Source organism: Janthinobacterium sp. BJB446, assembly GCF_002735655.1.
Taxonomy (GTDB): domain Bacteria; phylum Pseudomonadota; class Gammaproteobacteria; order Burkholderiales; family Burkholderiaceae_D; genus Janthinobacterium; species Janthinobacterium lividum.
Genome location: NZ_PDZK01000001.1, coordinates 682,598 through 740,268, shown reverse-complemented (window position 1 = coordinate 740,268; position 57,671 = coordinate 682,598). Strand labels below are relative to the sequence as shown.

The following is a 57,671-nucleotide window of genomic DNA, read 5'->3' as shown; positions in this document are numbered from 1 at the left end:
CGTCGCTTCGTCGAGCAGCCACAAGGTCGACTCGTGCAGGAACAGCCGCGCCAGCGCCAAACGCCGCGCCTGGCCGCCCGACAAGCCCAAGCCGCCCTCGCCCAGCATGGTGCCCAAGCCGTCCGCGAAGGCCCGTACTTCGTCGTCCAGGCCGGCTGCCTGCAGCGCTTCCCACAGGCGTTCATCGCTGGCGGAAGGATCCGCCAGGCGCAGGTTGTCGCGCAAGCTGTCCTGGAACAATTCCGTCTTCTGCGTAAACAGGCAGGCGCGCGGCGCAGCCACCGTGCCCGACAGCGGCGCCAGCTCGCGCGCGGCGATGGCCAGCAAGGTCGACTTGCCCGCACCGCTGGGACCGATCAAGGCCACGCGCTCGCCGTCCGCGATGTGCAGCGATACGTCATGCAAGATGGCCACACGGCTGCCCGCATGGGCGGCGCTCACGCGTTCCAGGCGCAAGCCCGGCACGGCATCCACGGGCGGCACCGCTATGTCCCGTCCGGCCAGGCGCGGCGCCAGACGGCGCATGGCCAGCAGCATGCGGCCCGCTTCCAGCGCGCCGCGGCGCAAGCCCGCAAACGGTTCCACGGCCGTCAGGGCGATCAGCAGGGCCAGGGCGGCCAGCGGCACGTTCAGCGCCTGCTGCTCCAGCAGCGCGGCCACGGCCAGCAGCACGCCAGCCAGGGTCGCACTGCCCGCCACGCCATACGCGGCGCCGGCAGCCGTCTCCAGGCGCAGCAGGGCAAAATCGGCTTGCGCCAGCGAGCGGTCGATCTGCGCCAGCGCCGCGCATTGGGCGTCGATGCGGCCCGCCATCACCAGATCCGTCTGACCCGCCACCAGGTCGATGGCGCCCGAACGCAATTTTTCAATGGCGCGCGAACGCACGATGGCGGGACGGCGGGCGCGCTGCGCGACGATCCAGCTGATGCCTCCGCCGGCGGCCAGCAGCCATGCGGCCAGGCCCAGGCCCAGCTGCCACTGCATCGCGCCCAGCGCCACGCCAGCCAGCAAGGCCGCGCACAAGGCCGTGAAGGCAGGTACCAGCAGGCGCAAGTACAGCGACTCGAGCGCATCGATATCGGCCGTCAGGCGGAACAGCAGCTTGGCGGGCTGGCGCAGCAGGCGGCTGGCCGCTTCCGGGCGCGACCAGCCACGGAACAGCCGCACGCGGATGCTGGCCAGCGCGGCGAACGTGGCGTCGTGCGTGACGAGGCGTTCCGCATAGCGCGAACCCGTACGGCCGATGGCCAGCAGGCGGATGCCGGCGGACGGGCCGAACACGTCGAACAGGATCGCGGTGGAAGCATGCAGGCCGGCGATCGAGGTGGCCGTGATGAACCAGCCGGACAAGCCCAATAACGCCATGCCGGACACCGCCGTCAGGGCCGCCAGCAAGGCGCCGCCGATCAGCTTGCCCGGTTGGGCCAGCAGCAACTGGCGCAGGACGGGGTTGCGTATCAGTGAATTTTTCATGCCTGCTGCTCCTGTACCAGGACTCGGGCATCGACCTGCACCGTGCGCTGCAGCCGGCCAGCCAGTACGGGGTCGTGTGTGGCGACGATCATCGTCTTGCCTTTCGCCAGTGCCAGCAAGGCATCCGTCACGCGCGCCGCCGTTTCGCTGTCCAGGTGCGCCGTCGGTTCATCGACCAGCAGCAGGTCGGCATGCGGATGCAGGGCCACGCGGGCCAGGGCCAGGCGCACGGCTTCGCCGCCGGACAAGCCCTGGCCACCATCGCTGAGCATGACGGCCGGCTGCGCCTGCGCCACGGCAGCCAGGTCGGCCAGGTGCAGGGCCTGCGTCACTTGCGCGGCGTTCGCGCCAACGCGGCCCAGGGTCACGTTCTGGCTGACGGACGCGGCAAACACGTGCGGGCGCTGCCCCATCCAGGCCATGCGCTGGCGCAAGGTATTGACGGTGCTGTCGGTCAGGCGCACGCCGCCGATGCGGATGTCTCCGCCGCTGGCGGGCAGCAAGCCGGCCAGCAAGGACAGCAAGGTGGTCTTGCCGGCGCCGCTGGCGCCCAGCAGGGCCACGTGCTCGCCGGCAAGCACGGTCAAATCGAAGCCGTCAAACACGGGCGCCTCGCCGGGATGGGCAAAGCGCAATTGCCGGAGCTCCACGGCGGGCGGTGCCGCCACCGCCATGGCGGCGGCGGAGACGACGGCAGGCAGTACCTGCGCGCCAGGCAGGGGCTCGCCCTCGCCCGCCAGGTCGTGCAAGCCGGCCAGGCCCGCTTCGCCGGCCGCCTTGTCGTGCCAGACGGCGGCCAGTTCGCGCAAGGGCTCGAAAAACGCGGGCGCCAGCAGCAGGATGAACAAGCCCTGCCCCAGGTTCAGTTCCCGACCCCAGGTGCCGAAATTGATGCTGCCCAACAAGGAGAAACCGATAAACGCCGCCACCATGGCCACGCCCAGCGCGGAAAACAGTTCCAGCACGGCGGACGACAAGAAGGCGATGCGCAGCACCACCATCGTGCGCCGGCGCACGGATTGCGACGAGGCGTCCAGCCGTTCAGCCGTGGCGTCGACGGCGTCGAGCGCGCGCAAGGTGGCCAGGCCGCGCAGGCGGTCCAGCAGAAAGGCGTTCATGCTGCCCATTTCCACCATCTGCGCGCGGCTGGCCGCTTGCGCGCCCATGCCGACAAGGGCCATGAAGACGGGAATCAGGGGCGCGGCGATGAGCAGGATCAAGGCGGCGATCCACGACAGCGGCGTCACCACGGCGAGGATCACGAGCGGCACGAGCATGACTTTCCAGCGTGCCGGCTTGTAGCGCACCAGATACGGCACGATGGCTTCGGCCTGTTCGGCGATGATGCTGGCCGCCTGGCCCGACTGGGCGCGCTGGCGGTCCAGCGGCGAACGCTGCGCCAGCGCTTGCGCCACTTGCGCCCGCAAGGTCGACAGGTGTTCGCGCGCCGCCGCATACATGCGCCGCGCGCCCCACGCTTCGCAGCCGGCGCGCAGCACACCCAGCAGCAGCACGCCAGCGGCCGGCAGCAGGGCCGCGCGCCAGGGCGCACCGCCCTGCATGGCTTGCACGGCCCAGGCCAGCAAGGCCGCTTGTGGCAGCCACAGCAAGGCGGCACCGCCCTGCGCCAGGCTGGCGACACGGGGAAGAATAAAGCGGGGCAAGGACAAGGGCGTGGTCGGCATCTTCTATACTTCTTGAGTTTTCAGAATTTTCTGTAAATTCGATATTTTGTATAATACTGCGAAACATGACATATATCAATTGACCCTGCGGGTGTGGCGTGAAAAAATTCAGACAATTATGAAAACTCAACATATCCAAATGACGCCGCTGATCCTGACCTTCGTCAGCCATTTTGGCGAGATGGGCAGCCGCTGGGGCTTTAACCGTACGGTGGGGCAAGTGTACGCCTTGTTGTTTGTCGCGGAGCATCCTTTACACGCGGATGAAATCGCGGAACACCTGAGTTTTTCACGCTCGAACGTGAGCATCGGCCTCAAGGAATTGCAGGGCTGGGGCTTGATACGCCAGTCGCGCATCCCCGGCGACCGGCGCGAGTATTTTTCCTCGCTGGGCGATGTGTGGCAAATCTTCCGCGTGGTGGCCGCCGAGCGCCGCCGCCGCGAAGTGGCGCCCACCCTGACGGTGCTGCGCGAATCGCTGCTGGCGCCGGCCACGGAACCCGTCGACCAGTATGCGCAAGAGCGCATGCGCGAAATGTATGAATTGGTCGACCTGGCCAACACCTGGTTCGACGACTTGCAGCGCCTGTCGCCCGAATCGATGGCGCAGCTGATGAAAATGGGCGCCAAGGTGCAAAAGCTGCTCAACGCCAAGGATCGCCTGTTTGGCGTCAGCAACAACAGCGACTGACGCCCCCTCCCTTCCCCAAGGCAAGACGCCGCCAGCACAAACTGGCGCCTTTGTCACGCCATTTCCCAACCTCATGATGGCTATCGCTGGCACAGCCAAACATAGCCATATACGATGTTGTCAAGCCAGCCAATAGAATTATTAAAATTGTATTAATTTATATCAAGAGTAAGCTTTCATATGCGTATTCACTACGCGCAGGAAATAGGTAAAAGCAGCTAAAACGGGCAATGGGATGACTTCCCCGGCATGCAGGGACGCGTCCCGACACTATGAAGCGACTGTCTCAAGCACAAGGGGATTTTCATGAAAAGCATAAAGAGCATTGCCATCAAGGCATCCATGCTGGCCGCAATGACTGTACTGGCAAGTGCGGCGCAAGCGGCCACCTGGGTGGATGTGGGTCCGGCCAGCGGTTTCGTCATCGCCGGCAGCACCGTCACCTATTCACCATCGCCGGCACTGCAGGTGAAATATTATGACGATAACCTGGTACCACAAAGTCCCTCGGACATCCAGGGTTATATCAATGGCGTGTTCGGCACCAGCCTGGGCGCCGCCGTCTCGTATTGCGACAACGCCACCTCGGGCTGCACTGCCGGCACCACGGCAGGCTTGAGTGGCGGTGTCAATTCCTATACGAGCGCGGCCGCCTATGACTACCTGGCCATCCACTTCGGCCAGGGCGAACTGGTGTTCCACTGGGCCGCTCCCGTGGCTGCCGGCACCACCTTCACGGTGGCGGGCCTGCCCAAGGATCTGAGCAACTACAGGGCCTTCATTTCCGCCGTGCCGGAACCTGAAACCTATGCCATGCTGCTCGCCGGCCTGGGCCTGCTGGGCTTCCTGGCACGCCGCCGCCAAGGAAAGTAAGCCGCATGAACGGCAGCGGCGCACCAGCGCCCGCTGCCGCCCTCCACACGCACGGCCTGTTTACGCCGCACTTGCGGCGCCAGGCCCACTGTTTACACTATTTTTAGACTCCCCTCGCTATGCTTGGCGGCATCCACTGCCGACCGACGAGGGAGTCCTCATGCATGAACAACCGTTTCAGCCACGCGCACGCAAGGTGCTCCGCCAGCACCTGCCCGTGCGGGAACGGCTGCGCCTGGCCCGACTGGCCAACAGAAAAATCATTTCGGCATGCTCGGCGCTGCTGTGCGCGGCGCCACTGCTGTATTTGCTGAGCGTGGTACTGTTTGCGCAGCCGTGAGCAGCTGCGCGAAAACCGAATGGAGGGAAAGAGGAGCTGCGTTGCGGCAGTTTGCCGCCGCATGATCGTGGCCAGTATGAAACTGGTCCGCCCAGAGGGAATCGAACCCCCATTCACGGTTTAGAAGACCGTTGTCCTATCCGTTGAACGATGGGCGGAGAGGTGCAGTATTTTAATCCATGCGCGCCAGCAATGAAATGCCAGCGCGGAATAGAAAACGGGCTGTCATTTCTGACAGCCCGCTTATGACTTTGGTCGGAGTACAAGGATTCGAACCTTGGACCCCCTGGTCCCAAACCAGGTGCGCTACCGGGCTGCGCCACACTCCGAAGACAAGATAATAACGCCCCCACCCAATTTCGTCAATTGCCATAGACGAATTAGATGGAAATAACTATCGGCTCCTGCCTGTCACGCGGTCACTTTATCGGCGATGCGGCGCGCCATCGACTCGGCCTTCTCCTTGTCTTTCGCTTCCACCATTACGCGGATCAGCGGTTCCGTGCCCGAAGCGCGGATCAGCACGCGGCCCGTCTCGCCCAGCTCGGCCTCGACCAGTTCCTTCTCGGCCACCATGGCGGCATTTTTCTGCCAGTCGAAACCGGGCGCCACGCGCAGGTTGATCAGGGTTTGCGGGAACAGCACCAGCTCGGCCAGGCATTGCTGCAGGCTCTGGCCGCTGCGCTTGAGCGCGGACAATACTTGCAGCGCGGAGACGATGCCGTCGCCCGTCGTGTGCTTGTCCAGGCACAGCAAATGGCCGGAACCTTCGCCGCCCAGGATCCAGCCTTTTTCCTTCATGACTTCCAGCACGTAGCGGTCGCCCACCTTGGCGCGCGCAAAGCCGATGCCCTGCTGCTTGAACAGCACTTCCAGCGCCATATTCGTCATCAAGGTGCCGACGGCACCGGCCACGGCGCCTGTCGCCAGGCGGTCCTTGACCATGACGTACAACAACTCATCGCCGTTATACAGACGCCCGGTGGCGTCGCACATGATCAGGCGGTCGGCGTCGCCGTCAAGGGCGATACCGAGGTCCGCGCCATGCTCGACGACGGCTTCGGCCATGGCCTTGGTTGCAGTGGCGCCGAAGCCCGCATTGATGTTGAAGCCGTCGGGCTTGTTGCCGATGGCGATGACTTCCGCGCCCAGTTCATGGAAGACGTGCGGCGCGATATGGTAAGCGGCGCCGTGCGCGCAATCGACGACGATCTTCAGGCCGCGCAAGTCCAGCTCGTTCGGGAAAGTGCCCTTGCAAAATTCGATATAGCGGCCCTGGGCATCATCGAGGCGCTTGGCGCGGCCCAGCTTGTCCGACGGCACGCAAGCCATGGGTTCGTCGAGCGCCGCTTCGATTTCCAGTTCCACGCTGTCGGGCAGCTTGGTGCCCTGGCCGGAAAAGAACTTGATGCCATTGTCATGATACGGATTGTGCGAAGCGGAAATGACGACACCGGCCGACAGGCGCAGGGCCCGCGTCAAATAGGCGATTGCCGGCGTCGGCATGGGGCCGGCCAGCATCACATCCACGCCGGCGGCCGACAGGCCCGCCTCCAGCGCCGCTTCCAGCATGTAGCCGGAAATGCGCGTGTCCTTGCCGATCAGCACCGTCGGACGGGTCTTGCCGCCTTGCGACTTGGCCAGCACCTTGCCGGCAGCATAGCCGAGGCGCATGACGAAATCGGGGGTAATCGGCGCCGTGCCCACCAGGCCACGAATGCCATCGGTACCAAAATATTTACGCGTCATAGTATTTCTCTTTTTGTTGTTTATAATGAATCTTACAGGCTCAGTGCGCCATGCGCCAGACCTTCAGTGCATCGACGGTTTCAGCTACATCATGCACACGGATAATTTCCGCACCTTGTGCTACCGCAGCAAGCGCACCGGCAACACTGCCGGCCAGACGCTGCTCGACGGGGCGTCCCGTGACGGCGCCGATCATCGACTTGCGCGACAGGCCGGCCAGCACGGGCAGGCCCAGTTCGCTGCGCAGCTGGCGCGTGGCGCGCAGCAAGGCATAGTTCTGTTCCACCGTCTTGCCAAAGCCAAAGCCGGGATCGACGCACAGGCGTTCGCGGTCGATGCCGGCCGCCGTCATCGTGTCGATGCGTTCGCGCAGGAAGTCGATGACTTCGCGCACCACGTCTTCGTATTGAGGCTGGTCCTGCATGGTTTGCGGCACGCTTTGCATGTGCATGATGCACAGCGCGCAATCGCTGTCCCGCACGGCCTCGATGGCGCCGGCCGCGCGGAAACCGTTGATGTCGTTGATCATGTCGGCGCCCGCCAGGATGGCTTCGCGCATCACTTCCGGCTTGTACGTATCGACGGACAGGGGCTTGCCGCAGTCGCGCAAGGCGTACAGCACCGGCATGACGCGCTGCAACTCATCCTGCAGCGGCAGCGGCGGCGCGCCGGGACGGCTCGATTCGCCGCCGATGTCGATGATGTCGACACCGTCGAGTATCATCTGCTCGGCGCGCGAAATGGCAAACTCCAGGTGTTGATACTGGCCCGCATCGGAAAACGAGTCGGGCGTGATGTTCAGGATGCCCATCACCAGCGCTTGCGTGCCCTGCAGGTTGAAGCCGAAACGGCCGAATTGCAAATAGTGTCGCATGTGAATCTTTGTAGTCGTCAGGAAAATCTGGCGCGCCAACGAAAAAGGGCAAGGATTGCTCCTTACCCTTTTGATTGCGCGCCGCCGGTCGGGGCGGCCGTTATCAGGCTGGTGCCGTCACGTTTGGCGAGATGCCGCCCGTGCCGCTATCACCGCCCGCATTGCGGCGTGGCGGGATGACTTTCGGTGGACGCGGCTCAAGGCCGGCCATGATGTCGTTGATTTGCTCTGCATCAATGGTTTCCCATTCCAGCAAGGCTTTGGTCATCATTTCGACCTTGTCGCGGTTGCTTTCCAGCAAGGTGCGCGCCAAAGCATATTGCTTGTCGAGAATGTTGCGGATTTCAGCATCGACCTTTTGCTGGGTCGCTTCCGAGATCGTCTTGGTGGCGCCACCGAAGAAACCTTCGTTTTCGCTGTCTTCGTAGACCATCACGCCCATGCTGTCGGACATGCCGAAGCGGGTCACCATGGAACGGGCCAGCTTGGTGGCACGCGAGAAGTCGTTCGAAGCACCGGTGGACATTTGTCCCACGAAAATCTCTTCGGCGATACGGCCGCCGAACAGGATGGAAATTTCTTCCAGCATCTTGTCCTTGTAGGCGGACAAGTTGTCGTGTTCCGGCAGCTGCCAGGTCAGGCCCAGGGCCCAGCCGCGCGGCATGATCGTGACTTTATGCACGGGATCAGCCTTCGGCAGCAACTTGGCAACGACGGCATGACCGGACTCATGGTAAGCCGTATTGCGACGCTCTTCCTCGCGGATGATCATCGATTTACGCTCAGGGCCCATGTAGATCTTGTCTTTCGCGTCTTCGAAGTCAGCCATTTCCACCAGGCGCTTGCTGCGGCGTGCGGCGAACAGGGCTGCCTCGTTGACCAGGTTGGCCAGGTCCGCGCCCGAGAAACCAGGGGTGCCGCGGGCCAGGATATCGGCTTTCACGTCGGTACCGATAGGTACTTTGCGCATGTGCACGTTCAAGATCTGCTCGCGGCCGCGGATATCGGGCAAGCCGACGGAGACCTGGCGGTCGAAACGGCCTGGACGCAGCAAGGCTTTGTCGAGTACGTCGGCGCGGTTGGTGGCGGCCACGACGATCACGCCGGAGTTCGCTTCAAAACCGTCCATCTCGACCAGCAACTGGTTCAAGGTCTGTTCGCGCTCGTCATTGCCGCCGCCCATGCCGGCACCGCGGTGACGGCCGACAGCGTCGATCTCGTCGATGAAGATGATGCACGGCGAGTGTTTCTTGGCGTTTTCAAACATGTCGCGCACGCGGCTGGCGCCCACGCCGACGAACATTTCCACGAAGTCGGAACCGGAAATCGAGAAGAACGGCACCTTGGCTTCGCCGGCGATGGCGCGCGCCAGCAGGGTTTTACCCGTGCCTGGAGGACCGACCATCAGCACGCCGCGGGGAATGCGGCCGCCCAGTTTCTGGAATTTGCTCGGATCCTTGAGGAAGTCGACCACTTCGTTGACTTCTTCTTTCGCTTCGTCGCAACCGGCGACATCGGCGAAGGTGACGGTGTTGCTGGCTTCATCCATCATGCGCGCCTTCGACTTGCCGAACGAGAATGCCCCGCCCTTGCCGCCGCCTTGCATCTGACGCATGAAGAAGACCCAGACGCCGATCAACAGCAGCATGGGGAACCAGGAAACAAAAATAGTTTGCAGGAAAGACGCTTCCTCGGGCGGACGCACATCGAAATGCACGCCATTGTCGCGCAGGTCGCCGATCAGGCCCTTGTCGAGGCTGGTGGCGGTGGTACGCACCTTGGTGTCGTCCATCAGCTTGGCGGTGATCGACGAACCTTCGATCACGACATCCTTGACGCGCTTGGCTTTGACTTCATCCAGCAAATCGGAATAAGCGATGGCCTTGCTGCCGCCTGTGGCGCCATGACTGTCGAATTGCTTGAACAGCATGAACAACAGCAGCAATACGACTACCCAGATGGCAGATTTGGAAAACATGTTATTCACGAAGACTCCTTGGATGCAGTGCGCATCTCTTTACCTATAGCTAGAAACACGATTTTACTCGCAATAAGCGGGCCGTGCCAAAGCCCGCCGATCCGTGCGCGCGAAAAAATCGCGTTCACGCAAAAAAATGCAGTATAAACAATTTAGGCTTTTATGCCATCAGACGCTACTGCACTTCTCGTTCCCATGTGCGGATTCCCGCTTAAATATCAAGGGCGGAATCATCTTCTTCCACGGCATTTTTCAGCGGATTCTTGATTCCACGGCCCATCAGGAAGATTTCCGACGATTTATCGCGGCTGGCCTTGGGCTTTTTCTGCACCACGACCTTGAATTCGGCACGGAATTTCTCCACGATCTGGCTGAAACCCATGTCTTTAAAGCATTTCACCAGCAGCACGCCAGACGGCTTCAGGTGCAATTGCGAAAATTCGATGGCCAGGTCGATCAAGTGTTCCATGCGCGCGGCATCCGCCGTGGCGATGCCCGACAGGTTGGGCGCCATGTCCGACAGGACCAGGTCGACCTTGCGGCCCTGCAACACCACTTCCAGCTGGCGCAGCACGCGCGCTTCGCGGAAGTCGCCCTGGATGAAGTGGAAATCGGCGATCGGCTCCATTTCCAGCATGTCCAGGCCAATCAGGGTACCATTGACCCCGCCGCCGTCCTTGCCGGCCAGCTTGCGCCGCGTGTACTGGGCCCAGCTGCCGGGAGTGCAACCAAGGTCGACAATCACCTGGCCAGGTTTGATCAGTTTCTCGTCTTCATCGATTTCTTTGAGCTTGTATGCTGCCCGGGCGCGGTAGCCCTCTTTTTGCGCCAACTTCACATAAGGATCATTTATGTGGTCGTGCAACCAGTTTTTGTTTAATTTCTTCTTTGCCATTCGCGTAGAATACTGCTTTTAAGGGAATTACTAAATATTATTATGCTAAAACTTACACCCGTAGAGCGCAGCGCACTGCGCGCCGAAGCACACGCGCTGAAGCCTATCGTCATTATTGGCGAAGCGGGCTTGACACCTGCTGTCCTCAAAGAGATCGACCTTGGCCTGGATTCGCACGGCCTGATTAAAGTCCGCGTGTTCGGCGACGACCGCGAAGCGCGCGTCGGAATGTACGATACGATTTGCGGCAATCTCGGCGCCGCCCCGGTACAACATATTGGCAAACTGCTGGTAATCTACCGTCCGAAAAAAGAAGTGGTTAAGGAGAAGGTCAGCGCCGGCAAAGGCATGCGCGAAGTGACCATCGTCAAGGCCAGCGCCAGCGGCACCAAGCGCCCGAGCGTGACGAAAGTCATGATCAAGGGCAATGAGCGCGTTACCGAAGGCGGTTCCATCAAGCGTGCCAAGCCACGTCAGAAAAGCGCCAAGAAAAGCGCACTGGGCAGCAAGTAAGCCTGTTCACCCGGCAACCGCAAGGCGGCCGGGCTTGAAACAAGAAGCGGAGCACGGGATATTCCCTGCTCCGCTTTTTTATTGCTATTACGATATTCACACGCCGGCGATTGTCGGATTACGCGTGGCCTGCGGCCTCGCTAATCCGACCTACGTATGTCATGTAGGTCGGATTAGCGCGCAGCGCGTAATCCGACAACACCCGAGGCGATTACTGCTGCTTCCAGATCAGCACGCCCGCCAGCAAGCTCTGCACGGCAAAGATCACGGTCGACACGCCATGCAGCATGCCGAAGCGGCTGCGCATGGCCTCGTCCATGATACCCGACGGCGCCTGCGCCTTGAGTTCAGCCATCAGGGGCGAAATGCCGAAATGGCTGAGCAGCGCGCACACCAGCATCGACAGCACCAGCGCGCCCAGCAGGCGCCGGCGCTTGAGTTCCAGCGCGCCGGGAGCCCATTGCAGCAAGGCCAGCAGCACCAGCGCACAGGCGATCGACAGCCAGGCCTCGGCGCGGAACATGCTGCCGGCAATATTGCCTGCCAGTACGCGGTCGCTCAGAGTGCCAAACAGGGTCGGCGCCACGATGAAGCCGATGGTCCACAGGCTGCCGGCCCACAGGGTGGCAACGAGGATGCGCACGCGGCCCAGCATCAGATGTACAGTACTTCCAGGATTTCGTATTCGCGCGGGCCGGACGGCGCCTGCACTTCCACCACGTCGCCGGCGTACTTGCCGATCAGCGCGCGGGCGATCGGGGACGTCACGGAAACCTTGTTCATTTTCAGGTCGGCTTCATCGAGGCCGACGATCTGGTACGTGACTTTCTGGCCCGATTCCAGGTCTTCCAGGTTCACGGTCGAGGCAAACACCACGCGGCCTTCCGCGTCGAGCGCGGTCGGGTCGATGATTTGCGCTGCACCCAGCTTGCCTTCGAGTTCGGCGATGCGGCCCTCGACGAAGGCCTGGCGTTCCTTGGCGGCATCGTACTCGGCGTTTTCCGACAAATCTCCGTGCGAACGCGCTTCGGCGATCGCATCGATGACGATGCGGCGTTCCTTGGTCTTCAAATGATGCAGCTCTTCTTTCAAGAGTTCTGCGCCGTATTTGGTCAATGGGACTGAGGTCATGTTATCTCTACTATCTGCTAGTTATCGGCGCCGTTGTCCGTGTTTTGCCACGGTTAACGGACTTACCAAGTGAAAACCACAGAGGCCGCGCGCTGCTCTGCACGGAACTCTGTGGTTGATAAGCATGCAGTGTACCGCCTAACGGCGGCCACTGCAAACGCACTTAGTTCAAGGTCTTGTGCAGACCTTGCAAATCGTACACACGCAGCTCATCCAGGTGGCGGATGCCTTCGACGGCCGCTTCCGCGCCCGCGATGGTGGTGTAGGTCGTCACGCGCGATGCCAGGGCCGAGGTGCGGATGGCCCGCGAATCGACGATGGCGCTGCGCTTTTCTTCCACGGTGTTGATCACCAGCACGATTTCATGGTTCTTGATCATGTCGACCACGTGCGGACGGCCTTCGATCACCTTGTTCACTGGCGTGACGGCGATGCCGGCAGCAGCGATCACGGCGGCGGTACCCTTGGTGGCGACCACGGTGAAGCCGGACTCGACCAGGTCACGCGCCACTTGCACGGCACGCGGCTTGTCCGACGCTTTCACGCTGATGAAGACCTTGCCCGATTTTGGCAGGTTCACGCCGGCGCCCAGTTGCGATTTCACAAACGCTTCGCCGAACGTCAGGCCCACGCCCATGACTTCGCCCGTCGATTTCATTTCAGGGCCCAGGATGGTGTCCACGCCAGGGAACTTGACGAACGGGAACACGGCTTCCTTGACGCTGAAGTACGGCGGCACGACTTCCTGCGTGATGCCTTGCGATGCCAGCGACTGGCCCACCATGCAGCGCGCGGCGATCTTCGCCAGTTGCAAACCCGTGGCTTTCGAGACGAAAGGCACGGTGCGCGAAGCGCGCGGGTTCACTTCCAGCACGAAGACGACGTCTTTCATTTCGCCGTCGATCTCCTGTTTCTGGATCGCGAACTGCACGTTCATCAGGCCAACCACGTTCAAGCCCTTAGCCATCAGCGCCGTCTGGCGTTTCAGTTCTTCAATGGTTTCCGGCGCCAGCGAGTATGGCGGCAAGGAGCAAGCCGAGTCGCCCGAATGGACGCCAGCCTGTTCGATGTGCTCCATCACGCCGCCGATGAACGTCGTTTCGCCGTCGGAGATGCAATCGACGTCGCACTCGATGGCGTCGTTCAGGAAGCGGTCCAGCAGCACCGGCGAATCGTGCGAGACCTTGACGGCTTCGCGCATGTAGCGCTCGAGGTCGCGTTGCTCGTGGACGATTTCCATGGCGCGGCCACCCAGCACGTACGAAGGACGCACGACCAGCGGGTAGCCGATTTCCTGCGCCAGCGCCAGGGCGTCGGCTTCCGTGCGCGCGGTGCGGTTAGGCGGCTGGCGCAGTTCCAGCTTGTGCAGCATTTGCTGGAAACGCTCGCGGTCTTCGGCCGCATCGATCATGTCCGGCGACGTGCCGATGATCGGTACACCATTCGCTTCCAGGTCCAGCGCCAGTTTCAATGGCGTCTGGCCGCCGTACTGCACGATCACGCCCACCGGTTTTTCGATGGCGACGATTTCCAGCACGTCTTCCAGGGTCAAGGATTCGAAATACAGGCGGTCCGAGGTATCGTAGTCGGTTGAAACCGTTTCTGGGTTGCAATTGACCATGATGGTTTCGTAGCCGTCTTCGCGCATGGCGAGGGCAGCGTGGACGCAGCAATAGTCAAACTCGATACCCTGGCCGATACGGTTCGGGCCACCGCCCAGCACCATGATCTTTTTCTTGTCGGTCGGATTCGATTCGCACTCTTCGTCGTACGTGGAATACATGTACGCCGTGTCGGTCGAAAATTCCGCTGCGCAGGTGTCGACGCGCTTGTAGACGGGACGGATATTCAGCGCATGGCGCTGCTGGCGCACGGCCGTGTCGGTCGTCTGCAGCAGGAAGCCCAGGCGGCGGTCCGAGAAGCCCTTCTGTTTCAACTTGTACAGGGTGTTCTTGTCCAGGTTTTCCAGCTTCTGCGTGTCCAGCCACAGCTCCAGGTCGACGATTTCCTTGATCTGGATCAGGAACCATGGATCGATCTTGGTGAGTTGGTGCACTTCTTCCAGGGTGAAACCCTGGGCAAACGCGTCGCCCACGTACCAGATGCGTTCAGGACCAGGCTCGCCCAGTTCTTCTTCGATCTTTTCGCGGTCCTTGGTCTTTTCATTCATGCCGTCCACGCCCACTTCCAGGCCGCGCAAGGCTTTCTGGAACGATTCCTGGAAGGTACGGCCGATCGCCATCACTTCGCCGACGGATTTCATCTGCGTCGTCAGGTGGTGGTCGGCGGTCGGGAATTTCTCGAACGTGAAACGGGGGATCTTCGTGACGACGTAATCGATCGACGGCTCGAACGATGCCGGCGTGGCGCCGCCCGTGATTTCATTGCGCAGCTCGTCCAGCGTGAAACCGACGGCCAGCTTGGCGGCGATTTTTGCGATCGGGAAACCCGTCGCTTTCGATGCCAGGGCCGACGAACGCGATACGCGCGGGTTCATCTCGATGACGATCATGCGGCCATCGATCGGGTTGATCGAGAATTGCACGTTCGAGCCGCCGGTGTCGACGCCGATCTCGCGCAGCACTGCCAGGGAGGCATTGCGCATGATCTGGTATTCCTTGTCCGTCAGCGTTTGCGCTGGCGCCACCGTGATGGAGTCGCCCGTGTGCACGCCCATCGGGTCGAGGTTTTCGATCGAGCAGATGATTATGCAGTTGTCCGCCTTGTCGCGCACCACTTCCATCTCGTACTCTTTCCAGCCCAGCAACGATTCTTCGATCAGCAGCTCTTTCGTCGGCGACGCTTCCAGGCCGCGCTTGCAGATGGTTTCGAATTCTTCTTCGTTGTAGGCGATGCCGCCGCCGGAACCGCCCATGGTGAACGATGGACGGATGATGGTCGGGAAGCCCAGCGTGCGCTGCACGGCCCACGATTCTTCCATCGAGTGCGCCACGCCGGAACGGGCCGAACCGAGGCCGATCTTGGTCATCGCGTCCTTGAACTTGGAACGGTCTTCCGCCTTGTCGATGGCTTCCGGCGATGCGCCGATCAGCTCGACGTTGTATTTTGCCAGCACGCCATTATTGAACAGGTCCAGCGCGCAGTTCAGCGCCGTCTGGCCGCCCATCGTCGGCAGGATCGCGTCAGGACGCTCCTTGGCGATGATGCGTTCAACGACCGACCAGGTGATCGGTTCGATATAGGTCACGTCGGCCATTTCCGGATCCGTCATGATGGTCGCAGGATTGCTGTTGACCAGGATGACTTTGTAGCCCTCTTCGCGCAGGGCCTTGCACGCTTGCGCGCCGGAATAATCGAATTCGCAGGCCTGGCCGATCACGATCGGGCCAGCGCCAATAATCAGAATACTTTTGATATCTAAACGTTTAGGCATTTTTCTTTTTCTCCTCCGCAGCCATCAGGTTGATGAAGCGGTCAAACAGGTAAGCAACATCCATCGGGCCCGGCGACGCTTCAGGGTGGCCCTGGAAGCAGAAGGCCGGCTTGTCCGTGCGGGCAAAGCCCTGCAGGGAACCGTCGAACAGCGATTCATGGGTCACGCGGCAATTCGCGGGCAAGGTTGCCGCGTCGACTGCGAAACCGTGGTTTTGCGAGGTAATCAAGACCTGTTTCGTTTCCAGGTCTTGCACCGGGTGGTTGGCGCCGTGGTGGCCGAACTTCATCTTCAGCGTCTTCGCGCCGGAAGCGATCGCCATGATCTGGTGACCGAGGCAGATGCCGAAGGTCGGGATACCCTTTTCGATCAGTTCCTTGGTTGCCGCGATGGCGTAGTCGCACGGCTCCGGATCGCCGGGGCCGTTCGACAGGAAGATGCCGTCCGGATTCAGCGCCAGGGCGTCGGCGGCCGTGGCTTGCGCGGGCAGCACGGTGACTTTGCAGCCGCGTGCCGTCAGCATGCGCAGGATGTTGCGCTTGACGCCGTAGTCGAAGGCGACCACGTGGTATTTCGCGTCCGCGTCGGCCAGCTGGCCATAGCCTTCGCCCAGCGTCCATTCCGTTTCGCGGTATTCGTAGGCGTCCTTGCTCGACACCACCTTGGCCAGGTCCATGCCGGCCAGGCCGGGGAAGGAGCGGGCCAGTTCCAGCGCTTGCGCGGCGGATGGCTCGTTGCCTTGCGTGCCGACGAGGATGGCGCCGCCCTGCGCACCTTTTTCACGCAGGATGCGCGTGAGCTTGCGTGTATCGATGCCGGCGATGGCGACGATATTTTCAGCTTTGAGGTAGTCGGACAGGGAAAGGGTGGAACGGAAATTGGATGCCAGCAAAGGCAGATCGCGGATGATGAGGCCAGCGGCGTGTACCTTGGAAGATTCGACGTCTTCCGGATTGACGCCCGTATTGCCGATATGCGGATAGGTCAGGGTGACCATCTGGCGGCAATAGCTTGGGTCGGTAAGGATTTCCTGATACCCGGTCATCGAGGTATTGAAAACAACCTCGCCCGTGGTATGACCGGCGGCACCGATCGAAAAACCTTTAAAGATCGTTCCATCAGCAAGCGCTAATATGGCTGGAACGGCAGGGCCAGAAAAAAATGGCGGCAAGGGCAACTCCTGATAAAGTTACCGTAGCTGCGCCACGTCAGACCGACCGCCTAGTTACCCGAGCCAGATGCACTCAGGGTGTTTCAACGGTCATTTTGAATGAGGGGATGGGTAGTCGCTACGGTATATGTGTGATTGGCTAAACCTTTGAATTATAACCAAAAGGAAGCTTTTCCACAAGGAAGAAAATTCAGAATCGGCGGCATTTTTTTGCATGGCAGCATAAAAACTGCGCCCCATGAAAAAAGCCGCCCGGCTTGCGCGGGGCGGCTGGTTCTGCAATTGCGGCTACTACTTAGGCGGTGAGCGCAGCAATGCCTGCTTTGGCGATTTGCGCATCTTCCGCCGACTTCACGCCCGAGACGCCGACGGCGCCCACGTAATGACCGTCGAACACGATGGGCACACCGCCTTCCAGCAAGCCGTCGATTTCCGGTGCGCTCAGGAACGACACGCGGCCGCCATTGATCATCTCTTCATAGATGCGCGATTCGCGGCGACCCAGCGCGGCCGTCTTGGCTTTCGATGGGGCGATGTGCGACGAGATCGGCGCCACGCCATCCATGCGCTGCAGCCACAGCAGGTGGCCGCCGTCGTCGACGATGGCGATCGTGACCGCCCAGTTATTCTTGACCGCTTCCGCTTCGGCGGCGGCAGCGATTTTCTTTACGTCGTCCAGGGTCAAAATCGGTTTCGATTGCATGGTGCATCCTTGTTATGTTGAATCAAAATTGTATACGAAATGCGCAGCGGCGCTACCCCCTACTGCTCGCGCTTGGCTTTCAGCTTTTGCTTGAGCTGCGCCATGACGGCAAAGGTCGCCTGCTCGCCCGCCAGGATCGCCTGATTGCGGCTGTTGAAATCGTTGCCCTTCATCGTGCCCAGGCTGGGCTGGATCACCACGTCCGCATCCTTGAGCTCGAACTGGTTGATGCGCTGACCCATGATGGCGAACGTCTGCATCAGCACTTCCATCGAGCTGATGGCCTTCTGGGTATCCGTTTGCGACGAGATATTCACGGCGATGATGAAATCGGCGCCCATGTCGCGCGCGAAGCGCACGGGTACGGGAGCGACGAGGCCCCCATCGACATAGGTGTGGCCGGCAATCGTCACAGGCTGGAACACGCCGGGCACGGCCGACGAGGCGCGCACGGCCATGCCGGTGTTACCGCGCTGGAACAGGATCGGCTGGCCATTTTTCAAATCGGTCGCCACCACGCCGAAGGGAATCTTCAGCTTTTCCAGCGGCACGCCGCCCACAGCCTTGTTGACATAGCTTTGCAGCGCTTCGCCTTTCAGCACGCCGGAGGACTTGCCGAACAGGGGCAAGGCCCAGTCGGAAATGGCCGCCTCGTCCATGTCGAACGCCATCTTTTGCAGGGCGAAGCCGGAGTTGCCTGCCGCATACATGGCGCCCACCACGCTGCCGGCGCTGGTGCCGGTGACGATATCGGCGACGATGCCCTGCGATTCGAGCGCCTTGATCACGCCAATATGCGCGAAACCGCGCGCCGCGCCACCGCCCAGCGCCAGGCCGATCTTGATCTTGCGCGGCGTGACGACGATGGGTTCGGGTGGCGTCAATACTTGAACGGGTTTCGGGGCGGTGGTATCGCAGCCGGCCAGCGCAAAGGCGGCCAGGGCAAGCAAGGTCAGGCGTTTAGGGAACATGTGGAGAGGGGGAACCGCGCGCGGCAGTGGCAATAAAGGAGAGCCGATTGTAGCGCAAGCGGGGCTGCCTGCACTGAAGGCTGTCTTAAATGTTTATGCTGACAATGTTCGTGCGCGCCGCCCCATCCAGCAGACCACTGCTAGACTGGCGCCTGGTTTTTACTTTCCTCCAATCAATATGTCAGAACAGCAATTTGCCGACAGCCGCGCCCTGAGCGAACCATTTACGCAACAGCTATCGCAGCAGCAGCCCGATGGCGCCCTTGCCTGGCTGACCGCCATCCTCGCCACGCAGGCACCCGCGCTGCGCTCGTCGAACGCCACCTTGCTGGCTTACACGGGCAATCCGGCCGCCCTCGCCTGGATCGAGACCAATGTCGGCTCGCCCGTGGCGGGACAATGGGGCGTGGCGGCAGCGCTGCTGGGCACGCCCTGGCCCCGCATCGCCGGCTGGCTCGGGCAAGGCGGCCCACACCGGCTGATGGCGCTCGATACCCTGCTCGCCTACCGCAAGCCAGCCGTCAACATGTCGCCGCTGGAACAGATCGCCGCCCCCGTGCTGCCGCAGGCGCCCGCGCGCGCCGACCTCGACGCCGCGCTGGCCGCCTGCCTGGCCGCCTCCGCGACGCCGCGCATCCAGGCGGCCGTCAACTCGATCCAGCAGCATGCGGATGACATCCTGCGCGGCGGCCCACGCGGCGTGGCCGTGGCCGACTTGCCGCGCCTGTATCTCGACCCGGCGCCGTTCAAGGATGCGCCCGCCATCCTGGCGCAGCACAAAACGGTGGTGGGCGGCATGCGGGAAAACCTGCAAAACCTGCTCAAGGGCATAGTGTGAATCGACTGGCCCTCGTGACAATCGACTTGAGCGATATCAACTCGCCGCGCCAGCTGCATGCGGCGCTGGCCGCCGCGCTGGGTTTTCCTTCCTTCTACGGCATGAACTGGGATGCGTTCTGGGACGCCGTCACGGGCCTGGTGGACATGCCGCAACAACTGGAGCTGCGCGGCTGGCCAGCCTTCGCCGCACGGCTGCCGCACGATGCGGCCATCCTGCAGCGCATCCTGGCGCGCATGGCGCAGGAAATGCCGGACCTGGCCGCGCAAGTGCATTACGCTTGACACAACGTGACGCCAGGAAACGCTTGACAGCCCGCCCCAACCTCCCTTACATTAAGTGCATGTCCTCCTTCAAACATCCATCCCCTTCCCTGCTGTCGCTATCGCGACTACACCTAGCACGCGCATAAGTTTGCCGCATTGCTTCGCCTGGCCACACGCCGGCGTGTTTCAAAAACCCTGGAAGGTTTGATGATGTTTGCACCATCCCCATTCGTACACGTAGTTCCCCCTGCGACCGCCCCCGCTGGCATCGTCGTTGCACTGCTATCGCTACCGATCGCTTGCCTGGCCTAGTGTTGCGTGGCCGCCCGGCAAGCTTGCGCCACAACCATTGATTTCCCCCTATCTTCAGGAGTACCCGATCATGATGTTGCAAAACCCAGCTTCCAAATACCGCGCCTTTCCTCCCGTCAAATTGACCGACCGTCAATGGCCGAACCAGATCATCAGCAAACCGCCTATCTGGATGAGCACCGACTTGCGCGACGGCAACCAGTCGCTGATCGAGCCGATGAGCGCGGAAAAGAAGCTGCGGTTCTTCGAGATGCTGATCGCCATCGGCCTCAAGGAAATCGAAGTGGGCTTCCCGTCGGCATCGCAAACGGATTTCGATTTCGTCCGCAAGCTCGTCGATGAGGGCCGCATCCCGGACGACGTCACCATCATCGTGCTGACCCAGTCGCGCGAAGAGCTGATCCGCCGCACGGTGGAATCCGTCGTCGGCGCCAAGCGCGCCATCGTCCACCTGTACAACTCCGTGGCGCCCGTGTTCCGCAAAGTCGTGTTCGGCATGTCGCGCGAGGAAATCACGAATATCGCCACCACCGGCACCACCCTGGTAAAACAGCTGGTGGCGCAGCATCCGGAAACGGAATGGGGTTTCGAATACACTCCGGAATCGTTTTCCACCACGGAACTCGATTTCTCCAAGCATATCTGCGACGCCGTCAGCGCCATCTGGAAGCCGACGCCGACCAACAAGATGATCATCAACCTGCCATCGACCGTGGAATGCAGCACGCCCAACGTGTACGCGGACCAGATCGAATGGATGTCGCGCAAACTGGCGCGCCGCGATTCCATCATCATCAGCGTGCATCCGCATAACGACCGCGGCACGGCCGTCGCGTCGGCCGAGCTGGCCGTGATGGCGGGCGCCGACCGCGTGGAAGGCTGCTTGTTCGGCAATGGCGAGCGCACGGGCAACGTCGACCTGGTGACTTTGGCGATGAACCTGTACACGCAGGGCGTGCATCCGGGCCTCGATTTCTCCGACATCGACAGCGTGCGCAAGTGCGTGGAAGAGTGCAACCAGCTGCCCGTCCACCCACGCCACCCGTATGCGGGCGACCTGGTGTTTACGGCATTCTCCGGCTCGCACCAGGATGCGATCAAGAAAGGTTTCGCCAAGCAACAACCGGACAGCATCTGGGAAGTGCCGTACTTGCCGATCGACCCGGCCGACCTGGGCCGCAGCTATGACGCCGTGATCCGCGTCAACAGCCAGTCCGGCAAGGGCGGCATGGCGTATTTGCTGGAACAGGAATACGGCCTGGTCTTGCCGCGCCGTCTGCAGATCGAATTCTCGCGCGCCGTGCAAGCCGTTGCCGACGCCACGGGCCGCGAAATCGCCGCGCAGGATATCCATGAAATCTTCCAGAAGGAATACCTGGAGCAGACGGCGCCATACGCCTACGCTTCGCACCGCATGGTGGAAGACACGAGCAGTGACGAATCCGTGCAGATCGACATCAGCCTGTCGCACCGCCAGACGCCATTGGCCCTGCAAGGCGGCGGCAACGGCCCCATCGATGCCTTCGTCAACGCACTCGGTCTCGACATCAAGCTGATGGATTACCATGAGCACTCGATCGGCTCCGGCGCCAACGCGCAAGCGGCTTGCTACGTGGAGTTGCGCCTCGACAATGGCCCGACCCTGTTCGGCGCCGCCATCGACAGCAATATCGTCACCGCCTCGTTCAAGGCTGTCTTGTCGGCCGTGAACCGCCGCATCAAGCAGACGGACGCCGAAAAAACAACAGAGGCCGACGTGGCTGCCAACGCAGCCTGAGCACGGCCAGGGCATCCCTCATAGGGAGAAAAAGCGGTACGGCTTGATCGCCGTGCCGCTTTTTCATTTCTATTGGGCAATTAGTAGTGCAAATCAGGTATCACCAACCGTATAATCGTTGCATAACAAGACCACCGGAGACAGATCATTAGCTACCGAGGGAATCAGTATGAAATTGACGGATATGAAGATAGGCGTGCGCCTGGGCGCCGGTTTTGGCGTGGTGCTGTTACTGATGGCAGTGCTGGTAGGCACGGGCCTTTTCCGGCTCGACAAGATCGGCGCGCTCAGCGAAGCCATCATCGAGAAAGACTGGGCCAAGGCCGACGCCATCGCCACCATCCGCAGCACCACGCGTTCGAACGCGGCACTGGTGCTGGAACTGTTCATCCATGAAGATCCGGCCCGCGCCAACGCCATCCACGGCGAAATCGATGCCAACAAGGCCACCATCACCGATGCGCTGGTCGTGCTCGACCGCCTGATCGTGCTGCCTGAAGGCAAGGAACTGCTGGCCACCCTGAAGCAGCAGCGCAAGGCCTATGTCGTGTCGTTCAGCCAGGCCGACAAGCTGCTGGTGGCGGGACAGCGCGCGGAAGCGGCCGTGCATGTGCGCGACGACACCCTGCCCGCCCTGAACCAATTGCAAAAGACGGTGAACCGCCTGAATGAAATCCAGCGCGGGGTGGTCGTGCATGGCGGCCAGCAAATCAAGCAGAATATTTCCGCAGCGAATGTGCTGATGGCCAGCCTGGGCACGGCCGCCCTGCTGCTGGGCGTGCTCTTTGCCTGGCGCGTCACGCGCTCGATCACCACGCCGATCGCCTATGCCTTGCGCGTGGCGCAAGCCGTGGCCGCAGGCGACCTGAGCAGCAAAATCGTGGCCGAAGGCAAGGATGAAGCGGGCCAGCTACTGCAGGCGTTGCGCGATATGAATACCAACCTGGCCACCCTGGTGGGGCAGGTGCGCGGCGGCACGGGCACGATAGCCGTGGCGTCGAGCCAGATCGCCAGCGGCAATGCCGACCTGTCGGCCCGCACCGAAGCGCAAGCCAGCGCGCTGGAAGAAACGGCCTCGTCGATGATCGAACTGACAGGCACCGTGCGCAGCAACAGCGACAATGCACGCCAGGCCGACAGCCTGGCCCGCTCGGCATCGGCCATCGCGCAGCGCGGCGGCTCAGCCATGGCGGAAGTGATCGGCACCATGGATGCCATCAATGCCTCGTCGCGCAAGATCGTCGACATCATCGCCGTGATCGACGGCATCGCCTTCCAGACGAATATCCTGGCACTGAACGCGGCGGTGGAAGCGGCGCGCGCAGGTGAGCAAGGCCGCGGCTTTGCCGTGGTGGCGTCCGAAGTGCGCAACCTGGCGCAACGCTCGGCGGCGGCGGCGAAAGAAATCAAGGAACTGATCGCCGACTCCGTCAACAGGGTCGGCCAGGGCGCGCAACTGGTCAGCCAGGCGGGCGCCACGATGGATGAAGTAGTGGCCAGCGTGGGCCGGGTCAGCGCCATCGTCGGTGAAATCAGCGTTGCCAACCACGAGCAGAGCGAAGGCATCGAGCAAATCAATGCGGCCATCATGCAGATGGACCAGACGACGCAGCAAAACGCGGCCCTCGTCGAGGAAGCGGCCGCGGCGGCGGCAGCCATGCATGAACAGGCAGGCGAACTGGAAACCCTCGTCAGCCAGTTCAAGCTGGAACAGAACACTGCCGCCAAGGCGCCGCCCCGCCCTGACGCACCCGCCGTCCCGCGCCTGCACTAAGTTATTCCACCTGGCGCGCCAGGCGGATGCCGGAAAATTGCCAGCGCGCGCCGGCAGGGAAGAAATTGCGGTAGCTGGCGCGCGCATGGCCGGCCGGCGTGGCGCACGACGAGCCGCGCAGTACATACTGGTTCAGCATGAACTTGCCGTTGTATTCGCCGAGCGCCCCGGGCGCCGTGCGGTAGCCCGGATACGGCGCGTAGCTGCTGCTGGTCCACTGCCAGCAATGGCCGAACATTTGCCGCAGCCCTGTTCCCGGTGCGCCGGCGGCCGGATGCAGCAGGCCAACTTGCAGCGCGACGCCTTGCGCCGCCACTTCCCATTCCGCTTCCGTCGGCAGGCGCGCGCCGGCCCAGTGCGCATAGGCGTCCGCCTCGAACAGGGACAGATGCGTAGCCGGCGCCTGCAGGTCGAGACTATGCAAACCATATAGAGTGAATTCCTGCCATTGCCCCGCCTCGTCGCGCTGCCAGTACAACGGGCACTCCAGCTGCCCGCTGCGCACCCAGTCCCAGCCTTCGGCCAGCCACAGGTGCGCCGTGCGGTAGCCGCCCGCCTCGATGAAGGCCAGGTACTCGCCATTCGTCACCAGCGCGCTGGCCAGTTCGAACGGCGCCACGTATTGCGGATGGCGCGGCAATTCATTGTCGAAGCAAAAGCCATCGCCCGCATGGCCGATCTGCGCCAGGCCGCCGTCGAAGGCGAGCCAGGCCGTGGGCTGCGCGGCTTGCTGCGCTGATGGCGCCGCGCTGTCCATGCGATCCAGGTAGGCAGGAAACAGGGCGCTCTGCGCCAGCAGATGCTTGACGTCCGTCAACAGCAATTCCTGGTGCTGCTGCTCGTGTTCGAGCCCCAGCGCCAGCAGCATGGTCAGCCGTTCGCGCTCCTCGCGCGCCAGTTCGCCCGCCAGCAGGCGGCCGATGCGCGCATCGACATCCATCCGGTAGGCGCGCACGACGTCCATGCCGGGGCGCGTCAGCAAGCCACGCTGGGCGCGCGGGTGCTTCTCGCCCACGCCGTTGTAATAGGAATTGAACAGCACGCGGAAGGCCGGGTGGAATGGCGCGAACGCCGCTTCCATGCTTTCCAGAATAAACGTTTCGAAAAACCAGGTGGTATGCGCGAGGTGCCATTTCACGGGACTGGCGTCCGGCATCGACTGGGCGCCGCAATCCTCGTCGGACAGGGGCTCGGCCAGCAGCAGAGAATGCTGGCGCACTTGATGGTAATGACCGATCAGCATCTGTTCCCTTCTTAGTCCCGGATGACCCGCGCGTAAATGACGGCAAACCACTGTTGCGGATCCGTCCAGACTTGCACGGTGGAAAGCCCGGCCTGTTCCAGCAAGCCGACAAAGGCCGCGCGCGTGTACTTATAGCTGTCTTCAGTATGGATGCGCTCGCCTTTCGCGAAACGCCGCTGGCCACCTTTCCAATGGACAAACTGCTCGCTGCGCGCTTCCAGGTGCATTTCGACGCGGCGCTCGTCGGCATTGAAAAAGCCGTGGTGCTGCCACGCGCGCACGTCGAAGTCGGCGCCGATCAGCCCGTTCACGTGGCGCAGCATGTTCAGGTTGAAGGCGGCCGTGACGCCCAGCGCATCGTCATAGGCGGCGTCGAGGATGGCGTCGTCCTTGATCAGGTCGACGCCGATCAGCAGGCCGCCATCGCCGTCCGCATTCGCGCGCAGGCGGCGCAAAAAGGCAGTTGCTTGCTCGGGCGCAAAATTACCGATCGACGAGCCGGGATAGAAGAACAATCGCCGTGCCTCGCGCACGCTGTCGGGCAAGTCCAGGCGGCTGGAAAAATCCAGGCCCAGGCCCGTCATCTCGATGTGCGGAAAGCGCTGCTGCAGCCGGCTCAGCGATTCGCTGAGGAAATCGTAGGAAATATCCACGGCCACGTACTGGACCGGGTGCAACAGGGGGAACAGGCTGGCGGCCTTGGCGCAATTGCCCGCGCCCAGGTCGATCAGGGTGCTGCCCGGCCCCACGGCGTGGGCGATCTCGGCACCATGGCGGGCGAAGATGGCCGCTTCCGTGCGCGTCGGATAGTACTCGGGCAAGGCGCAGATGGCTTCGAACAGCTTGGAGCCGAGCGCGTCGTACAGGTACTTGGGCGACGTCCAGGCATCGCGCGCCAGCAGGCCGCTGCTGATCTCGGCTATCGTGGCAGGAGTGGCGCTGGCCGCGCTGGCGTGGCTGGCGGGACGGAAATCGGACTGCTGTTGCGCAAGTGGCATGGTCATGGGCTGGCGTCGTCAATGTTAGGTTCACGAAGGGCTTGCACGGTCAGCCACCGGGCGCACCGCCCCTGCCGCAGCGGTTTGCGGGCGCCTCTGCCGATGACTTTTTCTCATCATAGCGGAATCCGCGCAAGCCAGCCGTGCGGCAGGTAACTTAAGGTCGATACGCGCCGTCTGCCGCAGGAACCACACAAAAGTGGTATTACCAAGCAAAAAGCATAAGCCTGTCGTATACTACACATTGCCGGCCAAACAATCCGCGCCCCTTTGCAGTTCCCAGGCCCCCCTCTCCCCCGCGTGCCTCCCTTTACGATAGCCGTTAACACCATGCTCGAATTGCGCCATCTGTCGAAGTCCTATGCCAATGCCCGTCCCGTGCTGGCCAACATTTCCTGCCGCTTCAAGGCCGGGGAATTCATCGCCATCATGGGTGACTCGGGCGTGGGCAAGTCGACCTTGCTGAACCTGATCGCCGGCCTCGATACGCCCGACGCGGGTGCCGAAGCGCACCCTATCCTGGTGGACGGCATTGCCATGTCCAGCCTCGATGACGCCGCCGCCACCCGGCTGCGTCGCGCCCGCATGGGCTTTATTTTCCAGGCCTTCCACGTCTTGCCGCACCTGACCCTGCTGCAAAACGTGGCCCTGCCGCTGCTGCTCAACGGACTGCCCCAGGAGCGTGCCGCCAGCATGCTCGAGGCGGTCGGCCTGGGCGGGCGCGGCGGCGACTTTCCGCAGCAATTGTCCGGCGGCGAAATGCAGCGCGTGGCCATTGCCCGCGCACTCGTCCACAAGCCGGCACTGGTGCTGGCCGACGAGCCCACCGGCAACCTCGACCCGGACACGGCGCACAGCATCCTGCAATTGCTGCGCGCCGAAATCAAGGCCAACGGCAGTTGCGCGATCATGGTCACGCATTCGCTGGCCGCCGCCGAAATGGCGGACCGGACCATGATCCTGACGAAAAGCGGACTACAAAATACAACAATCGTCAACCAAACTGATCAAACAATCAGTTAATTTAACTGACCATCTGTCACAAGTTTTGTTATCGTAGTATTATTTAAACACTTGCCTGGTTATCAATGTTGTAACGCGAATGTTGTACTACGTCACCCAGACAGCCGTACTGCGATGACGAACTATAGCCGGGACCGCGTCAAAGTGGTCTCGTCCCTTGCATAACCTGAAGGAGGAGTAAATGAACGTTCGGCAAAAGAAGCTGGAAATGATTGAGGCGATGAACCGGGCGCGTGCGCTCGAACCATCGAGTTTTGTGCCCAACAAGCTGCTCGATACCCTGATCGAGAAGATGAACCTGAAAAATGATGCGGAACTGTGCCGTGTACTGGAAGTCCAGCCCCCCATCATCAGCAAGATTCGTCACGGCAAACTGTCGGTCGGTGCAACGATTTTATTGCGCATGCATGAAAAATCGGACATCACCATCCGCGAACTGAAGGAACTGTCCGCCACGCCAGTCCATTGATATAACCGCTGTTGTAATGCCATGCCAGGCACCCAGGTTCCCGGCGCCATGAACTTTTGCCATGAAATTCGCGCAGTTCGCTCACCGCACAACATCCGAGCACGATAGCGAAGAGACCCAGCCCAAACCATGCTGACCGTTTCTCTGCCCTCCCGCCCCAGTTCCACACCCTCCCCGCCTTCACTCTGCATTGCCCCGCCAGCCAGCATTTCCACTCACTCTTGATCTGACACAACACGCATAGTCAGCGCAGGCATCAAGGTCAGCTTTTAACCAGCGATCCCAACCGCATGTCCAGCGATCCTCTTGCGCCGCCCGTGCTGCGCCTGACGCTCACGCGCGATCCCCTCGCCAATGCCGGCGACTGCCCCGCCGCGCCCGGCTGGCATGGCCAGACCCATGTGCTATCCAGCGCGCGCGGCATCGGCAGCTGCCGCATCACCCTCGATATCGGCCCCGCCGACGTGGTGCAACTGCTGCTGTGCGACGGCAGTTCGCTGCTGGCTGGCAGCCTCGACCTGCCACGCTACCTGGGTCCGGCCACGCTGGCGCGCGATGGCGCCCCCGCCAGCATCGAAGTGGGACTGGCCTTGCGCCCGCAGGCGGCGCGCCAGCCGCCCGGCGCCAGCCGCGACGGCCTGGGCGCCTGGATGCTGCGGGCCGTGCGCGTGTACCGCTGCGGCGCCGCCGCCATGACGGCGCTGGCGGCGGCGGGCACCTTCCAGGACCGCCAACTGGAACAACGGCTGGGCCTGTACCGCTGCGGCATCGAGGCGGACAGCATGACGGCCGTCGCCAGTTTGCCCGCCGGGCCGGACCCGGTGCTGCTGCTGTTGCACGGCACGGCCTCGTCGACCCAGCGCAGCTTTGGCGGCCTGTGGCGCAATGGCCTGGCGCCGCAACTGGCGGCGCAGTACGGCAACCGCATCTATGGCTATGAGCACCGCAGCCTCAGCGACAGCCCCATCGAAAACGCGCTGGCCCTCGTGCGCCAGCTGCCGCACGGCGCCGTGCTGCACCTGCTGACCCATTCGCGCGGCGGCCTGGTGGGCGAATTGCTGGCGCGCGCGCAGCGCATCGACAGCCGCGGCGCCGTCGACCTGGCCGGCGACGGCCTGGAGCGGCTGAGCGAAAACACGGTGGGCGGCGAAGCGTTCAACAGCCACGATATCGACCACTTCACGGCGCAGGCGCGGCTGGGCGGACGCGGCGGCTACGACGAGGATGCGGCGCGCCTGCGCGCACTGAGCGTGGAACTGAAGAAACGCGCCATCCGCATCGCCCGCTTCGTGCGCGTGGCCTGCCCGGCGCGCGGCACCACCTTGATGTCGGGCCGGCTCGACCGCTGGGCCAGCGTGATGTTCAACCTGCTGCTGCACGACGGCGTTCCCGATGGCGCCGTGGCCTTCCTGCTGGCCGTGGTGCAGCAGCGCTGCGACGCGCGCATCCTGCCGGGCCTGGAAGCGATGATGCCCGACTCGCCCCTGGTGGCACTGCTCAATGCGCCCGACGTGCGCGTGGCCAGCCCGCTACATGTGCTGGCCGGCGCGTGCAGCGGCGACGGCCTGCTGGGCTGGCTGGGCGACTGCCTCGACGACCAGCTCTACGGCGGGCAGAACGACCTGGTGGTCAATTGCGCCTCGATGGCCGGCGGCGCCACGCGCAGCACGCCGGTGCGGCAACTGCTGCTGCGCGGGCCGCACGCGCACCACCTGAACTACTTCGAGCGCGCGCCGTCTAGCCAGGCCGCCGTGCAGGCCCTCACCGGCGACGAGACAGCCTACCAGCCGCTGTCCGGCATCGAGCACGCCCCGCTGGCGCGCGGCGGCGAAGTGCCGAAACGGCGCGCGCACGCGCCCATCGTGCTGCTGCTGCCCGACATCATGGGCAGCCACCTGCAAGTGGGCAACAACCGCATCTGGTTCGATCCCGTCAACCTGGTCGAAGGGCGCATCGAACGCCTGGCCGTGGGCCAGCCGCACATCGTCAGCGCCGGCTGGATCGAATCCTGCTATGAACCGTTTGCCCGCTTCCTCGCGCAAAGCCAGGAAGTGCGGCCCTTTACCTATGACTGGCGCCTCTCGCTGCAGCAGTCCAGCAGCGCCTTCCTGCCAGTGCTCGACGAGGCCATGCGCGATGCCGAACAACGCGGCCACCCGTTGCGCATCGTTGCCCACGGCATGGGCGGGCTGGTGGCGCGCCTGGCCCTGAAAGACCGCTGGCAGCGCTTCGGCGCCCTGCCCGGCAGCCGATTGCTGCAGGTGGGCACGGCCAACCGCGGCACGCAGGCGATGGTGCAAGTGCTGCTGGGACGCGACCGGCTGGTGCAGATGCTGGCCTGCTGGATAGGCTGGAAACACACGCGGCGCCAGTTTCTCGGCTTCGTGCGCGCCTTTCCCGGCGTGCTGGACATGCTGCCGTGGCCGCAGGCGGGGGGTAGCATCGATTATTTCGATGCCGAGGCCTGGGCGCGGCTGGCCGGCGGCGACAGGCAAGCGGGCCTGCCCGGCGGCTGGCAGGCGCCCGAGGCCCAGGCGCTGGCCACGGCGCGCGCCACCGTGGCCCTGCTGGAAGCGGCCCCGCTCGACGCCCGCCATTGCAGCTACCTGGCCGGCTGCGCCGACACGCCGGTGGCGCTGCGCCTGCGCGACGGCGGCATCGAGAACGCCTGGTCGCCGGACGGCGATGGCCGCACGGCCTGGCAAGGCGCGGTGCCGGACGGCGTAGCGGCCTGCTACCTGCCGGTGGCGCATGGCGACCTGCTGCTGCAAAAGGACTACTACCCTGCCATCGCGCAGCTGCTCGACAGCGGCCAGGGGACCTCCCTGCCGCGGCACCCGCCGCACGCGCCTGGCGGCGTCCCGCCCCGCTTCCATCCGTATGTGTCCGACGCTACGCCGCTGTACCCGCAGCCGCAGGAATTGCTTGACGCGGCCATCGGCGCCGCCGGCCCCGCCAGCGCGCCGGAGAGCCGCGCGCCGCAGCTGAGCCTATCCGTCATCCACGGCAGCATGGCTTCGGCCGACGCGCCCGTCATGAGCGGCTGCTACGCGTCCGAATCGCTGCGCGGCAGCATGAGCTTTCTCGACCGCCTGCTGGCCGGCAAGCTGCAGGAAATCCACGCGCTGGGACGCTTTCCGCAGCGTCCCGACTCCGCCCTCGTGGTGCTGCAGCCCGATGCGGCGCGCCGGCCCGGCGGCGCCATCGTCATCGGCCTGGGCGCACTGGGCGAACTGACGCCGGGCGAACTGGCGCGCGCCTTTGCTGGCGGCCTGCTCGAATACGCGTGCGTCTGCCTGCAGGTGCGCGCCGCCGGCCATGTGGCCGCGCCGCCGATGGGCGAACATGGCTTGCGCGTGGCCAGCCTGCTGTCCGGCTCCGGCTATGGCGGCTTGAGCATCGCCCTGTGCGCGCGCGCCCTGATCGACGGCGCGCGCAGCGCCAACCGGCGCCTGGAAGACGCGGGCATGGCTTGCCGCATCGGCCACATCGCCATCTATGAACAGTCCGAGGCACGCGCCATCGCCGCCGCCGTGGCCATCGAACAGATCATGGCCGAGGCGCGCTACCAGGGCAGCTTCACGTTCGAGCGGCGCATCCGCCACAGCCCCGGCGGCTACCGGCGCATCCTGCCCAGCCTGAGCGGCGACAATGGCTGGCGCCGCGTGCAGATCGTCGCCGCCGATCTCTCCGGCGCCCTGCGCTTCACTGTGCTGACGGACCGCGCGCACAACAGCGTCGACGAGGAGCCGAACCAGCGGCAAGCCGTCGATGGCCTGATCATGGATGCCACCGACAACACCACCGACCAGCCGGGCCTGTCGCGCGCCCTGTACGAACTGATGCTGCCGAATGGCCTGAAGGCGGCCATCCCCGAGATGCGCGGCCTGATCCTGGCCGTCGACCAGAGCGCCGCCATCTATCCGTGGGAGCTGATGCGCGACGAGGCGGGCAGCGAGGAAAGCCCGCTGTCGACGCGCATCGGCATGGTGCGCCAGCTGGCCAGCCTGCGCGAGCAGCCATCCGCCGTCAGCCCGCCCAGCAACAGCGTGCTGGTGATCGGCGACACCGATTCCGGCCTGCCCGAGCTGCCCGGCGCGCAGGCCGAAGCGCAGGACGTGGCGCGCATGTTCGGCGCGTACGGCTACCAGGTGCGCGAGCTGCTGCGTCCCCAGGCCCAGCGCGTGCTGGTGCACCTGTTCGACGAACGCTATTTCGCCATCCACCTGGCCGGCCATGGCGAAGTGGCCGGCCCCGGCATCGCCCATACGGGCCTGGTGCTGGGACCGAAGACGCGGCTGACGGCGGCGCAGGTGGGTAAATTGAAGCGCGTGCCGCAATTCGTCTTCATCAATTGCTGCCATCTGGGCGACATGCGCCCGGACGCCATCGCGCCGTGGTCGAAACTGGCCGCCAGCCTGGCCACGGCCTTCATTGAAATGGGCTCGCAGGCGGTGATCGCGGCCGGCTGGCGCATCGACGACCAGGCGGCCAGCATCTTCGCGCACAGTTTTTATCACGCCATGCTGAGCGGCGAATACTTCGGCGACGCCGTGCGCCTGGCGCGCGAGGCGGCCTACCTGCAGTTCCCGGCCTCGAACACCTGGGGCGCCTACCAGGCGTATGGCGACGACCGCTACCGCTTTCCGAATACCCAGAGCCGGCCCTGGCAAGCGCCCGACTATCACTACCACGGCCACTTGCTGGCCGACCTGGAAACCCTGCACGCGCGCCTGGCGGGCGCCGATGCTGCGCGCCGCGCGGCCATCGAGGAAAAGCTGGGCAGCATCGAGGAAGCCGTGCGCGCCCGCTTCTTCGGCTGCGCCGACATCCGCGAAAACATGGCCGCCACGCGGGCCGGCCTCGGTGGCCTGGAGAACACCTTGCGCGCCATCGAACACTACCGGGCGGCGCACAGCGCGGCCGACGGCAAGGTGGCCTTGCGCGCGCTGGCGCACTGGGCGGAACTGGAGATACGCCAGGGCGCGGCCCTGTGCGGCCTCGATGTGGGCGCCGGCATCGAGGTGCCAGCCGTGCCCGATCCGGCGCAGGGCCGGCAGTTGCTGCAGGATGGAAAACAGCATATCGACCTGCTGGTGGCGCTGGCGCCCACGGCGCAGCGCCTGGCCCTGCTGGGACGCTACTGGGCCTTGCAGGCGCGCCTGGCCTGCACCGAAGGAAGCTCCGGCGCGCCTGCCCTGCGCGGCATGACGGATGCCTGCCTGGCCGCGCTGGAAGAAGCGCGGCGGCGCAGCGGCGTGGCCGACTGCGACCTGATTTTCCAGGTGCTGGCGGGCGCCCTGCTGCTGAAAGCCCATGGCGATAGCGGCGCCTGGCGCGCGCTCGATCCGCAACTGGGCGACTTGCTGCACGACGCCATCGCCTATGCGCGCCAGCGCCATGCGGACGAACACCGCGCCATCGACGCCGGCGCCCCCGTGCGCGCCGCCCTGCTGGCGGCCCTGTGGCAAGTGCCGGACGGCCGCTCTTTCGACGCGCCCGCGCGCGCCGCCTTCCTGGCCCTGTACCACGACGCCGTGCGGCGCCACGGCAGCATCGGCGAACCCGAGGCGATCACGGCACCGCTGCGCTTCCTGCTCGAACTGCTGCCGCCCGACAGCGCGGACACCGGCTTGCGCAGCGCCGTGCAGGCGCTGGCCAGCCAGCTGCAGTCCTCGCTTCCCGCCCTTAGCCAGGCACCACGCCGTAATGGCGCGCATAGCGCTCGTCCAGATTCGCCAGCGGCATCATCATGAACATGTCGGCGCTTTCGAAATCAGGGTCCCAGGCCGGTTCGCCGCAGATCCAGGCGCCCGAACGCAGGTAGCCCTTGATCAGCGGCGGCACCTGCGGCTTGTGCGCCGCTTCCACCTGGTGGATGGGGAAAGGCAGGTGCGGCGTGACGCGGTACTCGCTTGGGGCCATGTGTTTTTCGGCCAGCGCCTGGTACACGGCGACGGCGTTATGGCCGCCATCGGCCAGGCTGATGCTGGCGCAGCCGACCAGGTAGTCGCAGCGCTCGCGGCGCATGTATTCGGCCAGGCCAGACCACAGCAGCATGATCACGCTGCCGCCCCGGTATTTCGGGTGGATGCAGGCGCGGCCCGCTTCGACCATGCGTCCGCGCAGGTTCTTCAGGCGGCTCAGGTCGAACTCGTTTTCCGAATACAGCCGGCCGATCTTGGCCGCCTTGGCCGCGCTCAGCACGCGGTAGGTGCCCACCACTTTCAGGGTATCGGCGTCGCGCACGATCAGGTGGTCGCAGTGCGCGTCGAATTCATCGCTGTCGAGGCCATCGGCGTTGGCCAGCGACGTCAAGCCCATGGTCTCGATAAACACCTTGTAGCGCAAACGCTGGACTTCGCGCACTTCCGCCGCTGTCGTGGCCTGGCTCAGCACCAGTTGGACCGGCCGGGCCTTGGCTTCGTTTGATGCGATTATGTTCTGCATGGTTTCATCCCCCTGTGATCAAGACGACTCCAGCGTACTTGTCTAATATGTCAGGAAAATGACAGCCGAATGTCATTTCCATGACGCAAGTCAATGTCATTCGGGGATCGTGCATAATTACCACACTCGCCCAGCCGAAAGACATGATGAAAGACCAGGACCCGCCACACATCACGCCCTACACCAAGCCGGCAGCCGGCTGGGATGCCTTGAAACACGTGGCCATCAGCCTGCGCCAGGAGCGGGTCGCGCCCGGCAATCTGAAAGCGCTGCTGGCGCAAAACCAGCCGGACGGTTTCGATTGCCCCGGCTGCGCCTGGCCCGACCGCGACCACGCTTCCACGTTTGCCTTTTGCGAAAACGGCGCCAAGGCCGTCGCCGCCGAAGCGACCAGCCGCCGCGCCGGCCCGGAACTGTTTGCCAGCCATACCGTCACGCAGCTGCTGCAACAGTCGGACTACGCGCTCGAGCAGCACGGACGCCTGACCGAACCGATGGTGTACGACGCCGCCAGCGACCGCTATGTGCCGATCGCCTGGGAAGACGCGTATGCCCTCGTGGGGCGCCACCTGCGCGCCCTGCCCGATCCGGACCAGGCCGCGTTCTATACGTCGGGGCGCGCCAGCAACGAGGCGGCCTTCCTGTACCAGCTGATGGCGCGCCTGTACGGCACCAACAACTTCCCCGACTGCTCCAACATGTGCCACGAGGCCACCAGCCGCGGCTTGCCGGCCACGGTGGGCATCGGCAAGGGCACGGTGACCCTTGCCGATTTCGAACTGGCCGACACCATCCTCATCTTCGGCCAGAATCCCGCCACCAACCACCCGCGCATGCTGGGCGAACTGCGCGACTGCGCGCGCCGCGGCGGCAGCATCGTTTCCATCAATCCCCTGCGCGAGCGGGGCTTGCAGCGCTTCATGGACCCGCAAAGCGCGCTGGAAATGGCGACCCTGGGCAGCACGCGCCTGGCCGGCCTGTTCGTGCAGCCGACCCTGGGTGGAGACTTCGCCCTGATCAAGGCCGTCGCCAAGCGCGTCGTCGAGCATGACGATGCGGCGCTGGCGGCAGGCAGGCCCGCCGTCGTCGATCACGCTTTCATCGCGGAACACTGCAGCGGCTTCGACGCCTTCCGCGCCGACCTGCGGGCCGAAAGCTGGGACTTGCTGCTGAAAGAATCGGGCGTGGCGCGCGCGCAGATCGAGGCATTGACGGACATCTTCGTCAAGGGCCAGCGCATCATCGCCACCTGGGGCATGGGACTGACGCAGCACAAGCACAGCGTGGCGGCCATCCGCATGCTGTCGAACCTGATGATGCTGCGCGGCCAGATCGGCAAGCCGGGCGCCGGGCTGTGCCCCGTGCGCGGCCACTCGAACGTGCAGGGCGACCGCACGGTGGGTATCGAGGAAAAGCCGACCAAGGCCTTCCTCGACCGCCTGGGCCAGGTATATGGATTCGAGCCGCCGCGCGCGCATGGCCACGATGTGGTGGCCAGTATCGAAGCCATGCAGCGCGGCGAGGTCAAGGTGTTCATCGCGCTGGGCGGCAATTTTGCCGCGGCTACGCCGGACACGCCGCTCACTTTTGCCGCCCTGCGCCAGTGCGCGCTGACGGTGCAGGTGGCTACCAAGCTCAATCGCAGCCACCTGGTCATCGGCAAGGAAGCGCTGCTGCTGCCCACCCTGGGGCGCACGGAGATCGACCTGCAGCACGGCGTGGCGCAGGGCGTGACGGTGGAAGACTCGATGAGCATGGTGCATATCTCGTACGGCCGCAATGCGCCCGCTTCGCCGCAGCTGCGCTCGGAAGTGGCCATCGTGGCCGGCATGGCCGAAGCGACGGTGGGGAGCAGTCTGGTGGACTGGCGCGCGTATGCGGCCGACTATGCGCGCATCCGCGACGATATCGGGAAGGTATTTGACGACTTTTACGACTACAACGCCAGGGTGGCGCAGCCGGGCGGCTTTCATCTGACGGTGGCGTCGCGCGAACGCGTGTGGAAGACGGCCAGCGGCAAGGCCAGCTTCCTCGTCGCCCCGCTGGACCTCGATACGCCGCTGCACCGCGCGAAACAGCGCCATGGCGCGCGCCTGATGGTGTTGATGAGCACGCGCTCGCACGACCAGTACAACACCACCATCTACGGCATGGATGACCGCTACCGCGGCGTGTACGGCACGCGCAAGGTCGTCTTCGCCAACGCGGAAGATATCGCCATGCTGGGCTTTGCCGATGGCGACCTGGTGGACTTGATCGGCGCCTGGGACGATGGCGTGGCGCGCCGCGCCAACGGCTTCCGGCTCGTGGCCTACGACATCCCGCGCGGCTGCCTGGGAGCGTATTACCCGGAGACGAACGCGCTGGTGCCGCTGGCCAGCACGGCCGACGGCGCCGGCACGCCCACGTCGAAGTCCGTCCCCGTGCTGCTGCAGCGCAGTGCTGCCTAAATACTGATACCGGGCGTGTAATCGACGTACGCATCCTGGCGGCAGAAACCCACCAGCTTCATGCCCGCCTGCGTGGCGATGGAAATGGCCAGCGAACTGGGCGCGGAGATCGTCGCCAGCAACGGTATCTGCATGCGCGCCGCCTTGCGCGCCAGCTCGTAGCTGCCGCGGCTGGACAGGAAGACGAAGCCGCGCCGCATGTCCGCCCCGCTCAGTGCCAAATGGCCGATCAGTTTATCCAGGCCATTGTGACGGCCGACATCCTCGAATACGTGCGCGATATCGCCATCGGGCGTGCACCACGCGGCCGCGTGCACGCCACCCGTTTCCCGCATCAACGCCTGGTGTTCTCGCAAGCCGCTTGATGCGCGCGCCAGCGCGGCCGGCAGGTCGACGTGGATCAGCGCCGGCGGCAGCGCTGCGGGCCGCAAATCGAGCATGTCGATGCTGTCGATGCCGCACACGCCGCAGCCCGTGCGGCCCGTGAGTTGGCGGCGCCGGTCCTTCAGGCGCACGAAATCTTCCTGGGCGATGCTCAAAGCCACTTCGGCGGAATCAGGACGCAGGAACACTTCGCAGTCGAAGATGGCGCCAGCGGAAGCCACCACGCCCTCCGTCAGCGCGAAGCCGTAGGCAAACGCTTCCAGGTCGCGCGGGGTGGCCATCATGACGACATGGGAAATGCCATTGAAGACCAGCGCGACGGGAATTTCCTCGGCGACGTGGTCGATGGCTGGGGTAGAAATGCCCGCCTGGTGGCGGACAATGGCGCGCTCGACAAAGCCGGCGCGTTCGATCTCTGTATCTTCTGACATGGCAACCATGGGGGAACTAGCACAGGCCCCATGGTAAACCAGAACGGGCAGACAGGGGGCGGCCCCTGCCCGCGCCATCAATCCTTCTTCGGACGGCCCGTTTTCAGCTGCGGCAAGCCGGCCAGCACGTTTTGCAGGGTGGCCAGGTCGATCTGGCTGATCAGCGCCACGCCGATGCGCAGCAATTCGCTTTTCTTGATCTCGAAACCGGCCTTCAGGCAGGCTTTCTTCACCTGGCCCAGGACTTCGTATTCCGCTTCCGGCATGGTGAAGCTGTCGCGCACCAGTTTCGGCTTGCGGGCTTTTTCCTTGACGGCGGCGACCTTGACGACCGGCGCTTTTTTCGCTGGCGCAGGCTTGGCGGCCGGCTTGGCTACCGGTTTGGCGGCGGCTTTCGCGGCCGGCTTGGCGACGGTTTTCACCGCAGGCTTGGCCGCCGGCTTGGCGACAGCTTTCACGGCTGGCTTGGCTGCCGGTTTGACGACGGCTTTGGCCGCAGGCTTGGCAACGGCGGCCTTCGCTGCCGGTTTGGCGGCTGGCGCCTTGGCCACGGCTGGCTTGACCGCCGCTGGCTTGGCTGCCGCCGGCTTGACGGCGGCTTTTGCCACTGGCTTGACGGCTGGTTTAGCAGCTGGTTTAGCAGCTGGCTTAGCGGCGGGCTTGGCGGCCGGTGTCGCCTTGGCCGCAGCCGCATTGATCGAGGCGCTGGTAGGGAACATCGATACGGGCGCGCTGTCGGCTTTTTTCGCTGGGGCGGTTTTGGTCATGGATTCTCCAATTTAATAAATAATATAAACAATATATACTGTTTTTTAAAATCTTGCTTGCTGCACATCAAGTCATGCGCACGGCATGACCTTCTAGGCACTGGCGCGGATGGTGAAATCGACCCCGACCTCATCCCAGAATTCCTGCTCCTTCTCGATCCAGAACGACACGGTGGGATGGTGCGCGACCCAGCCGCGCTTGATGTCGAGTTCGATGCGGTTCTTCATGCGCAGGCGCAGTTCGCTGAAATCGGCTTCGATGCGCGCATGCATGAGCAAGATCGACAGGCGCAGCGCCAGCACGGCCTTGGCGAAATCGGGGTCGGACAGCACTTCGCCGATCTTGCGCAAGTTGCCCTTCTGCGCCAGGATCAGCCGGCTCATGGTCTTCTGTTCGCGCGTGGTAAAGCCGGGCAAATCGGCGTTTTCCACGATGTAGGAGGCATGCTTGTGATAGCCCGTCTGCGACACGGCCAGGCCCACTTCGTGCAGCAGGCTGCTCCAGCGCAGGCATTTCACCAAGGCGTCGGACGTGGGCTTGAGCTGCGCATACATGGCCAGCGCCTGCTCGGCCACCCTGCCGGCGCGCTGCTGGTCAATATGGAATTTCTCCATGCAGCCCTGCACCGACTGTTCGCGGCGGTCGCGCTTGGTCGAACGCAGGTACAAATCCCACATCACGCCCATGCGCAAGCCCGCCTCGATCGGCGTCATGGCGGGAATAGCCAGTTCGCGGAACAGGCCGATCAAGATGGCCAGGCCGCCGACGATGGTGCTGGCGCGGTCGGGGCGCAAGCCGGGCATGTCGATGCGGCTGGTGTGGCCAAGTTCAATGAAACGGCGCGCCAGCGCATCGAGGCTGGCGCTCGTGAGCAAGCCGTCGCCCAGCTTGTTGCGGGCGATGATGTCGGCGATGGTGCGGATGGTGCCGGAAGAGCCGTAGGCCGTCTTCCAGTGCTGCGGACGGTACGGCGGCGCGGCATCCTCGAAATGGCTGCGCGCCGACAGGATGGCCGCCTCGAACGACGGCGCGTCGATGCGCCCGCCGATGAAGAACGACAGGCTTTGCTTGACCGTGCCCAGGCTGAACGACTCAACCCGTTCGATATCGTTGCCGCGCCCCAGTATCAGTTCGGTCGAGCCGCCGCCGATATCCATCACCAGCCGGCGTTCGCCGGGAATGGCCAGCGCATTGGCCACGCCCATGTAGATCAAGCGCCCCTCTTCCTCGCCCGAGATGATCTCGATCGGATGGCCGATGGCTTGTTCGGCCAGCGGCAGGAAGACGGCGCCGTTGCGCGCCACGCGCATGGCCGACGTGGCCACCACACGCACGGCATCGAGTTCGAAGCCGGCGAGAATGGCGCGAAAGCGCTGCAGGCAAGCCAGGGCGCCCTGCATGGCCGCCTCGGTCAGGTCGCCATTGGCGTCCAGGCCAGCGGCCAGGCGTATTGGGTCGCGCACGCTCTTGACCACGCGGATCGTGTCGCCATCATGCTTGCCGACGTGTAAACGAAAACTGTTGGACCCCAGGTCCACCGCTGCATACATACTGGCCTCTTGTCTTGTCATTACTGTGCCAACTGAAAAAGTTGGCAAAATCAGTTACTAAACTATATAAATCATTTAAACGATTTAAAAATCCTACCACACTACCCTCATCGTATGACAGCGGCGTGACAGGATTGTGACAAAACGGCAGCGGTGCGGCAGCTTACGGCACGATGGTGGTAAACAGGTAAACAGCGAAAATCACCAGGTGCACCGTGCCCTGCATGACCGTGGTGCGGCCCGTGCCCAGCGACAGGGTGGCCACCATCAGCGACAGCAGCAACAGCACCGTCGACTTGATATCGAGTCCCAGGGTAATCGTCAGGCCCGTGGCCAGCGACACCACCACCACGGCGGGAATCGTCAGGCCGATGCTGGCCAGCGCGGAACCGAGCGCCAGGTTCAAGCTCGTTTGCAGGCGATTCGCGCGCGCGGCGCGCACGGCGGCCAGGCCTTCGGGCAGCAGCACGATGGCGGCGATGACGATGCCGACCAGGGTTTTCGGCGCGCCCATGGCGGCAATCGCCGTCTCCAGCGCGGGCGCCAGCGACTTGGCCAGCAGCACCACGGCGCCCAGGCACACCAGCAGCGCGCCGGCGCTGACCCAGGCGACGGTGGGCGTAGGCGGCGCCGCATGCACCTCCTCATCGCCAACGGCTTCCTTGGGCAGGAAGTAATCGCGGTGGCGCACCGTCTGCACCAGCACGAAGGTGCCGTACAGGACCAGGGAAATGACGGCGATGAAGATCAACTGGCTGGAATTGTAGAAGGGACCGGCGGCGCTCGAGGTGTAGTTCGGCAGCACCAGAGTCAAAACGGCAATCGCCGCCAGGGTGGCCAGCGAGGCGCTCACGCCCAGCAGGCCGAAGGTCTGCTCCTTGTGGCGCCCGGCGCCCAGCAGCAGGCAGATGCCGACGATGCCGTTCAGGATGATCATGATGGCGGCAAACACGGTGTCGCGCGCCAGCCCTGTCGTTTCCGGTCCGCCGGCCAGCATCAGCGAGACGATCAGCGCCACCTCGATCAGGGTCACGGCCAGCGCCAGCACCAGCGTGCCGTACGGTTCGCCGATGCGGTGCGCCACCACTTCCGCGTGGTACACGGCGGCCAGCACGCTGCCGATCAGGCCAGCCACCAGCAGTATCTGGTAGGCGCCGCCGACATTGAAGGTGGAACCGAACAGGAACAGCCAGCCGGCAACGGGGGCGGCAAGCGGCCATACAGGCAGGGATTTGAGCATTTTCATTATGGGCCTGGCAAGAGTAAGAAAGAGGAACTGCGGTGCGGACGGCACAGGGCAGCCTGGCGTGCGCTCGATAGCATAACTTGCTTAGCTTAAATGAAAGTTAGGGAATGCACACGTTCGGGTAGCGGCGCCCCGCGCCTTGCTCATCGTTCGAGCCCCTTGCTGTGATGCACCTGCTTGCTACCAGTAACTATAGTCCCTTTGGTAACATGCCGTTGCAATTTTCTTGTGTTTTTGCTTCCGGCTGGCGTCATAATGCAGGGCCCGCCCTCGCGGCACCGACCAAGGACAGACCATGATTTCCGTAAACAGCGCCGCCATGCGTGCATTCATCCTCGCGGTCAGCTTGCTGAGCGCCGTCGCACACGCGGACACACCGCCAGCGCAGGTCGACGCGAACTGGGCCACCGCGCCCGCGCCTGCCGCAGAGCCAAGGTGGCAAGACAGCCTGCCGCCCGCGCCGCCCGTGGAACCACGCGAAGAAAAGATCCTGCCCAAGAGCGAATGGCTGACCGTCGAGCCGATGAAGGCGCCTGACCATCGCTGCGATCCCGGCCTCGATGCCCTATTCCTGCCCAAGGAATGCGGCAAGGAACCCAGCTGGCTCGGTTCGCGCAAGAAGTAAGCGGGCTTGGGCTGAATTAAATGTCCAGGGTGCTGGCACCCTGCGCTTCCACCACCCTGTTGCGGCCCGCCTGCTTGGCCGCCTGCAGCGCTTCGTCGGCGCGCTTGAACAGGCTGACGGTGCTGTCTTCGGCGCGGATGGTCGTCACGCCCAGGCTGGCTGTCAGCTGCAGCACGGCGCGCTCCGTCTTGACGGGCAGCACTTCGACGGCGGCGCGGATGCGCTCGGCCACCATCAGCGCATCGGCCAGGGTCGTGCGCGGCAGCTGGATGGCGAATTCGGCGCCGCCCAGGCGGCCCATCAGGTCGCTGTCGCGCAACTGCTGGCGGCACGTGTCGACGATGGTTTTCAGCACCGCATCGCCCACCGGATGGCCATAGCTGTCGTTGACTCTTTTAAAGTGGTCGATATTGAGCACCACCAGCGCCGTCGGCAAGCCAGGCCGGCGCGCCAGTGCCATCCATGGCGCCAGCGCCTGGTAAAAGCCGCGCCGGTTCGGCACGCCCGTGGCCGCATCGAGCACTTCCAGGCGCGCCAGCTCGCCGCCCAGTTTTTCACGCGACAGCAGCAGATAGCCGAAAGCATTCGTCAGCATCATCAGGTACAGGGCGCCAAAACCGGCCAGCTGCAGCAGCTCCGCGTCAAAATCGGGAACGGCGGCGGCCAGCACGCCGCGCGCGGCGATCAGCAGCGACAGCAAGCCCATGCTGACGACGAGGAAACGGCGCAGCATGCTCGCCTCGCGCCACTTGAGGCACAGGGCGGCCACGCCGGCGAGGAAGAAACCGGCCACGATCAGCGAACCGCCGGCGCTGCGCAGCAGCGGCGCCACATCGAACAGGTAACAGGCGGCAAACAGGGCCACCGACAGCCCCAGCGCCGGCAAGACATAACGGCGCCAGCCGCTGCGCCCGGCCGCCTGCCACAGCGCGCCCGCATCGAGCGCCATGCCGGCAAACAGCAGGCTGTTACCCAGCAGGATGGAGAGGAAATCGGGCAGCACGCCGCGGAAGTACAGCAGGCACCAGGCCACGGCCTGGCATTGCTTGGCCACCGCCCAGGTGGACATGCTGAGCGACTTCTTGCGCTCGTACTCGAAGAAGAACAGGGCCGCGCACAGGCTCAGGTTGCCGAGCGCCAGGGCCAGTACCAGGGTCTTGATATCCATGGGCTACGCTATCGATGCGCAGGCGCGGTGCGCCAGGTCAGATTTCGTGCTCGACATTGGTGCTGCCGTCGCCGACCTTGCTGGCCCACGCCTGCACGAAATACTGCTTCTCCACGTCGCTGGGTGCCTCGTGCCAGAACACGATGAGGGTGCCCTTGTGATCGTGGATCTGCGCCACTTTTTCAATGAAGCCGACATTGTCGGCCTGGTCGGCCAGCGCCGCCGCGTAGCCATACACGCGCGTCAGCCGCTCGATGCGGTCAGGCTCCGTAAAACTGTTCGTCGCCGTAATAATGGGGTGATCCAAAAACATGCTTGTCTCCATGGTGCCCGACTGCGCGGCCGTGCCGCCGCGCGCCGTATACATCTACATATACGCATGCTCGGCGCGGATTAATCGGGTATGCTCACGGGAGCTTATCAGATTTCTCTGAATGCAACAAAGCATCTCCCCCAGTCCACTCAGCGAAGTCGTCCCATGCCGGAAAACAGAAGCACCACCCCACTTGCCCCGCAGGTGCATACCTGTGGCGACCGGCGCCGCCTGGAATTCCAGCCCGGCATGATCCAGAGCGAAATGCTGCTGTCGCGCCCCGACCATCTGCTGCTGCGCTATGCGCGCGCCATGATGTGCTTTACCCTGTTCGTGCCGCGCCCGCGGCATATCCTGATGGTGGGACTGGGCGGCGGATCGCTGCTGAAATTCTGCCACCGCCACCTGCCCGACACCCGCATCACGGTGCTGGAATTGCGCGCCGACGTGATCGCCCTGCGCGAGCAGTTCATGCTGCCGCCCGACGACGCGCGCCTGCGCATCATCGAGACGGATGCCGTCAGCTATATCCGCCAGCATCCGGGCTGCACCGACGTGCTGCTGCTCGACGGCTATGACGAGACGGGCTTGCCGCCGGCACTGGGCAGCGCGCGCTTCTATGCGGACTGCCTGCGCGCGCTGCTGCCCGGCGGCGTGCTGGTGGCCAATCTGTTCAGTTATGACGAGCACTACCCTGCCATGCTGGCGCGCCTGATGCTCACCTTCCGCGGTGCCGTGTGCCACTTCGATGGCATCGCGGGCAATAACCGCATCATCTTCGCCGCCAAGCCGGAGCAAGGCCAAGGCGCCGGCGGCCGCGCCGTGCGCGTGGTGCGCCTGGTGCGCTGGCGGCGGATGGCCGGCCTGGCTTTCCTGAACCGCTGGCTGCCGGCCTGGCAGTTGTGGCGTGTGCGCCGCCAGTCAGGCGCGGGCAGCGACTGAAAGTCGCCCTCCCCGGTCATAGATATTGTTGCTTATTAGCAGTGATTTGGTGCAAAATCAGCATGATGGATGTGGTTTATGACAAACTACGGCCTGCGTGGGGCCGGCAGGCGCCGCCGAACCCAAGTGTCCATGAAGTGAGATAGGAAAAACCATGCTGCGTGGCCGCCTGCCATTGTCGATTTCTGCCGCGGCCGCGCTGACCTTTGCCTGCGGCGTCAGCGTGACGGCAGTGCTGTTCGCCGCCATCAGCCAGCTCGAATACGACAAGATGAGCCTGAGCCTGCAGCAGCGCGCCAGCGCCAGGGTGGCCGCCATCGAGCAGGGACTCGACGATGCCGTCGAGGTGCTGACGACGACGAACCAGCTGTTTTCCGCCGTCGTGCCCGTCACACGGGAGCAGTTCCACGACTTCACCACGCCGCTGCTGCAGCGCCACCCGTTCATCCAGGCCTTCAATTTCCACCGCATCGTGCCGCATGCGCAGCGCGCGGCATTCGAGGCCGAGCTGCGGCGCATCGTGCCCGACTACGCCATGACGGAAATGCGCGATGGCGTCGTCGTGCCCGCCACGACGCGCGCCAGCTACCTGGTGGTGGACTACCTCGAACCGTTGCAGGGCAACCGCCCCGCCTTCGGCCTGAACGTCAGCCCGAACGGCGTGCTGGCGCGCGCGCTGGAACAGGCGATCGTCAGCGGCCAGACCACCGCCACCGGCCTGCTGGCCCTGGCGCAGGGACCGCAGCAGGGCTTCGTCATCGTGCGCCCCGTGTACCGCCACGGCGTGCCCCTGCAGACGGTACAGCAGCGGCGCGCGGCATTGATCGGCGATACGGCGGTCATCGTGCGCGCCGGGGAACTGGTGCAGAAAATCCTCGCCGGCGCAGACCTGCTGGGCGACTCGCAGCTTGAACTGAGCGTCTACGCCGATGCCGGCGCCGACCCGCGCCAATTGATCTTCCGGCATGGCCAGGCGCCGGCCGACGAACCGGGCGGCGCCTGGGAGTCGCTGCCCCGCTGGCTGCACTTTGCCTACCACAGCCATTATGACCGGGCCTTCGCTTCCGCCGGCCGTCCCTGGCACGTGCGCGTGGTGGCCCATCCGCGCCCCTTCCTGGCCGACCATCTGGGCTCCCTGTTTACCCTGATCACGGGTTTGCTGTTCAGCGTATTGACGGCCGCCTTCGTGCAGTCGCTGACGCAGCGTTCACGCCGCGTGCAACTGCTGGTGGAGCAGCGCACGGCCGACCTCAAACGCAGCAACGAGCTGCTCAGCGCCGACGTGCGGGCACGACAGCGCACGGAGCGCGCCTTGCAGGAGAGCGAAAAGCGCTTCCGCCGCCTGCTGGCCCTGTCATCGGACTGGTACTGGGAACAGGATGCCAACTTCTGCTTCACCCACATCACCAGCGGTTTCACGGACAAGTCGAACATGCCGCTGGAACGCTTCATCGGCCTGACCCGCTGGGACAACAATGCAGAGATGCGCAATTCGCGCTGGGGCAAGCAGCATATCGCCAACCTGGAAGCGCACCTGCCCTTTTCCAACCTCGAATATGCGATGCAGGACCGCGATGGCCAGCTGCGCTGGTTCAGCATCAATGGCGAACCGCTGTTCAACGAGCTGGGCGAATTTCGCGGCTACCGGGGCACGGGTTCGGAAATCACGGAACGCAAGCTGGCCGAGCAGCAAATCCAGCACATCGCCCACCACGACGTGCTGACAGGCTTGCCCAACCGCGCCCTGCTGCGCGACCGCCTGGCGCAGGCGATGGCCCTGTCGCGCCGCAAGAACCGCGCATTGTGGGTGCTGTTGATTGACCTCGACCGGTTCAAGTTCGTCAACGACAGCCTGGGCCACAAGGCCGGCGACCTGCTGCTGAAAACCATCGCCACGCGATTGCAGGCCAGCCTGCGCGAAAGCGATACGGTGGCGCGCCTGTCGGGCGACGAATTCGTCGCCATCCTGTGCGAACAGGCGGACGAAGTGCTCAGCGGCGCCATCGTGCAGCGCGTGATGGATGCCGTGGCGCAGCCGGTACTGTTGGATGGCAAGGAATTCTTCGTCACCTGCAGCATCGGCGTGGCCGTCTATGACATGTCGCGCTACGACGCCCCCGGCGACGTGACCCTGAATGGCGAGACGCAGAACCTGATCGAGCAGGCCGACATCGCCATGTACTGCGCCAAGAAACAGGGCCGCAACAACATCAAGTTCTACACGACGGCCATGAACCAGGCCACCCTGGAGCGCCTGCGCATCGAGACGGCGCTGCGCAACGCCCTGGAACGCGAGCAGTTCGTGCTGCATTACCAGCCGCAGGTGGACCTGGCCAGCGGCCGCATCGTCGGCGTGGAAGCGCTGCTGCGCTGGCAGCACCCCGACCTGGGCATGGTGGCGCCGCAGCGCTTCATCGCGCTGGCGGAAGACACGGGCCTGATCGTGCCGATCGGCGCCTGGGTCATGCGCGAAGCGTGCGCGCAGGTGAAGCGCTGGCATGCGGCGGGACTGGACACCTTGCGCCTGGCCGTGAACCTGTCGGCGCGCCAGTTCAACGAGCCGAACCTGGTGGCGTCGATCGCCGACGTGCTGCTGGAAACGGGCTTGCCGCCCGCCTGCCTGGAGCTGGAGCTGACGGAAAGCCTGTTCATGCACGACGTGGCGCTGGCCGTCAGCCAGCTGCACGACATGAAGGCGCTGGGGGTGAAGCTGTCGATCGACGACTTCGGCACCGGCTATTCCAGCTTCGCCTACCTGCGCACCTTCCCCATCGACGTGCTGAAGATCGACCGCAGCTTCGTCGGCGACGTGGCGCGCGACGCGGACGATGCGGCCATCGTCGTTTCCATCATCGCCCTGGCGCACAATTTGAAGCTGCGCGTGGTGGCCGAGGGAGTGGAAACGGCCGAGCAGCTCGATTACCTGCGCCGCCATGGCTGCGACGAGGCGCAAGGTTTTTACTTCAGCCGGCCGCTGCCCGCGCACGAAGTGGAAGCGCTGCTGCGGGCGGAAGAAACGCACGTCATGCTGTAGCCGGCGGCGGCACCCTGGCACCCAATTGCATTTCCTGCCAATCGGGCTCAATGCCCGCTTGCTCGAGAAACGACGCCACGTCGCGCGCGCGGGCCGGATCGATGTCCTGTTGCGGATGCATCCACAGCAAGTCGCATTCCGTGCAAACGATCACCGCCTGCCCCGTCTTCTTGACCGTTGCGTGCAGCAGGTCGCCATATTCGCCGCAGGTGGGGCACTCCATGCTCTTCGCCTTCATGCCCTGCCTTACAGCTTCTGTTGCAGGAACTCCAGGAAGCAGCTGATGCGCTGCGCCAGCTGCGTGTTGCGGTAGTAGACGGCGTGGATCTGCTGGCGGTAGCCCGTATAGAACGGCTGCAGCACCTGCACCAGGCGGCCGGCCGCGATGTCGTCCTTCGTCATGAAGTCGGACAGGCAGACGATGCCCTGGTCGTGCAGGGCCAGCTGGCGCAGGGTTTCGCCGCTGGACGCGGCCAGCGCGGGCACGATCTGCAGGCTGTTGCCGGCTTCGTGGTGCAGCGGCCAGCTATTGCCCAGTTCATATTGCGCAAAGCCCAGCAGCGCATGGCCGGACAGCGCTTCCGGCGTGGCCGGGGTGCCGTGGCGCGCCAGGTAGGCGGGCGTGGCCAGCACGTGCAACGGGCTGGCACTGAGGGGGCGCGCATGCAGGGTCGAGTCGACCAGGGCGCCGATGCGGATGGAGATGTCGGTGCGGTGCTCGAGCAGGTCGGCGATCTGGTCGTTGCTGGTCAGCTCCAGGCGGATGTCCGGGTACATGGCGCGAAATTCCGCCACGTGGGGCACCACGCAATGGAGCATGAAGGGCGAGGCGGCATCGACGGACAGGCGCCCGGCCGGCTTCTGGCGGCGGATGCGGATCGACTCTTCCACGTCTTCCATCGACGCGAGGATGGCGCGCGCCTTGTCCAGGAACAGCTGCCCCTCTTCCGTCAACTCCATGCGCCGCGTGGTGCGCGTCAGCAGCGACGTGGCCAGCTTGTCTTCCAGGCGCGACAGGGCGCGGCTGACGCCCGAGGTGGTTTGTCCCAGGTGCACGGCGGCCGCGCTCAGGGTGCCGCTGTCGATCACGGTGACGAAAATTTTCAGGTCGTCCGAATTGATATCCATTGTTGCCTTATTATTGCCGCATTGTTGCGCTATTTTCACATATCGCGCCATTATAATGGAATCATGGCAACAGTGAAGGCAGCAGCCAACGTCAGGCAACGTAGAACAAAATGGCGATAAAATGACAGCTACTGCCGGCCAGCACGAACAGGTGCCAGATGCCGTGGCCATGGCGCAGCTTGTGGTCGGTGGCATAGAAAGCGATGCCGCCCGTGTAGCACAGGCCGCCCGCCACCAGCCACAGGAAGCCGTTCCACTCGAGCGCGGCCAGCAGCGGCTTGATGCCGATGACGATCAGCCAGCCCATGGCCACGTAAATCACCAGCGACAGGATGCGCGCGCCTTTCGCGTACACATATTCCTGCACGATGCCAAGCAGGGCCAGGCCCCACACGACGCCGAACAGCGACCAGCCCCAGGGCCCGCGCAGGGTCACCAGCATGAATGGCGTGTAGGTCCCCGCGATGAGCAGGTAGATGGCGCAGTGGTCGAGCCGCTGCAGCACGGCCTTGGCCTTGCCGCGCACGCTGTGGTACAGGGTGGAAGTGAGGTACAGGGTGAGCAGCATGGCCGCATACACGCTGCAGCTGACGATTTTCCAGGCATCGCCCGTGCGGGCCGCCACGACGATCAGGATGACGCCGCCGATGGCCGCCAGCGCGGCGCCCACCGTATGGGAAATGCTGTTGAAGCGTTCACCGTAATACATGCATCACCGCCTGCCGCGTTAAAGACAGGCTCATCGTACACGCTTGGGGACCAGGTGACGCAACTTCACCCCAATAGAAAGGCCGGGGTCGGACCCTGAGGGTCCGACCCCAGTACCTGCTTGGGGGGTGTCAATCAAGCTTCTTCCGCCTTCTTGCGCGCAGGACGGCGTGCCGGCGTCTTGCGCGGCGCCTTGGCTGGCTTGTCTTCGGCCACAACGGCCACTTCCACCGGCGCCACTTCAACGACAGGTGCGGCTTCCACCACGACGTCAGCCGCCTTCTTGGCCGGTTTCTTCGCCGCTGCCGCCTTGCGGGCCGGCGTGCGCGGCTTGGCCTTCGGTTTCGCTTCCACTACCGGTTCAGGTACAGGCTCAGGTACAGGCTCAGGCATGGTTTCGACCACCGGCGCCACCTCGACGGCGACAACTTCGGCACGCGCTTCACGCCCGCCATCGCCATTCTTGCGGCCACCGCGGCCATTGCGGCGCGAACCGCGCTTGGCGTTGCCTTCTTCCGTCGCCAGCTCGGCCACCGTTTCGGCGGCGGCTTCGGCCACTTCGTGCTGCACCTCCGGCTGCGGCGCCGGCGCATACTGCTCGACGACGACTGTTTCCGCGTCGGCCACCGGCACGAAAGCCTGTGGCGCGGACTCGCCGCGGCGTTGCTCGTTCTGCTTGCGGCCGCCACGGCCATTGCGGCGCGAATCGCGGCGGCTGCCGCCTTCGCGCTGATTGCCCTCTTCCGCCGTCACGCCCGTCTCGCCGGCGACGATGGCCTCGCCGGCGGCTTCCCCGTTCACGGCAGCGGGTACGGCCACCAGGCCGCTGCTACGGTAGACATAGGCGCCCGATTTTTCATCGCGGCCAAATTCCAGCAAGCCGCGCGTCTGCGCTTCTTCCAGCAGGTTGCCGAAGGTGCGGAAACCGTAATAGGATTCGCTGAAGTCGGGCTTGCGGCGCTTGATCGCTTCCTTCAGCATCGAGGCCCAGATCTTGCCGCTGTCGCCCCGTTCGGACACCAGCGCGTCGAAGGTTTCGACAGCCATCTCGATCGCTTCCGTCTTGCGCGACTCGTACTTTTCCTTGCGGCGCACTTCTTCGTCCGGCGAACGCTTGGCGGCCGCAGCCGGGCTTTCGCGCGCGTCGCGCTTTGCGGCCGTGCGGCGGCTCTCGCGCACCAGGTCATCGTAGAAAATGAATTCGTCGCAGTTGGCCACCAGCAGGTCGGAGGTCGACTGCTTGACGCCGACGCCGATCACCTGCTTGGCGTTTTCGCGCAGCTTCGACACGAGCGGCGAAAAATCGGAGTCGCCGCTGATGATGACGAAGGTGTTGACGTGGGCCTTGGTGTAGCACAGGTCCAGCGCATCGACCACCAGGCGGATGTCGGCCGAATTCTTGCCGGACTGGCGCACATGGGGAATTTCGATCAGCTCGAAGTTTGCCTCATGCATGGTGCCCTTGAAACTTTTATAACGGTCCCAGTCGCAATATGCCTTCTTGACAACGATGCTGCCCTTCAGCAGCAAGCGTTCGAGGATGGGCTTGATATCGAATTTTTCGTAATTTGCATCTCGCACGCCAAGCGCGACGTTCTCGAAGTCGCAAAATACGGCCATGCTGAGGTTTTCTGGGGATGACGCCATAAGGGTGAATTCTCGCTGATGATAAGGGCGGACGGGAAGCGCAACGCCTCCCTTTTCGCCTAGTATATTCGCCCATCCCCCGTTTCGGCGACAACTATCGTGCGCAGCCCGCCTATTGCGCACCGCCGGCGGCGCTCGCGCTGGCGCCGGCGACCGGCCAAACGACGCTTTCATCGACGGAATACAGCTGGCACGGCAGGCTGCTCCGGCGCTGGCACGAGGCCAGCGCGCGCACATCGGGGCTTTCACCCTCCTCGGCCCAGCCCCAGGCGCCGCTGGCCGACAGGGCAAAGGCGCGCGGCGCGGTTTTCTCCAGGAAGACGCGGTAGGCGGCGCGCCCCTGCTCTTCCAGATACGGCACGGCGGCGATATCGTCCTGCGGCGCGAAATGCGTGGCGGGCGGCGACGGCGCCTCGGCCACGCGATAGACCTGCCGCACCGGCATGCCGATCTTCCGCAGGAAGCGCTCGGTGGCGGGCAACCACACGGCCACGCCGTCGCGGCTGCCCAGGGTCAGGTGCGCGTCGCGCTTGAACGGACCATAGGCGAGCAATTGCGCCCGGCCGCCCGATCCGGTAAAGGAATTGAACAGCCGCCGCGCCAGGGCCGGCGAAAAATACGAGTCATTCGCGCCATACAGCCACAGGCTGGGAATGTGGTTGTAGGCGCCCATGGTGGCGAAGGACTTGGCCAGCGCCCCTTGCCAGTCGCAGCCGGGCATGTCGACGCGCAAGCCGCCGGAAAAATTGAGCACGCCGCGCACGCCGGGCAGCACCCGGGTGGCCAGCGCCAGTGCCGCCATGCCGCCATACGACTGGCCCGCGACGACGATGCGCTCCGGGTCGACCCAGCTCTGGCGGCGCGCATAGGCCAGCGCGGCCAGCACGTCGCGCGCCTGGCCCTGGGCGTTGCCCAGCATGTCGCAGCCGAAATCGCGGTAGGCGCCCGTGGAATGCGCAAAGCCGGCGCGCATGGGCAGCATCACCGCATAGCCGCGGCGCACGAATTCGGTCGCCATATAGATGAAGCGCTCGCGCGCCTGCAGCCGGGCCGGGCCGGCCTGCTTGCCATGATTCATCAGCAGCAGGGGAAACGGGCCGGTGCCGGCTGGACGGAACACCGTCGTTTCCAGCATCTCGCGCAAGCCGTCACCGGCCGGCACCATGATGACCTGCTCGTTCAGGCGCACATCGAGCGGCAGTGACGAATGGGCAAGCTGGGCTTTCAGGGGCAGGCAAGGCAGGCTGAGCAGAAAACCCAGAAAAAGAGGACGAAACAGGTGAAAAATGGCGGACTCCGTGGATGACTTCCCTGCCAGTCTAGGCAGCGAAATGCCACAGAACAATATAAAAAAATTACGTGATGCACCTATTTTTTGCCGCAACCGCCTGCAAGAAAAATTGTTGCCTTGCACCAACCACTTTTCCCGCTGACGGGAGTAAACTGGGCGCATTCTGAAGGAGTTGCCATGTCCATATCCGCCCTCGCCACCGGTACCTCGGGGCTGACCGCCAACCAGCGCGCGCTGGATGTGGCCGCCAACAATATCGCCAATGCGAACACGCCGGGCTTCCAGCCGCAACAAGCCGAGTTCCAGGAAGCCAGCCCGGCCGGCACGGGCGTCACCCTCTCCGTCGAAGGGCGCAAGCTGGCCGCCAGCGAAAGCGTCAGCGGCGCCAACGCGAATGCCGCCAAGGCGGCGGAAAGCCGGCCGAACGGCGTGGGCCTCGCGTCCGAGCTGACGGATAATCTCGTCTACAAGGCCGGTTTTAATTTATCGGCGAATGTCGTCAAGGCAGCCGACCAGGCCTTGGGCAGCCTGATCGACGTCAAGACCTGAGGCAGCAAACATCCACGGCGACTATCGACACGCTAGTCTGGTTTTTGCATTTCCAGCACCAAAGGCGCCATCGCCGGCGCAATCAGCGCCAGCAGCCGTTCGGCCGGAATGCCGTCGCGCGCCTGCACCGACAGGCCATGCAGCAAGGCCGCATAATAGTCGCCCAAAGCCTGCACGTCCGCCGCCCCTTTTAGTTCTCCCGCCAGCTGCGCCGCGCGCAGGCGTTCGATGACGGCTTGCGTGCGTGCGCGGCGGTGCTGCGCCAGCCAGTCGGCGATGCCCGCGTTTTCCGCGCTCGTATTCGTGGCGGCCGTGACCACCATGCAGCCTTGCGGCTGGCCGCTGCGCGTGTACAGCAGCACCGCTTCTTCCAGCATGCGCGCCACGGCGTCGCGCACATTCAGGCTGGCCGCCAGCGCATGCACGGCAAAAGCGCCCTCGCCCGTTTCATACAATTCCACGGCTTCGCGGAACAACTGTTCCTTCGAGCCGAACGCCGCATAGATGCGCGCCGAGGCGATGCCCAGCGCCGCCACCAGGTCGGCCATCGATACGCCTTCATAGCCGCGCGTCCAGAACGCGTCGCGCGCTTTTGCCAGCGCCAGCGCGCGGTCAAATTCCCTCGGTCTTCCTGCCATCTTGATCCTCTGCTTGCGAAGTGGCGGCCAGTATAACGCCTGGCGCCCACGGCGCGTTCCCGATTTATTTTGCATCACGGGCTTGACCGAAGGGAAAATCTCGCCTATTCTTTGTCGATTGACAAACAATAGGAGCCGATATGAAAACCATCCAAGGACCAAGCCTGCACCTGGCACAATTCGCCGCCGACACGGCGCCCTTCAACACCCTGCCCGCCATCGCCGAGTGGGCGGCCGGCATGGGCTTCAAGGCCCTGCAGATCCCCGCCTGGGATGCGCGCCTGTTCGACGTGGCGCAAGCGGCGCACAGCCAGCAATACTGCGACGATCTGGTCGCCATGCTGGCCAGCCATGGCCTCGTCATCAGCGAACTGACGACGCACATCCTCGGCCAGCTGGTGGCCGTGCACCCGGCCTACGACGCGCTGTGCGACAGCTTTGCGCCGGCACACCTGCACGGCCAGCCGGCGGCGCGCACCGAGTGGGCCATCGAGCAAGTGAAACTGGCGGCCATGGCATCGAAGCGCCTGGGCCTGACCGACATGGGCACGTTCTCCGGCTCGTTCGCCTGGCCCTACCTGTTCCCGTTCCCGCAGCGCCCGCCCGGCCTGATCGAGGCGGCCTTCGACGAACTGGCGCGCCGCTGGCTGCCCATCCTCGACGTGTGCGAAGAACAGGGCATCAACCTGTGCTACGAAATCCACCCGAGCGAAGACCTGCATGACGGCATCAGCTTCGAGATGTTCTACGAGCGCGTGGGCCGCCACCCGCGCTGCAAGATGCTGTTCGACCCGAGCCACTTCGTGCTGCAGCAGCTGAACTACCTGGAATTCATCGACATCTACAAGGACCATATCCGCATGTTCCATGTGAAGGATGCGGAATTCAATCCGACGGGGCGGCAAGGCATCTATGGCGGCTACCAGTCATGGGAAAACCGCGCCGGACGTTTCCGCTCGCTGGGCGACGGCCAGGTCGATTTCAAGGCGATCTTCTCGAAGATGGCGCAGAACGATTACGCGGGCTGGGCCACGCTGGAATGGGAATGCTGCCTGAAGGACCAGGAAGTGGGTGCACGCGAAGGCGTGGCCTTCATCAATGCCCACATCATTCCCGTGACCGACAAGATCTTCGACGACTTCGCCGGCGCCCCCGTCAGCGCGCAGCAGATCAATACCCTGCTCGGCATCGAGCACAACTAACAAGGAAACACCATGCATCAGAATCAAGACAGCTACACCCACGACTACGTCCGCATCGATGGCCAGCGCCTGCATTGCGTCATCGCCGGCGAAGGCAAACCCGTGCTGCTGATCCCCGGCTGGCCGCAAACCTGGTACGCCTGGCGCCACGTGATGGCGGCCCTGGCGGCCAACGGCTACCAGGCGATCGCCATCGATCCGCCCGGCAGCGGCCACTCGGAACGCCCGGCCGGCGGCTATGACACGGGCGCCGTTGCCGCCACCCTGCACCGCGCCATGCTGGCCCTGGGCCATGCGCAGTACGATGTCGTCGGCCACGACATCGGCATGTGGGTCGGCTATGCGCTGGCCAGCGATTTCCCGCAGGCCGTGACGAAACTGGCGCTGACGGAAGCCGTCATTCCAGGCCTGGCGCCGGCGCCGCCGATTTTTGTCGCGCCGTCCGACAACATCTTCCTGTGGCACTTCATGTTCAACCAGGTGCTCGATTTGCCGGAGATGCTCACGGCCGGCAAGGAACGCGAATACATCCGCTTCATCCTGGACCGCTGGTCGTACCGCCGCGACAAGGTGGCCGTCGATGTGTATGCGGACGCCTATGCCACGCCGGGCGCCCTGCGCGCCGGTTTCGCCTACTACCGCGCCATTCCGGAAACCATCCGGCAAAACCTCGAGCGGGCGAAAAAGAGCCTGGCCATGCCCGTGCTGGCCATCGGCGCCGACCATGCGACGAATGACGCGCCCCTGCTGACCATGCAGGGCAAGGCCGATATTTTGCAGGGCGCCATCGTCGCCGAATGTGGCCACTTCATCATGGAAGAACAGCCGGAAGCGTTCATCGCCCACCTGCTGCCCTTCCTGGCCGGAGCACCCGCATGAGCCTCGACCCGCTGATCGCCGTCTGGCTGGACGAGGGCAAGGATGCGCCGCAGCCCGCCTCGCTGGCGGACTTGCGCGCCGCCACGGAAACGGGCTTGCGCCAGCTGCACGGACCATTGGAAGACGTCGCGTCGATCAAGGACTACGTGCTGCCCGGCGAGCATGCGCTGACCGTGCGCGCCTATGTGCCTGCCGGCGCGGACACGGGCCAGCCCTTGCCCGCCATCGTCTTTGCGCATGGGGGAGGATGGTGTCTGTGCTCGCTGGACCTGTACGACAATCCGTGCCGCGCGCTGGCCAACGCCACCGGCTGCGTGGTCTTTTCCGTCGACTACCGGCTGGCGCCCGAGCACAAGTTCCCCGTGCCGCTGGAGGACTTTTACTCGGCACTGTGCTGGGTCGCGGACCATGCCGAGGCGCTGGGCATCGACGTGAAACGGCTGGCCGTGGGCGGCGACAGCGCGGGCGGCAACCTGGCGGCGGCAGCGGCCCTGATGGCCCGCGACCAGGCCGGTCCCGCGCTGGCGCACCAGCTGCTGCTGTACCCGGCGCTCGATTTCGCCTTCGACACGCCATCCTACCAGCGCTATGCGGAAGGCCATTCGCTGACACGGGAAGCCATGCGCTTTTGCTGGTCGGCCTACCTGAACGAGCCGGCTGATGGCGCGCAGCCCTACGCGGCGCCCCTGCGGGCCGCCTCGCTGAAGGACTTGCCGCCGGCGACCGTGCTCGTGTGCGAATACGACCCGCTGCATGACGAAGGCGAAGCCTATGCGCGGTATTTGCGCGACGACGGCGTGGCGGCGCAATGCGTGCAGCTCGACGGCATGATCCATGCGTCGATGCACATGCTGGGCTTGACGCCAGCGGCGCGCGGCCTGTTCGACGTGGCGGGCCAAGCCATGCGGCAAGCGCTGGCGGCATAAAAAAAACGCGCCGGGGATGGCTCCACGGCGCGTTTTTTCCATCAGCTGCGCGTCACTCCACCAGCTTGCGCACCTCGATGTGGTTCAACCACTTCACGTGGCGCGGACCCGTGCGGATATCCCTGGCCGAGATCAGGGCGATCTCGCCATCGCTCTCGTCAAGCGCCTTGCCGTTCTTCTCGTAGTAGACGATCACGCCCTCGCCGGCCGGCGCGTTATACAGCTCGGCCCAGGAAAACACCACCGCGTAACCATCGGTGGCCGTGGCGATGATGGCGAGCTTCTTGACGTCGTTGTGGCCCGGCGCGTCGAGCACCGCCTTGTCGAGGATATCGCGCAAGCGCACGCCCTTGTAACTGGTAATGGTCTCGGCCTTGTCGCCGTTATGGCGCGTGACGGCAAGCTCGCCGCCATTCGCCGGCGGCAGCTGGCGCAGGTCGGCCACTGTCAGGGTCAACGGCGTTGCCACCTTGCCCGTCACGGTCAGCGCATGGCTCATATGCTCGCGCGCCGGCGCCGGACCGGCCGATGCGGGCGCCGTCGCCAGCAGGGCGGCCGAAGCAAAACCAAGAAATATTTTCTTCAACATGCTGTGTCCTTTCATGGAACAATCAAAAAATCAGAACTGGTATTGCGCATTGGCCAGCCAGGTGCGCCCCGCGCTGGGGAAACCGTCGGCCAGCGCGTAGTTGCGGTCAGCCAGGTTGCTCACGCCCGCTTCCAGGGTCAAGGCCGGCAAGGGGCGGTACACGGCCTTCAGGTTGACGGTGGCAAAGCCGCCCAGTTCCAGGGTGTTCGAGACCCAGCGCCCGCTGTTCGCTTCCGCGATGGCCACCACATCGAGCTGGCGCGCCGCGTGCAGCACGGCATGCGCCGTCAGCTTGTGGCGCGGCACGTCCGTCAGGCGGATGGCGCGGTCGCTGACGTTCTTCATCTCCGTGTAGGTGTAATTGCCGCCCCAATCCAGCCACGCGCCGGCGCGGCCGCGCAAGCCCAGCTCCACGCCGCTGATATGCGCCCTGCCCGCGTTGCGCATCTGCGCGCGCACACCCGCCACATTCGCCACGCTCTGTATCTTGTCCTTCACGTCGCTATAGAACAGGGCGGCACCGAGCGCCAGCCCGCGCACGCTTGCCTGGTAGCCCACTTCATAATTAAGCGCTTCCTCGGCGCGCAGGTTCGGGTTTTCAATATAGGTGCCCAGGCGCTGCGAATAGCGGTCCTTCAGGGTCGGCAGGCGCGACTTGCGCGCCACCGTGGCGTACACCTTCGCATCAGGACTGGTCTTGTGGAACAGGCCCGCCTGCAGGTCGGTGGCCGATTGATTCTCCGGCAAGGTATACGCGTTGCCGGCGCTGTAGACGGTGTCCGGGCGCAGTGCGTTGCGCGACACGCCCAGCGACAGTTCCGTCGCCGCATTGAGGGCAATGCTGTCTTCCGCACCCAGGGTCCACAGGGCATCCTTGTACCAGGTGGTGCGCACGCCCTTGGCATCGAGTTCCTGGTGTTCGTCGGCCTTGTAGCTGGCCACAAAGCGCAGGCTGTGCGCGGCAAGGCGGAACGATTCGAGTTCCACCGCGCCGCCGTTCGTGCGGTCGTTATAGATGCTGCGCCCGCCGCTGACGCTGCCCTGGCCGCTGGTTTTCAGGGTCGCGTAGCTGCCGTTCGTGTAGGAGGTGATTTCATTGTCATAGCTGTCGTGGTACAGGCGCAGTTTCAGGCGCTCGGCGTCGCCCAGGCGCGTCTGCGAGACGAAGTACACGCTTTCCTTGTTCCAGTACGGCCATTGCCAATAGCGCGCGCCGACGGGATTCGTCGATGGCGGCTGGCCCTTCTCGCCATGCTGCTTGTAGTAGCTGAGCGCATATTCATCGCCCGCCCGCGCACCATCGGGCGTCAGGCCCACCTTGAACGAGAATTTATGGTCCTTGCGGTAGGCGTTGTTACGCGTGCCGCCATCTTCCGTGGCCGTCGGGCGGAAATCGGACGACAGGGGAAAGCCGTCGCTGTCGATGTACGACACGCCCGCCTGCAGATACCACAGGCCCTGGTTCGTGCCCACGTTGGCCGACACCTGGCGCTCGCTGCCCGAGCCGAAACCGATGGACGTATCGCCTTCCAGCCGCGCGGACGGTTTGCGCGACACCAGGTTGATGGCGCCGCCCAAGGTATTGGCCCCATAGGCCACGGAGCTGAAACCC

Annotated in this window: 48 protein-coding genes and 2 tRNA genes (2 of these 50 running past the window's edge); 19 read left to right on the top strand and 31 right to left on the bottom strand. The window is 64.1% G+C overall.

Annotation, left to right across the window (positions count from 1 at the left end):
• A protein-coding gene (locus tag CSQ92_RS03375; RefSeq protein ID WP_099393238.1) for an amino acid ABC transporter ATP-binding/permease protein crosses the window boundary here: on the bottom strand, window positions 1-1,473 show its 5' portion. 210 nt of this gene lie to the left of the window's left edge; only the first 1,473 of its 1,683 coding nucleotides appear in the window; the start codon lies at window positions 1,471-1,473; its stop codon lies beyond the left edge, outside the window.
• Entirely contained in the window at window positions 1,470-3,158 is a 1,689-nt protein-coding gene (gene cydD / locus CSQ92_RS03370) for a thiol reductant ABC exporter subunit CydD (RefSeq protein ID WP_099393237.1), read from the bottom strand. Before cydD ends, CSQ92_RS03375 begins: the two co-directional genes overlap by 4 nt.
• 139 nt (window positions 3,159-3,297) lie before the next feature.
• Here cydD and CSQ92_RS03365 point away from each other — a divergent pair, with 139 nt between their 5' ends.
• From CSQ92_RS03365 to CSQ92_RS03355, 3 genes are all read left to right on the top strand, one after another.
• The gene (locus CSQ92_RS03365) at window positions 3,298-3,849 is read left to right on the top strand and encodes a GbsR/MarR family transcriptional regulator (RefSeq protein WP_170909696.1); all 552 of its coding nucleotides are present in this window, start codon (window positions 3,298-3,300) and stop codon (window positions 3,847-3,849) included.
• A gap of 306 nt (window positions 3,850-4,155) precedes the next feature.
• A complete protein-coding gene (locus CSQ92_RS29290; protein WP_052140461.1) occupies window positions 4,156-4,722 on the top strand; it encodes a PEP-CTERM sorting domain-containing protein in 567 nt (188 codons plus the stop codon).
• Between the two features lie 160 nt (window positions 4,723-4,882).
• The gene (locus CSQ92_RS03355; protein ID WP_034786023.1) at window positions 4,883-5,062 is read left to right on the top strand and encodes a hypothetical protein; all 180 of its coding nucleotides are present in this window, start codon (window positions 4,883-4,885) and stop codon (window positions 5,060-5,062) included.
• Window positions 5,063-5,145: 83 nt separating this feature from the next.
• On the opposite strand, the gene CSQ92_RS03350 is transcribed toward CSQ92_RS03355, so the two are convergent.
• From CSQ92_RS03350 to CSQ92_RS03325, 6 genes are all read right to left on the bottom strand, one after another.
• A tRNA-Arg gene (locus CSQ92_RS03350) sits at window positions 5,146-5,220 on the bottom strand.
• 94 nt (window positions 5,221-5,314) lie between these two features.
• Window positions 5,315-5,391, bottom strand: a tRNA-Pro gene (locus CSQ92_RS03345).
• 82 nt (window positions 5,392-5,473) lie between these two features.
• Window positions 5,474-6,811 (bottom strand): phosphoglucosamine mutase, encoded by a 1,338-nt coding sequence (gene glmM, locus CSQ92_RS03340; RefSeq protein ID WP_092610632.1) that lies wholly within the window; start codon window positions 6,809-6,811, stop codon window positions 5,474-5,476.
• 40 nt (window positions 6,812-6,851) lie between these two features.
• Window positions 6,852-7,685 carry a dihydropteroate synthase gene (gene folP, locus CSQ92_RS03335; protein WP_099394567.1) on the bottom strand — a complete coding sequence of 278 codons (834 nt, stop codon included), beginning with the start codon at window positions 7,683-7,685 and terminating at the stop codon, window positions 6,852-6,854.
• A gap of 103 nt (window positions 7,686-7,788) precedes the next feature.
• Window positions 7,789-9,672, bottom strand: a complete 1,884-nt coding sequence (gene ftsH / locus CSQ92_RS03330) for an ATP-dependent zinc metalloprotease FtsH (RefSeq protein WP_034786027.1) — start codon at window positions 9,670-9,672, stop codon at window positions 7,789-7,791.
• Between the two features lie 202 nt (window positions 9,673-9,874).
• On the bottom strand, window positions 9,875-10,558 hold the full coding sequence (locus CSQ92_RS03325) for an RlmE family RNA methyltransferase (protein WP_034757436.1): 684 nt from the start codon (window positions 10,556-10,558) through the stop codon (window positions 9,875-9,877).
• A gap of 42 nt (window positions 10,559-10,600) precedes the next feature.
• Between CSQ92_RS03325 and CSQ92_RS03320 the strand changes: the two genes are divergently transcribed.
• The gene (locus CSQ92_RS03320) at window positions 10,601-11,071 is read left to right on the top strand and encodes a YhbY family RNA-binding protein (RefSeq protein ID WP_010397237.1); all 471 of its coding nucleotides are present in this window, start codon (window positions 10,601-10,603) and stop codon (window positions 11,069-11,071) included.
• Window positions 11,072-11,282: 211 nt separating this feature from the next.
• Here the strand turns inward: CSQ92_RS03320 and CSQ92_RS03315 are convergent, their stop codons facing one another.
• From CSQ92_RS03315 to CSQ92_RS03290, 6 genes are all read right to left on the bottom strand, one after another.
• On the bottom strand, window positions 11,283-11,726 hold the full coding sequence (locus tag CSQ92_RS03315) for a DUF4149 domain-containing protein (protein WP_180276920.1): 444 nt from the start codon (window positions 11,724-11,726) through the stop codon (window positions 11,283-11,285).
• Window positions 11,726-12,202 carry a transcription elongation factor GreA gene (gene greA, locus CSQ92_RS03310; protein WP_034757428.1) on the bottom strand — a complete coding sequence of 159 codons (477 nt, stop codon included), beginning with the start codon at window positions 12,200-12,202 and terminating at the stop codon, window positions 11,726-11,728. The genes CSQ92_RS03315 and greA overlap by 1 nt, the downstream gene beginning before the upstream one ends.
• Window positions 12,203-12,365: 163 nt before the next feature.
• Window positions 12,366-15,596: a carbamoyl-phosphate synthase large subunit gene (carB, locus tag CSQ92_RS03305; protein WP_099393235.1), complete on the bottom strand. Its 3,231-nt coding sequence runs from the start codon at window positions 15,594-15,596 to the stop codon at window positions 12,366-12,368.
• Complete coding sequence (gene carA, locus CSQ92_RS03300; protein WP_092610630.1) at window positions 15,589-16,767, bottom strand: glutamine-hydrolyzing carbamoyl-phosphate synthase small subunit; 1,179 nt, start codon at window positions 16,765-16,767, stop codon at window positions 15,589-15,591. Before carA ends, carB begins: the two co-directional genes overlap by 8 nt.
• Window positions 16,768-17,062: 295 nt before the next feature.
• On the bottom strand, window positions 17,063-17,470 hold the full coding sequence (locus CSQ92_RS03295; protein ID WP_034786036.1) for a GlcG/HbpS family heme-binding protein: 408 nt from the start codon (window positions 17,468-17,470) through the stop codon (window positions 17,063-17,065).
• A gap of 59 nt (window positions 17,471-17,529) precedes the next feature.
• On the bottom strand, window positions 17,530-18,441 hold the full coding sequence (locus CSQ92_RS03290) for a patatin-like phospholipase family protein (protein ID WP_034786038.1): 912 nt from the start codon (window positions 18,439-18,441) through the stop codon (window positions 17,530-17,532).
• A gap of 178 nt (window positions 18,442-18,619) precedes the next feature.
• Between CSQ92_RS03290 and CSQ92_RS03285 the strand changes: the two genes are divergently transcribed.
• The 4 genes from CSQ92_RS03285 to CSQ92_RS03270 all read left to right on the top strand — a co-directional run bounded on the left by CSQ92_RS03285 (window position 18,620) and on the right by CSQ92_RS03270 (window position 23,408).
• A complete protein-coding gene (locus CSQ92_RS03285) occupies window positions 18,620-19,279 on the top strand; it encodes a hypothetical protein (protein ID WP_099393234.1) in 660 nt (219 codons plus the stop codon).
• Between the two features lie 14 nt (window positions 19,280-19,293).
• Entirely contained in the window at window positions 19,294-19,563 is a 270-nt protein-coding gene (locus tag CSQ92_RS03280) for a barstar family protein (protein WP_257219111.1), read from the top strand.
• Between the two features lie 364 nt (window positions 19,564-19,927).
• Complete coding sequence (gene leuA / locus CSQ92_RS03275; RefSeq protein ID WP_099393232.1) at window positions 19,928-21,634, top strand: 2-isopropylmalate synthase; 1,707 nt, start codon at window positions 19,928-19,930, stop codon at window positions 21,632-21,634.
• Window positions 21,635-21,803: 169 nt separating this feature from the next.
• Window positions 21,804-23,408, top strand: a complete 1,605-nt coding sequence (locus CSQ92_RS03270; RefSeq protein ID WP_180276919.1) for a methyl-accepting chemotaxis protein — start codon at window positions 21,804-21,806, stop codon at window positions 23,406-23,408.
• A gap of 1 nt (window position 23,409) precedes the next feature.
• Here the strand turns inward: CSQ92_RS03270 and egtB are convergent, their stop codons facing one another.
• On the bottom strand, window positions 23,410-24,651 hold the full coding sequence (egtB, locus tag CSQ92_RS03265; protein ID WP_099393230.1) for an ergothioneine biosynthesis protein EgtB: 1,242 nt from the start codon (window positions 24,649-24,651) through the stop codon (window positions 23,410-23,412).
• Window positions 24,652-24,662: 11 nt separating this feature from the next.
• Window positions 24,663-25,655, bottom strand: coding sequence for an L-histidine N(alpha)-methyltransferase (gene egtD, locus CSQ92_RS03260; protein WP_099393229.1), 993 nt, complete (start codon window positions 25,653-25,655; stop codon window positions 24,663-24,665).
• A gap of 324 nt (window positions 25,656-25,979) precedes the next feature.
• Between egtD and CSQ92_RS03255 the strand changes: the two genes are divergently transcribed.
• The 3 genes from CSQ92_RS03255 (at window position 25,980) to CSQ92_RS03245 (ending at window position 32,897) form a co-directional block, all read left to right on the top strand.
• A complete protein-coding gene (locus tag CSQ92_RS03255) occupies window positions 25,980-26,672 on the top strand; it encodes an ABC transporter ATP-binding protein (RefSeq protein WP_034786044.1) in 693 nt (230 codons plus the stop codon).
• A 181-nt stretch (window positions 26,673-26,853) separates the two neighbouring features.
• Entirely contained in the window at window positions 26,854-27,141 is a 288-nt protein-coding gene (locus tag CSQ92_RS03250) for a hypothetical protein (protein ID WP_034786045.1), read from the top strand.
• 290 nt (window positions 27,142-27,431) lie between these two features.
• Window positions 27,432-32,897, top strand: coding sequence for a CHAT domain-containing protein (locus tag CSQ92_RS03245; RefSeq protein WP_099393228.1), 5,466 nt, complete (start codon window positions 27,432-27,434; stop codon window positions 32,895-32,897).
• Here the strand turns inward: CSQ92_RS03245 and CSQ92_RS03240 are convergent.
• On the bottom strand, window positions 32,830-33,591 hold the full coding sequence (locus tag CSQ92_RS03240; protein WP_034786047.1) for a GNAT family N-acetyltransferase: 762 nt from the start codon (window positions 33,589-33,591) through the stop codon (window positions 32,830-32,832). The genes CSQ92_RS03245 and CSQ92_RS03240 overlap by 68 nt on opposite strands.
• Before the next feature lie 143 nt (window positions 33,592-33,734).
• On the opposite strand from CSQ92_RS03240, the gene CSQ92_RS03235 reads away from it, so the two are divergent.
• Entirely contained in the window at window positions 33,735-36,041 is a 2,307-nt protein-coding gene (locus CSQ92_RS03235) for an FdhF/YdeP family oxidoreductase (protein WP_099393227.1), read from the top strand.
• Here the strand turns inward: CSQ92_RS03235 and fdhD are convergent.
• The 4 genes from fdhD to CSQ92_RS03215 form a co-directional block, all read right to left on the bottom strand.
• Window positions 36,038-36,865 (bottom strand): formate dehydrogenase accessory sulfurtransferase FdhD, encoded by an 828-nt coding sequence (gene fdhD, locus CSQ92_RS03230; protein ID WP_081345828.1) that lies wholly within the window; start codon window positions 36,863-36,865, stop codon window positions 36,038-36,040. The two genes, CSQ92_RS03235 and fdhD, sit on opposite strands and share 4 nt — an antisense overlap.
• Before the next feature lie 68 nt (window positions 36,866-36,933).
• Window positions 36,934-37,623, bottom strand: a complete 690-nt coding sequence (locus CSQ92_RS03225; RefSeq protein WP_099393226.1) for a hypothetical protein — start codon at window positions 37,621-37,623, stop codon at window positions 36,934-36,936.
• Between the two features lie 93 nt (window positions 37,624-37,716).
• Complete coding sequence (locus CSQ92_RS03220; RefSeq protein WP_046683711.1) at window positions 37,717-39,174, bottom strand: Ppx/GppA phosphatase family protein; 1,458 nt, start codon at window positions 39,172-39,174, stop codon at window positions 37,717-37,719.
• Window positions 39,175-39,337: 163 nt separating this feature from the next.
• Window positions 39,338-40,420: a calcium:proton antiporter gene (locus CSQ92_RS03215; RefSeq protein WP_099393225.1), complete on the bottom strand. Its 1,083-nt coding sequence runs from the start codon at window positions 40,418-40,420 to the stop codon at window positions 39,338-39,340.
• Between the two features lie 295 nt (window positions 40,421-40,715).
• Here CSQ92_RS03215 and CSQ92_RS03210 point away from each other — a divergent pair, with 295 nt between their 5' ends.
• The gene (locus CSQ92_RS03210) at window positions 40,716-41,045 is read left to right on the top strand and encodes a hypothetical protein (protein WP_099393224.1); all 330 of its coding nucleotides are present in this window, start codon (window positions 40,716-40,718) and stop codon (window positions 41,043-41,045) included.
• Window positions 41,046-41,061: 16 nt separating this feature from the next.
• Here the strand turns inward: CSQ92_RS03210 and CSQ92_RS03205 are convergent, their stop codons facing one another.
• Entirely contained in the window at window positions 41,062-42,213 is a 1,152-nt protein-coding gene (locus CSQ92_RS03205; protein WP_070279125.1) for a GGDEF domain-containing protein, read from the bottom strand.
• 37 nt (window positions 42,214-42,250) lie between these two features.
• On the bottom strand, window positions 42,251-42,526 hold the full coding sequence (locus tag CSQ92_RS03200; RefSeq protein WP_034782903.1) for a hypothetical protein: 276 nt from the start codon (window positions 42,524-42,526) through the stop codon (window positions 42,251-42,253).
• A gap of 165 nt (window positions 42,527-42,691) precedes the next feature.
• Here CSQ92_RS03200 and CSQ92_RS03195 point away from each other — a divergent pair, with 165 nt between their 5' ends.
• Both CSQ92_RS03195 and CSQ92_RS03190 read left to right on the top strand, forming a co-directional pair.
• Window positions 42,692-43,468, top strand: a complete 777-nt coding sequence (locus tag CSQ92_RS03195; protein WP_099393223.1) for a transferase spermidine synthase — start codon at window positions 42,692-42,694, stop codon at window positions 43,466-43,468.
• A 154-nt stretch (window positions 43,469-43,622) separates the two neighbouring features.
• Window positions 43,623-46,502: a bifunctional diguanylate cyclase/phosphodiesterase gene (locus CSQ92_RS03190; RefSeq protein WP_099393222.1), complete on the top strand. Its 2,880-nt coding sequence runs from the start codon at window positions 43,623-43,625 to the stop codon at window positions 46,500-46,502.
• Here CSQ92_RS03190 and CSQ92_RS03185 read toward each other — a convergent pair.
• From CSQ92_RS03185 to CSQ92_RS03165, 5 genes are all read right to left on the bottom strand, one after another.
• Window positions 46,492-46,740 (bottom strand): hypothetical protein, encoded by a 249-nt coding sequence (locus CSQ92_RS03185; RefSeq protein WP_099393221.1) that lies wholly within the window; start codon window positions 46,738-46,740, stop codon window positions 46,492-46,494. The genes CSQ92_RS03190 and CSQ92_RS03185 overlap by 11 nt on opposite strands.
• An 8-nt stretch (window positions 46,741-46,748) precedes the next feature.
• Window positions 46,749-47,630: a LysR family transcriptional regulator gene (locus CSQ92_RS03180; protein ID WP_099393220.1), complete on the bottom strand. Its 882-nt coding sequence runs from the start codon at window positions 47,628-47,630 to the stop codon at window positions 46,749-46,751.
• A gap of 91 nt (window positions 47,631-47,721) precedes the next feature.
• Window positions 47,722-48,339, bottom strand: a complete 618-nt coding sequence (gene trhA, locus CSQ92_RS03175; RefSeq protein WP_034782847.1) for a PAQR family membrane homeostasis protein TrhA — start codon at window positions 48,337-48,339, stop codon at window positions 47,722-47,724.
• 134 nt (window positions 48,340-48,473) lie between these two features.
• Complete coding sequence (locus CSQ92_RS03170; protein WP_257219110.1) at window positions 48,474-49,985, bottom strand: NYN domain-containing protein; 1,512 nt, start codon at window positions 49,983-49,985, stop codon at window positions 48,474-48,476.
• 112 nt (window positions 49,986-50,097) lie between these two features.
• Complete coding sequence (locus CSQ92_RS03165; RefSeq protein WP_257219109.1) at window positions 50,098-51,174, bottom strand: dienelactone hydrolase family protein; 1,077 nt, start codon at window positions 51,172-51,174, stop codon at window positions 50,098-50,100.
• Between the two features lie 279 nt (window positions 51,175-51,453).
• On the opposite strand from CSQ92_RS03165, the gene CSQ92_RS03160 reads away from it, so the two are divergent.
• A complete protein-coding gene (locus CSQ92_RS03160; RefSeq protein WP_099393218.1) occupies window positions 51,454-51,825 on the top strand; it encodes a flagellar basal body protein in 372 nt (123 codons plus the stop codon).
• A 32-nt stretch (window positions 51,826-51,857) separates the two neighbouring features.
• Here CSQ92_RS03160 and CSQ92_RS03155 read toward each other — a convergent pair whose 3' ends face one another.
• Complete coding sequence (locus CSQ92_RS03155; RefSeq protein ID WP_099393217.1) at window positions 51,858-52,463, bottom strand: TetR/AcrR family transcriptional regulator; 606 nt, start codon at window positions 52,461-52,463, stop codon at window positions 51,858-51,860.
• Between the two features lie 140 nt (window positions 52,464-52,603).
• Here CSQ92_RS03155 and CSQ92_RS03150 point away from each other — a divergent pair, with 140 nt between their 5' ends.
• The 3 genes from CSQ92_RS03150 to CSQ92_RS03140 are packed head-to-tail and all read left to right on the top strand — an operon-like array spanning window position 52,604 to window position 55,470.
• On the top strand, window positions 52,604-53,665 hold the full coding sequence (locus tag CSQ92_RS03150; protein WP_070259049.1) for a sugar phosphate isomerase/epimerase family protein: 1,062 nt from the start codon (window positions 52,604-52,606) through the stop codon (window positions 53,663-53,665).
• Window positions 53,666-53,677: 12 nt separating this feature from the next.
• Window positions 53,678-54,544: an alpha/beta fold hydrolase gene (locus CSQ92_RS03145; protein ID WP_092610583.1), complete on the top strand. Its 867-nt coding sequence runs from the start codon at window positions 53,678-53,680 to the stop codon at window positions 54,542-54,544.
• Window positions 54,541-55,470, top strand: a complete 930-nt coding sequence (locus CSQ92_RS03140) for an alpha/beta hydrolase (RefSeq protein ID WP_099393216.1) — start codon at window positions 54,541-54,543, stop codon at window positions 55,468-55,470. Before CSQ92_RS03145 ends, CSQ92_RS03140 begins: the two co-directional genes overlap by 4 nt.
• Window positions 55,471-55,522: 52 nt before the next feature.
• Here CSQ92_RS03140 and CSQ92_RS03135 read toward each other — a convergent pair whose 3' ends face one another.
• Window positions 55,523-56,059 carry a molybdopterin-dependent oxidoreductase gene (locus tag CSQ92_RS03135; RefSeq protein WP_180276918.1) on the bottom strand — a complete coding sequence of 179 codons (537 nt, stop codon included), beginning with the start codon at window positions 56,057-56,059 and terminating at the stop codon, window positions 55,523-55,525.
• A gap of 30 nt (window positions 56,060-56,089) precedes the next feature.
• A protein-coding gene (locus CSQ92_RS03130) for a TonB-dependent receptor plug domain-containing protein (protein WP_099393214.1) crosses the window boundary here: on the bottom strand, window positions 56,090-57,671 show its 3' portion. The gene runs 416 nt beyond the window's last position; the window shows 1,582 of its 1,998 coding nt (coding positions 417-1,998); its start codon lies off the right edge, out of view; it ends in the stop codon at window positions 56,090-56,092.

Coding starts and splice junctions, on each gene's coding strand:
- cydD (WP_099393237.1), bottom strand. CDS start 3,158: ATGCCGACCACGCCCTTGTCCTTGCCCCGCTTTATTCTTCCCCGTGTC.
- CSQ92_RS03365 (WP_170909696.1), top strand. CDS start 3,298: ATGACGCCGCTGATCCTGACCTTCGTCAGCCATTTTGGCGAGATGGGC.
- CSQ92_RS29290 (WP_052140461.1), top strand. CDS start 4,156: ATGAAAAGCATAAAGAGCATTGCCATCAAGGCATCCATGCTGGCCGCA.
- CSQ92_RS03355 (WP_034786023.1), top strand. CDS start 4,883: ATGCATGAACAACCGTTTCAGCCACGCGCACGCAAGGTGCTCCGCCAG.
- glmM (WP_092610632.1), bottom strand. CDS start 6,811: ATGACGCGTAAATATTTTGGTACCGATGGCATTCGTGGCCTGGTGGGC.
- folP (WP_099394567.1), bottom strand. CDS start 7,685: ATGCGACACTATTTGCAATTCGGCCGTTTCGGCTTCAACCTGCAGGGC.
- CSQ92_RS03325 (WP_034757436.1), bottom strand. CDS start 10,558: ATGGCAAAGAAGAAATTAAACAAAAACTGGTTGCACGACCACATAAAT.
- CSQ92_RS03320 (WP_010397237.1), top strand. CDS start 10,601: ATGCTAAAACTTACACCCGTAGAGCGCAGCGCACTGCGCGCCGAAGCA.
- CSQ92_RS03315 (WP_180276920.1), bottom strand. CDS start 11,726: ATGCTGGGCCGCGTGCGCATCCTCGTTGCCACCCTGTGGGCCGGCAGC.
- greA (WP_034757428.1), bottom strand. CDS start 12,202: ATGACCTCAGTCCCATTGACCAAATACGGCGCAGAACTCTTGAAAGAA.
- carB (WP_099393235.1), bottom strand. CDS start 15,596: ATGCCTAAACGTTTAGATATCAAAAGTATTCTGATTATTGGCGCTGGC.
- CSQ92_RS03295 (WP_034786036.1), bottom strand. CDS start 17,470: ATGCAATCGAAACCGATTTTGACCCTGGACGACGTAAAGAAAATCGCT.
- CSQ92_RS03290 (WP_034786038.1), bottom strand. CDS start 18,441: ATGTTCCCTAAACGCCTGACCTTGCTTGCCCTGGCCGCCTTTGCGCTG.
- CSQ92_RS03285 (WP_099393234.1), top strand. CDS start 18,620: ATGTCAGAACAGCAATTTGCCGACAGCCGCGCCCTGAGCGAACCATTT.
- leuA (WP_099393232.1), top strand. CDS start 19,928: ATGATGTTGCAAAACCCAGCTTCCAAATACCGCGCCTTTCCTCCCGTC.
- CSQ92_RS03270 (WP_180276919.1), top strand. CDS start 21,804: ATGAAATTGACGGATATGAAGATAGGCGTGCGCCTGGGCGCCGGTTTT.
- egtB (WP_099393230.1), bottom strand. CDS start 24,651: ATGCTGATCGGTCATTACCATCAAGTGCGCCAGCATTCTCTGCTGCTG.
- egtD (WP_099393229.1), bottom strand. CDS start 25,655: ATGACCATGCCACTTGCGCAACAGCAGTCCGATTTCCGTCCCGCCAGC.
- CSQ92_RS03255 (WP_034786044.1), top strand. CDS start 25,980: ATGCTCGAATTGCGCCATCTGTCGAAGTCCTATGCCAATGCCCGTCCC.
- CSQ92_RS03250 (WP_034786045.1), top strand. CDS start 26,854: ATGAACGTTCGGCAAAAGAAGCTGGAAATGATTGAGGCGATGAACCGG.
- CSQ92_RS03245 (WP_099393228.1), top strand. CDS start 27,432: ATGTCCAGCGATCCTCTTGCGCCGCCCGTGCTGCGCCTGACGCTCACG.
- CSQ92_RS03240 (WP_034786047.1), bottom strand. CDS start 33,591: ATGCAGAACATAATCGCATCAAACGAAGCCAAGGCCCGGCCGGTCCAA.
- CSQ92_RS03235 (WP_099393227.1), top strand. CDS start 33,735: ATGATGAAAGACCAGGACCCGCCACACATCACGCCCTACACCAAGCCG.
- fdhD (WP_081345828.1), bottom strand. CDS start 36,865: ATGGTTGCCATGTCAGAAGATACAGAGATCGAACGCGCCGGCTTTGTC.
- CSQ92_RS03225 (WP_099393226.1), bottom strand. CDS start 37,623: ATGACCAAAACCGCCCCAGCGAAAAAAGCCGACAGCGCGCCCGTATCG.
- CSQ92_RS03220 (WP_046683711.1), bottom strand. CDS start 39,174: ATGTATGCAGCGGTGGACCTGGGGTCCAACAGTTTTCGTTTACACGTC.
- CSQ92_RS03215 (WP_099393225.1), bottom strand. CDS start 40,420: ATGAAAATGCTCAAATCCCTGCCTGTATGGCCGCTTGCCGCCCCCGTT.
- CSQ92_RS03210 (WP_099393224.1), top strand. CDS start 40,716: ATGATTTCCGTAAACAGCGCCGCCATGCGTGCATTCATCCTCGCGGTC.
- CSQ92_RS03205 (WP_070279125.1), bottom strand. CDS start 42,213: ATGGATATCAAGACCCTGGTACTGGCCCTGGCGCTCGGCAACCTGAGC.
- CSQ92_RS03200 (WP_034782903.1), bottom strand. CDS start 42,526: ATGTTTTTGGATCACCCCATTATTACGGCGACGAACAGTTTTACGGAG.
- CSQ92_RS03195 (WP_099393223.1), top strand. CDS start 42,692: ATGCCGGAAAACAGAAGCACCACCCCACTTGCCCCGCAGGTGCATACC.
- CSQ92_RS03190 (WP_099393222.1), top strand. CDS start 43,623: ATGCTGCGTGGCCGCCTGCCATTGTCGATTTCTGCCGCGGCCGCGCTG.
- CSQ92_RS03185 (WP_099393221.1), bottom strand. CDS start 46,740: ATGAAGGCGAAGAGCATGGAGTGCCCCACCTGCGGCGAATATGGCGAC.
- CSQ92_RS03180 (WP_099393220.1), bottom strand. CDS start 47,630: ATGGATATCAATTCGGACGACCTGAAAATTTTCGTCACCGTGATCGAC.
- trhA (WP_034782847.1), bottom strand. CDS start 48,339: ATGTATTACGGTGAACGCTTCAACAGCATTTCCCATACGGTGGGCGCC.
- CSQ92_RS03170 (WP_257219110.1), bottom strand. CDS start 49,985: ATGGCGTCATCCCCAGAAAACCTCAGCATGGCCGTATTTTGCGACTTC.
- CSQ92_RS03160 (WP_099393218.1), top strand. CDS start 51,454: ATGTCCATATCCGCCCTCGCCACCGGTACCTCGGGGCTGACCGCCAAC.
- CSQ92_RS03155 (WP_099393217.1), bottom strand. CDS start 52,463: ATGGCAGGAAGACCGAGGGAATTTGACCGCGCGCTGGCGCTGGCAAAA.
- CSQ92_RS03150 (WP_070259049.1), top strand. CDS start 52,604: ATGAAAACCATCCAAGGACCAAGCCTGCACCTGGCACAATTCGCCGCC.
- CSQ92_RS03145 (WP_092610583.1), top strand. CDS start 53,678: ATGCATCAGAATCAAGACAGCTACACCCACGACTACGTCCGCATCGAT.
- CSQ92_RS03140 (WP_099393216.1), top strand. CDS start 54,541: ATGAGCCTCGACCCGCTGATCGCCGTCTGGCTGGACGAGGGCAAGGAT.
- CSQ92_RS03135 (WP_180276918.1), bottom strand. CDS start 56,059: ATGTTGAAGAAAATATTTCTTGGTTTTGCTTCGGCCGCCCTGCTGGCG.